The sequence below is a fragment of the Rhodococcus sp. IEGM 1307 genome (assembly GCF_030056915.1).
GTDB lineage: Bacteria > Actinomycetota > Actinomycetes > Mycobacteriales > Mycobacteriaceae > Rhodococcus_F > Rhodococcus_F opacus_D.
On the sequence record NZ_JASHKW010000011.1, the window covers coordinates 57,672 to 114,692 of the forward strand.

General features: G+C 67.4%; 54 protein-coding genes and 4 tRNA genes (2 of these 58 running past the window's edge). 35 read left to right on the forward strand and 23 right to left on the reverse strand.

All coding sequences use genetic code 11. From position 1 onward, the window contains the following. Nucleotides 1–321, forward strand: the end of a protein-coding gene (locus QM841_RS21830) for a L,D-transpeptidase (protein ID WP_283333553.1). It extends 918 nt beyond the left edge of the window; the window shows 321 of its 1,239 coding nt (coding positions 919–1,239); the start codon falls outside the window, past its left edge; the stop codon is at nt 319–321. Between the two features lie 62 nt (nt 322–383). On the opposite strand, the gene QM841_RS21835 is transcribed toward QM841_RS21830, so the two are convergent. Both QM841_RS21835 and orn read right to left on the reverse strand, forming a co-directional pair. Then, nucleotides 384–459: transfer RNA gene (locus tag QM841_RS21835), tRNA-His, on the reverse strand. 85 nt (nt 460–544) lie between these two features. Continuing rightward, the gene (gene orn / locus QM841_RS21840; protein ID WP_005570251.1) at nt 545–1,144 is read right to left on the reverse strand and encodes an oligoribonuclease; all 600 of its coding nucleotides are present in this window, start codon (nt 1,142–1,144) and stop codon (nt 545–547) included. 85 nt (nt 1,145–1,229) lie between these two features. Between orn and QM841_RS21845 the strand changes: the two genes are divergently transcribed. Continuing rightward, the gene (locus QM841_RS21845; protein ID WP_283333554.1) at nt 1,230–2,966 is read left to right on the forward strand and encodes a helicase HerA-like domain-containing protein; all 1,737 of its coding nucleotides are present in this window, start codon (nt 1,230–1,232) and stop codon (nt 2,964–2,966) included. 63 nt (nt 2,967–3,029) lie between these two features. Here QM841_RS21845 and cmrA read toward each other — a convergent pair whose 3' ends face one another. The 3 genes from cmrA to QM841_RS21860 are packed head-to-tail and all read right to left on the reverse strand — an operon-like array spanning nt 3,030 to nt 6,423. Next, nucleotides 3,030–3,833 carry a mycolate reductase gene (gene cmrA / locus QM841_RS21850; protein ID WP_283333555.1) on the reverse strand — a complete coding sequence of 268 codons (804 nt, stop codon included), beginning with the start codon at nt 3,831–3,833 and terminating at the stop codon, nt 3,030–3,032. A gap of 18 nt (nt 3,834–3,851) precedes the next feature. Further along, a complete protein-coding gene (locus QM841_RS21855; protein ID WP_283333556.1) occupies nt 3,852–5,876 on the reverse strand; it encodes an NADPH-dependent 2,4-dienoyl-CoA reductase in 2,025 nt (674 codons plus the stop codon). A gap of 13 nt (nt 5,877–5,889) precedes the next feature. Next, nucleotides 5,890–6,423 carry a PadR family transcriptional regulator gene (locus tag QM841_RS21860; RefSeq protein ID WP_280784716.1) on the reverse strand — a complete coding sequence of 178 codons (534 nt, stop codon included), beginning with the start codon at nt 6,421–6,423 and terminating at the stop codon, nt 5,890–5,892. A 125-nt stretch (nt 6,424–6,548) separates the two neighbouring features. On the opposite strand from QM841_RS21860, the gene QM841_RS21865 reads away from it, so the two are divergent. Continuing rightward, complete coding sequence (locus QM841_RS21865) at nt 6,549–7,874, forward strand: MFS transporter (RefSeq protein WP_283333557.1); 1,326 nt, start codon at nt 6,549–6,551, stop codon at nt 7,872–7,874. Here QM841_RS21865 and QM841_RS21870 read toward each other — a convergent pair. The 3 genes from QM841_RS21870 to QM841_RS21880 form a co-directional block, all read right to left on the reverse strand. After that, nucleotides 7,871–8,449 carry a DUF4203 domain-containing protein gene (locus tag QM841_RS21870; protein ID WP_283333558.1) on the reverse strand — a complete coding sequence of 193 codons (579 nt, stop codon included), beginning with the start codon at nt 8,447–8,449 and terminating at the stop codon, nt 7,871–7,873. The genes QM841_RS21865 and QM841_RS21870 overlap by 4 nt on opposite strands. An 82-nt stretch (nt 8,450–8,531) precedes the next feature. Further along, complete coding sequence (locus QM841_RS21875; protein ID WP_280782321.1) at nt 8,532–9,383, reverse strand: alpha/beta fold hydrolase; 852 nt, start codon at nt 9,381–9,383, stop codon at nt 8,532–8,534. Nucleotides 9,384–9,409: 26 nt separating this feature from the next. Then, a complete protein-coding gene (locus QM841_RS21880) occupies nt 9,410–10,117 on the reverse strand; it encodes a TetR family transcriptional regulator (protein ID WP_283333559.1) in 708 nt (235 codons plus the stop codon). A gap of 118 nt (nt 10,118–10,235) precedes the next feature. Between QM841_RS21880 and QM841_RS21885 the strand changes: the two genes are divergently transcribed. The 4 genes from QM841_RS21885 to QM841_RS21900 all read left to right on the forward strand — a co-directional run bounded on the left by QM841_RS21885 (nt 10,236) and on the right by QM841_RS21900 (nt 13,117). Beyond that, entirely contained in the window at nt 10,236–11,345 is a 1,110-nt protein-coding gene (locus QM841_RS21885) for a ferredoxin reductase (RefSeq protein ID WP_283333560.1), read from the forward strand. 33 nt (nt 11,346–11,378) lie between these two features. Beyond that, nucleotides 11,379–12,551, forward strand: a complete 1,173-nt coding sequence (locus QM841_RS21890; RefSeq protein WP_009474107.1) for a fatty acid desaturase family protein — start codon at nt 11,379–11,381, stop codon at nt 12,549–12,551. A 12-nt stretch (nt 12,552–12,563) separates the two neighbouring features. Continuing rightward, a complete protein-coding gene (locus tag QM841_RS21895) occupies nt 12,564–12,773 on the forward strand; it encodes a hypothetical protein (protein WP_009474106.1) in 210 nt (69 codons plus the stop codon). A 137-nt stretch (nt 12,774–12,910) separates the two neighbouring features. Then, a complete protein-coding gene (locus QM841_RS21900; RefSeq protein ID WP_283333561.1) occupies nt 12,911–13,117 on the forward strand; it encodes a hypothetical protein in 207 nt (68 codons plus the stop codon). 62 nt (nt 13,118–13,179) lie between these two features. Here the strand turns inward: QM841_RS21900 and gdhA are convergent, their stop codons facing one another. Next, complete coding sequence (gene gdhA, locus QM841_RS21905; protein WP_283333562.1) at nt 13,180–14,523, reverse strand: NADP-specific glutamate dehydrogenase; 1,344 nt, start codon at nt 14,521–14,523, stop codon at nt 13,180–13,182. 100 nt (nt 14,524–14,623) lie between these two features. Further along, entirely contained in the window at nt 14,624–15,127 is a 504-nt protein-coding gene (locus QM841_RS21910; protein WP_283333563.1) for a winged helix-turn-helix transcriptional regulator, read from the reverse strand. A gap of 87 nt (nt 15,128–15,214) precedes the next feature. Between QM841_RS21910 and QM841_RS21915 the strand changes: the two genes are divergently transcribed. From QM841_RS21915 to QM841_RS21925, 3 genes are all read left to right on the forward strand, one after another. Continuing rightward, a complete protein-coding gene (locus tag QM841_RS21915; protein WP_283333564.1) occupies nt 15,215–15,931 on the forward strand; it encodes an SDR family oxidoreductase in 717 nt (238 codons plus the stop codon). Next, the gene (locus QM841_RS21920; RefSeq protein ID WP_283333565.1) at nt 15,931–16,491 is read left to right on the forward strand and encodes a PaaI family thioesterase; all 561 of its coding nucleotides are present in this window, start codon (nt 15,931–15,933) and stop codon (nt 16,489–16,491) included. Before QM841_RS21915 ends, QM841_RS21920 begins: the two co-directional genes overlap by 1 nt. 296 nt (nt 16,492–16,787) lie before the next feature. Then, entirely contained in the window at nt 16,788–17,612 is an 825-nt protein-coding gene (locus QM841_RS21925) for an alpha/beta fold hydrolase (protein ID WP_283333566.1), read from the forward strand. A gap of 70 nt (nt 17,613–17,682) precedes the next feature. On the opposite strand, the gene QM841_RS21930 is transcribed toward QM841_RS21925, so the two are convergent. Next, nucleotides 17,683–17,755 (reverse strand) — tRNA-Arg (locus tag QM841_RS21930). Between the two features lie 57 nt (nt 17,756–17,812). Beyond that, complete coding sequence (locus tag QM841_RS21935) at nt 17,813–18,190, reverse strand: DUF4345 family protein (RefSeq protein ID WP_283333567.1); 378 nt, start codon at nt 18,188–18,190, stop codon at nt 17,813–17,815. Nucleotides 18,191–18,296: 106 nt separating this feature from the next. Between QM841_RS21935 and QM841_RS21940 the strand changes: the two genes are divergently transcribed. The 7 genes from QM841_RS21940 to QM841_RS21970 all read left to right on the forward strand — a co-directional run bounded on the left by QM841_RS21940 (nt 18,297) and on the right by QM841_RS21970 (nt 29,278). Further along, a complete protein-coding gene (locus QM841_RS21940) occupies nt 18,297–20,327 on the forward strand; it encodes a bifunctional copper resistance protein CopD/cytochrome c oxidase assembly protein (protein ID WP_283333568.1) in 2,031 nt (676 codons plus the stop codon). 169 nt (nt 20,328–20,496) lie between these two features. Beyond that, nucleotides 20,497–20,925: a single-stranded DNA-binding protein gene (locus QM841_RS21945; RefSeq protein ID WP_280782331.1), complete on the forward strand. Its 429-nt coding sequence runs from the start codon at nt 20,497–20,499 to the stop codon at nt 20,923–20,925. A gap of 133 nt (nt 20,926–21,058) precedes the next feature. Then, nucleotides 21,059–22,738 (forward strand): energy-dependent translational throttle protein EttA, encoded by a 1,680-nt coding sequence (gene ettA, locus QM841_RS21950; protein ID WP_005248242.1) that lies wholly within the window; start codon nt 21,059–21,061, stop codon nt 22,736–22,738. A gap of 3 nt (nt 22,739–22,741) precedes the next feature. Further along, nucleotides 22,742–23,167, forward strand: coding sequence for an acyl-CoA thioesterase (locus tag QM841_RS21955; protein WP_280782332.1), 426 nt, complete (start codon nt 22,742–22,744; stop codon nt 23,165–23,167). A 108-nt stretch (nt 23,168–23,275) separates the two neighbouring features. After that, the gene (locus tag QM841_RS21960) at nt 23,276–28,177 is read left to right on the forward strand and encodes an NAD-glutamate dehydrogenase (protein ID WP_283333569.1); all 4,902 of its coding nucleotides are present in this window, start codon (nt 23,276–23,278) and stop codon (nt 28,175–28,177) included. Continuing rightward, a complete protein-coding gene (locus QM841_RS21965) occupies nt 28,174–28,599 on the forward strand; it encodes an acyl-CoA thioesterase (protein ID WP_283333570.1) in 426 nt (141 codons plus the stop codon). The genes QM841_RS21960 and QM841_RS21965 overlap by 4 nt, the downstream gene beginning before the upstream one ends. Further along, a complete protein-coding gene (locus tag QM841_RS21970) occupies nt 28,592–29,278 on the forward strand; it encodes a DUF8010 domain-containing protein (RefSeq protein ID WP_283333571.1) in 687 nt (228 codons plus the stop codon). Before QM841_RS21965 ends, QM841_RS21970 begins: the two co-directional genes overlap by 8 nt. Before the next feature lie 7 nt (nt 29,279–29,285). Here the strand turns inward: QM841_RS21970 and QM841_RS21975 are convergent, their stop codons facing one another. From QM841_RS21975 to QM841_RS21985, 3 genes are all read right to left on the reverse strand, one after another. Next, entirely contained in the window at nt 29,286–30,197 is a 912-nt protein-coding gene (locus tag QM841_RS21975; RefSeq protein ID WP_283333572.1) for a DMT family transporter, read from the reverse strand. After that, the gene (locus tag QM841_RS21980; RefSeq protein ID WP_283333573.1) at nt 30,185–31,780 is read right to left on the reverse strand and encodes a glycoside hydrolase family 13 protein; all 1,596 of its coding nucleotides are present in this window, start codon (nt 31,778–31,780) and stop codon (nt 30,185–30,187) included. The genes QM841_RS21975 and QM841_RS21980 overlap by 13 nt, the downstream gene beginning before the upstream one ends. Nucleotides 31,781–31,847: 67 nt before the next feature. Then, entirely contained in the window at nt 31,848–32,243 is a 396-nt protein-coding gene (locus QM841_RS21985) for a globin (protein WP_029537133.1), read from the reverse strand. A 140-nt stretch (nt 32,244–32,383) separates the two neighbouring features. Between QM841_RS21985 and QM841_RS21990 the strand changes: the two genes are divergently transcribed. From QM841_RS21990 to QM841_RS22000, 3 genes are all read left to right on the forward strand, one after another. Beyond that, nucleotides 32,384–33,055 carry an HNH endonuclease gene (locus QM841_RS21990; protein WP_198602110.1) on the forward strand — a complete coding sequence of 224 codons (672 nt, stop codon included), beginning with the start codon at nt 32,384–32,386 and terminating at the stop codon, nt 33,053–33,055. 75 nt (nt 33,056–33,130) lie between these two features. After that, complete coding sequence (gene ctaJ / locus QM841_RS21995; protein ID WP_005248217.1) at nt 33,131–33,391, forward strand: aa3-type cytochrome oxidase subunit CtaJ; 261 nt, start codon at nt 33,131–33,133, stop codon at nt 33,389–33,391. Beyond that, entirely contained in the window at nt 33,378–33,857 is a 480-nt protein-coding gene (locus QM841_RS22000) for a DUF5130 family protein (protein WP_005264322.1), read from the forward strand. The genes ctaJ and QM841_RS22000 overlap by 14 nt, the downstream gene beginning before the upstream one ends. 72 nt (nt 33,858–33,929) lie before the next feature. Here QM841_RS22000 and QM841_RS22005 read toward each other — a convergent pair whose 3' ends face one another. Further along, the gene (locus QM841_RS22005) at nt 33,930–34,235 is read right to left on the reverse strand and encodes an SRPBCC family protein (protein WP_283333674.1); all 306 of its coding nucleotides are present in this window, start codon (nt 34,233–34,235) and stop codon (nt 33,930–33,932) included. On the opposite strand from QM841_RS22005, the gene dinB reads away from it, so the two are divergent. Beyond that, nucleotides 34,204–35,430, forward strand: a complete 1,227-nt coding sequence (dinB, locus tag QM841_RS22010; RefSeq protein ID WP_283333574.1) for a DNA polymerase IV — start codon at nt 34,204–34,206, stop codon at nt 35,428–35,430. The genes QM841_RS22005 and dinB overlap by 32 nt on opposite strands. Nucleotides 35,431–35,451: 21 nt before the next feature. Here dinB and pepN read toward each other — a convergent pair whose 3' ends face one another. Next, nucleotides 35,452–38,055 carry an aminopeptidase N gene (pepN, locus tag QM841_RS22015; RefSeq protein ID WP_283333575.1) on the reverse strand — a complete coding sequence of 868 codons (2,604 nt, stop codon included), beginning with the start codon at nt 38,053–38,055 and terminating at the stop codon, nt 35,452–35,454. A 72-nt stretch (nt 38,056–38,127) separates the two neighbouring features. Next, nucleotides 38,128–39,363: an NAD(P)/FAD-dependent oxidoreductase gene (locus tag QM841_RS22020; RefSeq protein ID WP_283333576.1), complete on the reverse strand. Its 1,236-nt coding sequence runs from the start codon at nt 39,361–39,363 to the stop codon at nt 38,128–38,130. A gap of 127 nt (nt 39,364–39,490) precedes the next feature. Here QM841_RS22020 and QM841_RS22025 point away from each other — a divergent pair, with 127 nt between their 5' ends. Further along, nucleotides 39,491–40,120: a DsbA family protein gene (locus tag QM841_RS22025; protein ID WP_283333577.1), complete on the forward strand. Its 630-nt coding sequence runs from the start codon at nt 39,491–39,493 to the stop codon at nt 40,118–40,120. Between the two features lie 24 nt (nt 40,121–40,144). Here the strand turns inward: QM841_RS22025 and QM841_RS22030 are convergent, their stop codons facing one another. Beyond that, nucleotides 40,145–41,119: a M48 family metallopeptidase gene (locus QM841_RS22030; protein WP_105417194.1), complete on the reverse strand. Its 975-nt coding sequence runs from the start codon at nt 41,117–41,119 to the stop codon at nt 40,145–40,147. 67 nt (nt 41,120–41,186) lie between these two features. On the opposite strand from QM841_RS22030, the gene QM841_RS22035 reads away from it, so the two are divergent. Both QM841_RS22035 and QM841_RS22040 read left to right on the forward strand, forming a co-directional pair. Then, the gene (locus QM841_RS22035) at nt 41,187–41,660 is read left to right on the forward strand and encodes a ribose-5-phosphate isomerase (RefSeq protein ID WP_283333578.1); all 474 of its coding nucleotides are present in this window, start codon (nt 41,187–41,189) and stop codon (nt 41,658–41,660) included. Between the two features lie 6 nt (nt 41,661–41,666). Then, complete coding sequence (locus tag QM841_RS22040; protein ID WP_283333579.1) at nt 41,667–42,464, forward strand: Fpg/Nei family DNA glycosylase; 798 nt, start codon at nt 41,667–41,669, stop codon at nt 42,462–42,464. A 7-nt stretch (nt 42,465–42,471) separates the two neighbouring features. Here the strand turns inward: QM841_RS22040 and QM841_RS22045 are convergent, their stop codons facing one another. Beyond that, the gene (locus tag QM841_RS22045) at nt 42,472–43,290 is read right to left on the reverse strand and encodes a hypothetical protein (protein ID WP_009474078.1); all 819 of its coding nucleotides are present in this window, start codon (nt 43,288–43,290) and stop codon (nt 42,472–42,474) included. Nucleotides 43,291–43,543: 253 nt separating this feature from the next. Continuing rightward, a tRNA-Gly gene (locus QM841_RS22050) sits at nt 43,544–43,617 on the reverse strand. 139 nt (nt 43,618–43,756) lie between these two features. Here QM841_RS22050 and QM841_RS22055 point away from each other — a divergent pair. From QM841_RS22055 to QM841_RS22090, 8 genes are all read left to right on the forward strand, one after another. Continuing rightward, a tRNA-Pro gene (locus QM841_RS22055) sits at nt 43,757–43,833 on the forward strand. A 60-nt stretch (nt 43,834–43,893) separates the two neighbouring features. Continuing rightward, nucleotides 43,894–45,288: a trigger factor gene (gene tig / locus QM841_RS22060; protein WP_283333580.1), complete on the forward strand. Its 1,395-nt coding sequence runs from the start codon at nt 43,894–43,896 to the stop codon at nt 45,286–45,288. A gap of 184 nt (nt 45,289–45,472) precedes the next feature. Then, complete coding sequence (locus QM841_RS22065) at nt 45,473–46,060, forward strand: ATP-dependent Clp protease proteolytic subunit (protein WP_105417063.1); 588 nt, start codon at nt 45,473–45,475, stop codon at nt 46,058–46,060. A gap of 48 nt (nt 46,061–46,108) precedes the next feature. Continuing rightward, nucleotides 46,109–46,771, forward strand: coding sequence for an ATP-dependent Clp protease proteolytic subunit (locus QM841_RS22070; protein WP_037236299.1), 663 nt, complete (start codon nt 46,109–46,111; stop codon nt 46,769–46,771). 240 nt (nt 46,772–47,011) lie between these two features. Continuing rightward, entirely contained in the window at nt 47,012–48,292 is a 1,281-nt protein-coding gene (clpX, locus tag QM841_RS22075) for an ATP-dependent Clp protease ATP-binding subunit ClpX (protein ID WP_005248181.1), read from the forward strand. A gap of 68 nt (nt 48,293–48,360) precedes the next feature. Then, nucleotides 48,361–48,801 (forward strand): type II 3-dehydroquinate dehydratase, encoded by a 441-nt coding sequence (aroQ, locus tag QM841_RS22080; protein WP_005248177.1) that lies wholly within the window; start codon nt 48,361–48,363, stop codon nt 48,799–48,801. Nucleotides 48,802–48,807: 6 nt separating this feature from the next. Beyond that, a complete protein-coding gene (locus QM841_RS22085; RefSeq protein WP_280782349.1) occupies nt 48,808–50,742 on the forward strand; it encodes a bifunctional sugar phosphate isomerase/epimerase/4-hydroxyphenylpyruvate dioxygenase family protein in 1,935 nt (644 codons plus the stop codon). Nucleotides 50,743–50,998: 256 nt separating this feature from the next. Continuing rightward, on the forward strand, nt 50,999–51,772 hold the full coding sequence (locus QM841_RS22090; protein ID WP_105417192.1) for a M23 family metallopeptidase: 774 nt from the start codon (nt 50,999–51,001) through the stop codon (nt 51,770–51,772). A 16-nt stretch (nt 51,773–51,788) separates the two neighbouring features. On the opposite strand, the gene QM841_RS22095 is transcribed toward QM841_RS22090, so the two are convergent. Continuing rightward, a complete protein-coding gene (locus QM841_RS22095; protein WP_283333581.1) occupies nt 51,789–52,802 on the reverse strand; it encodes a LacI family DNA-binding transcriptional regulator in 1,014 nt (337 codons plus the stop codon). Nucleotides 52,803–52,874: 72 nt separating this feature from the next. Between QM841_RS22095 and QM841_RS22100 the strand changes: the two genes are divergently transcribed. Both QM841_RS22100 and QM841_RS22105 read left to right on the forward strand, forming a co-directional pair. Further along, the gene (locus QM841_RS22100; RefSeq protein WP_283333582.1) at nt 52,875–54,062 is read left to right on the forward strand and encodes a phytanoyl-CoA dioxygenase family protein; all 1,188 of its coding nucleotides are present in this window, start codon (nt 52,875–52,877) and stop codon (nt 54,060–54,062) included. Between the two features lie 70 nt (nt 54,063–54,132). Beyond that, on the forward strand, nt 54,133–54,999 hold the full coding sequence (locus QM841_RS22105; RefSeq protein ID WP_283333583.1) for a sugar phosphate isomerase/epimerase family protein: 867 nt from the start codon (nt 54,133–54,135) through the stop codon (nt 54,997–54,999). Between the two features lie 40 nt (nt 55,000–55,039). Here the strand turns inward: QM841_RS22105 and QM841_RS22110 are convergent, their stop codons facing one another. Then, nucleotides 55,040–56,092 carry a LacI family DNA-binding transcriptional regulator gene (locus tag QM841_RS22110; RefSeq protein ID WP_283333584.1) on the reverse strand — a complete coding sequence of 351 codons (1,053 nt, stop codon included), beginning with the start codon at nt 56,090–56,092 and terminating at the stop codon, nt 55,040–55,042. 239 nt (nt 56,093–56,331) lie between these two features. Here QM841_RS22110 and QM841_RS22115 point away from each other — a divergent pair, with 239 nt between their 5' ends. Further along, a protein-coding gene (locus QM841_RS22115; RefSeq protein ID WP_283333585.1) for a sugar porter family MFS transporter crosses the window boundary here: on the forward strand, nt 56,332–57,021 show its start. 780 nt of this gene lie beyond the right edge of the window; only the first 690 of its 1,470 coding nucleotides appear in the window; it begins with the start codon at nt 56,332–56,334; its stop codon lies off the right edge, out of view.

A 57,021-nucleotide genomic window follows, 5' to 3' on the forward strand; every position in this document is an offset into this window, starting at 1 on the left:
ATGGACTCGTCCACCTACGGTGTGCCGGTCAACTCCCCGCAGGGATACAAGACGCCCGTCGATTGGGCGACGCGAATGTCCTACAGCGGCATCTTCTTCCACTCGGCGCCGTGGTCGGTGGGGCAGCAGGGGTACTCGAACGCGAGCCACGGCTGCCTGAACCTGAGCCCGTCCAACGCGAAGTGGGTGTACGACAACACGAAGCGCGGCGACATCGTGATCGTCAAGAACACGCTGGGCGGCACGCTGTCGGGCACGGACGGCCTCGGCGACTGGAACATCCCGTGGGATGTCTGGAAGGCGGGCAACGCCAACGCCTGACGGCGGGCGTCAGACCAATCGCAAAGAGGAAAGCCCCCGGCCGAGGCCGGGGGCTTTCCGTGTGGGGTGAGTGACGGGACTCGAACCCGCGACAGCCAGGATCACAACCTGGTGCTCTACCAACTGAACTACACTCACCATGTGCTTCAGGCACCGCCCGGGGGCAGTAACTTCGGCGAGGAAGATACTAGCGCGTCCGGTGCCCGAGAAGCCAATCGGTATCTCAGGCGGGCCCGAGTTCCTCGACAACTGCGGCGATGTCGCTGGTAGACGGTCCGGGCTCGGGCACGAACGCCGTCTTCCGGTAGTACTTCAGTTCCCGGATCGACTCCTTGATGTCGGCCAGGGCGCGGTGGGCGAGACCCTTTTCGGGCTGACCGAAGTAGATCCGCGGGTACCAGCGCCGGGACAGTTCCTTGATGGAGCTGACGTCGATCATCCGGTAGTGCAGGTAGGTGTCGAGGTCCGGCATGTCGCGGGCGATGAATCCGCGGTCGGTCGCGATCGAGTTGCCTGCGAGCGGCGCCGTCCCGGCGACCGGCACGTGCTCGCGGATGTAGGCGAGCACCTGCTGCTCGGCCTCGGCGAGCGTGACCGTGGACTTCCGGACCTCGTCGGTCAGCCCCGAGTTCTCGTGCATCTTGGTCACCACGTCGGGCATGGCCGCGAGCGCGTCGTCGTCGGCGTGGATGACGATGTCGACACCCTCACCGAGCACGTTCAGCTCGCTGTCCGTGACCAGAGCTGCGATCTCGATCAGCTTGTCGGTGCCGAGCCGGAGCCCGGTCATTTCACAGTCGATCCACACAAGTTTGTCCTGCACCAGGAACACAGTAGTCACGTGAGTGACGGGATAAGGTCTGCGGTGGACACTTTCTCCCGACGTGCGTGATTCGAGGAGGGCTTGGATGACCCAGCAATCGCAGGACGGCGACGCGACCTCGACCCCGGCGGAAAGGGCGGCGGCGGCGAGGGCGGCGGCCGCCGAAGCGGCCAGGATCGCGGCGGAGGCTGCGGCAGCGGCAGAGGCGGCGGAGCAGGAAGCCCGGGACGCGGAGGCCGCGGAGAACCGTGCTCCCGCAGACGTCGCCGCCTCCTCCGGTGCCGCCGCGGACATCGCGGCCGGATACTCCTCGGAGGGTGCGGCTCTGGAGCTGGGAACGGTGGTGCTCGACGGAGCCGTGGATCCGGCGGCCCGGGTGCGTATCCCGCTCGCGACGGTCAACCGGCACGGACTCGTCGCCGGCGCCACCGGGACGGGAAAGACGAAGACGCTGCAGGGTATTGCCGAGCAGTTGTCGGCTGCAGGGGTTCCCGTGGTGATGGCCGACGTGAAGGGCGACCTGTCGGGCCTGTCGCAGCCGGGTGAGGCGGGCGACAAGATCACCGCCCGAGCGTCCGAGACGGGTGACGACGAGTGGCGGCCGGCGGGATCCCCGGTCGAATTCCTCTCGCTGGGAACGGAAGGCTTGGGGATTCCCGTCCGCGCGACCATCACGGCGTTCGGGCCGATCCTGCTCGCCAAGGTTCTCGGGCTCAACGAGACTCAGGAGTCCACGCTGGGGCTGATCTTCCATTGGGCCGACGTTCAGGGGCTTGCGCTGCTCGACCTGTTGGATCTGCGATCGGTCATCGCGCATCTCACCAGCGACGAGGGCAGGGCCGATCTGAAGGGGATCGGCGGCGTGTCCCCGGCCACGGCGGGTGTGATCCTCAGGGCCCTCGTCAATCTCGAAGCCGACGGCGGCGACACGTTCTTCGGGGAGCCCGAGCTCGAGACCGAGGACCTGCTCCGGGTGATCGACGGCAGGGGCGTGATCACGTTGTTCGAGTTGGGCGCCCAGGCCGCGCGCCCGGCATTGTTCTCCACCTTCCTGATGTGGGTGCTGGCCGATCTGTTCCAGACGTTGCCCGAGGAAGGCGATCTCGACAAACCCAAACTCGTCTTCATCTTCGACGAGGCGCACCTGCTCTTCGCGGACGCGTCGAAGGCGTTCCTGCAGCAGGTGGAACAGACCGTGAAGCTCATCCGCTCGAAGGGTGTGGGGGTCTTCTTCTGCACCCAGTTGCCGACGGACGTCCCGAATGCGGTGTTGTCACAGCTCGGCGCGCGGATCCAGCACGCGCTGCGCGCTTTCACTCCCGACGATCAGAAGGCGCTCACGAAAACGGTACGGACGTACCCGACCACCGAGAACTACGACCTCGAGAAGGCTCTCACCTCACTGGGCATCGGTGAGGCGATCGTCACGGTCCTGTCGGAACGGGGTGCACCGACGCCGGTGGCGTGGACGAGGATTCGGCCTCCCCGCTCGCTGATGGACACCATCGGCAACGACGCGATCACCGCCGCGGCGTCGTCGAGTCCGCTGTCGGCGAAGTACCGGCAGACCGTCGACCGCGAATCGGCGTACGAGAAGCTGACGGCCAAGGTCGCCGGGGCACCGGCCACGGAACCGGGCCTCGACCTGCCCCCGCTTCCCGACCTGCCGCCCCCGCCGCCCGCACAGCGGGAGGGTCCGAACATGGCCGAACAGATTCTCGGGAACTCCGCGGTGAAGAGCTTCCTCCGCTCGGCCGCGTCGGCCGCCGGCCGCGAGATCTCCCGCAGCATCTTCGGGACGGGCAAACGTCGCAGGCGCTAGAAACGCTGGGCGAATGTACCTTTCAGCGCCTCGGCAGGGGTGACCGGTACATTCACCCGGGGGTCATCCGCCCAGCTTCTTGTAGAACGTTCCGACGATCGGGGCGACCACCGCGCGCGGGCTGTACTGCCCGGCAACGGACATCGCCTTGCTGATGATGCCGGGCACGACGCGCATCTTGTTGTCGGCCAGACCGTCGAGCGACACCTTGGCGGTGTATTCGCTGGAGATCCACAAAAAGTCGGGCACCAGCCTGTCCACGATCGACGCGTCCGCCGGATCGGGCTCCTCGGTGCGGACCGGGCCGGGTGCGAGCAGCGTGACGTTCACTCCCGTTCCCTTGAGTTCGCCGCGCAGCGACTCCGAGAAGGTGTTGACGAACGCCTTGCTGGCCGCGTAGGTGGCGTTGTGGGGGATGGGCATGTTGCCTGCCGCGGAGCCGACCATGAGGATGGCGCCGGACTTGCGTTCGAGCATCCCGGGCAACACCGCGAGGGTGAGGTCGTGCACCGCAACGGCGTTGAGTTCCACCTGGGCCCGCTCGTACGCGGGATCGAGTCCGGCGACCGGCCCGAACGTGGCGATGCCCGCGTTGTTGCACAGGACGCTGATCTCACGTCCGGACAGTTCGGTGACGAGGGTGGCCCGCGCGTCGCGATCCGACAGATCGCACGCGCGCACGTCGACCTCGACGCCGTGCTTGTCACGCAGGGCCGCGGCGAGTGACTCCATCACCTCGCCGCGGCGCGCGACGAGGATCAGGGAGTGGCCCCGGGAGGCCAGGTCGGTGGCCAGCGCCTCGCCGATTCCGGACGAGGCGCCGGTCACGACGGCGCGGGCACTGGGGGTGGGGTTCGGCAAGCTCACGGTCAGCAGCGTAGTGCGTCAGATGCGCGCGGCGAGCCGGGTGCCCTGCTCGATCGCGCGTTTGGCGTCGAGTTCGGCTGCGACGTCGGCGCCGCCGATGACGTGGGTGGTGACGCCGGCGACGGTCAGTTCGTCGACGAGGTCACGCACCGATTCCTGACCTGCGCAGATCACGACGTTGTCGACGGCGAGGGTGCGGGGCCTCTCGCGTTTGGTGCCGAACGTGATGTGCAGGCCGTCGTCGTCGATGCGCTCGTAGTTGACCCCGGACAGTTCCTGCACGCCCTTGTTCTTCAGCGCTGCCCGGTGAACCCAGCCCGTGGTCTTCGCGAGTCCGGCGCCGATCCGGCCGCTCTTGCGCTGCAGCAGGTACACCTCACGCGGCGACGGTTCGGGAATGGGTGTGGTGAGGGCGCCCGCCGCCGCTTCGGGTTCGGTGACACCCCACTCCTGCTTCCACTCCTTCAGGTCGAGCGTCGGGGAGTGCTCGTGGGTGAGGAATTCGCTGACGTCGACGCCGATCCCGCCGGCCCCGATCACCGCGACCGACTGCCCGACGGGCTTGCCGCCCCGCACGACCTCCGGATACGTGAGCACCTTCGGGTGGTCGATACCCGGAATGGACGGAACCCGCGGCGTCACCCCGGTCGCGACGATCACCTCGTCGTACTCGCCGACCAGCTCGGTCGCGGTGACACGGCTGTCGAGCCGGACGTCGACACCGGCGAGCGGAAGCTGGCGGTTGTAGTACCGGATCGTCTCCGCGAACTCCTCCTTGCCGGGGATCTTGCGGGCGATGCCGAACTGTCCGCCGATCTCCGAATCCGCCTCGAACAGGGTCACCGAGTGGCCGCGCTGTGCCAGGCCCAGTGCTGCCGACAGGCCCGCGGGTCCGGCGCCGACGACGGCGACACGCTTCGCGGCCCGGGTGGGGGAAAGTGTCAGTTCCGTTTCCCGGCCTGCACGGGGATTCAGCAGGCACGACACGTGCTTGCGGACGAAGGCGTGGTCGAGGCAGGCCTGGTTGCACGCGATGCACGTGTTGATCTCGTCGGGGGTGCCCGCTTCGGCTTTGCGCACCCAGTCGGGATCGGCGAGCATCGGGCGCGCCATCGAGATGAGCTGCGCGTCACCGCGGGTCAGGATTTCCTCGGCGACCTCCGGCATGTTGATCCGGTTCGACGCGGCCACGGGGATGCTCACGTGCTTCTCGAGCTTGCCGGTGATGTCGGCGAATGCGGCCCGCGGCACCGACGTCACGATCGTCGGAACACGGGATTCGTGCCAGCCGATGTCGGTGTTGATGATGGTCGCGCCCGCGGCCTCCACTTCCTGTGCCAGCGCGACGATCTCGTCCCACGTCTGACCGCCCTCGACGAGGTCGGCCATCGACAGGCGGAAGATGATGATGAAGTTGGGGCCCACCGCCTTGCGAGTGCGGCGGACGATCTCGACGGCCATCCTCCTGCGGTTCTCGGGAGTGCCGCCCCACTCGTCGGTGCGCTTGTTGGTGCGCTCGCACAGGAACTGGTTGATGAAGTAGCCCTCGCCGCCCATGATCTCGACGCCGTCGTAGTTCGCCTGCTGCGCGAGCCGGGCGCAGCGGACGAAGTTGCGGATCTGCCAGCGCACGCCCCGGCCCGTGAGTTTGCGGGGCCGGAACGGGTTGATCGGGGCCTTGATCGACGAGGCGGAGACGCTGAAGGGCTGGTAGCTGTACCGGCCGGCGTGCAGGATCTGCAGGGCGATCTTGCCGCCCTCGTCGTGCACCGCCTTCGTGATCGCGCGGTGCCTGCGGGCCTCGACTCGGTTGGTGAGCTTGGCGCCGAACGGCAGCAGCCAGCCCGTCCGGTTGGGCGCGTAGCCGCCGGTGACGATCAGCGCGACACCTCCGCGGGCGCGCTCGGCGAAGTACTCGGCCAGACGGGGAACGTCCTTGGCGCGATCTTCGAGCCCGGTGTGGATGGAACCCATGATCACCCGGTTCTTCAGCGTCGTGAAACCGAGGTCGAGGGGAGCGAGGAGCTGCGGGAACTGGGTCATTGGCGGCGTGTCCTTACTGTGCGAGCGCGTCGAGTACTTCTTGGCACCAGTCGGCGAATCCCTCTTCGACGCGGATTCCGCCGCGCAGGACGAGGTACTGGTGCAGGGCTGCCCCGGAGAGCTGGTCCGGTGCGGGAAAGTCACGTTTTTCGATCATGCGGTAGACCTCGAGCCGGGCGGCGTGGCCGTCGCGGTGGCGAGCGACCTCGGCCGTGAGTGCGGCGATGTCACCGTGCTGAGCGGCGCGGATCTTCACTGCCAGCTCGTTGCGCAGGTGGTTGGGCTCGGTCGGTTCGGCGATCCAGCGCTCGAGTTCCGCGCGCCCGGCCGCGCTGACCCGGTACACCTTCTTGTCGGGTCTGCTGTCCTGCGCCACGACCTCGGCGTCGACCCATCCGGACTCGTCCATGCGTTTGAGGACGCGGTAGATCTGCTGGTGGGTGGCGCTCTGGAAGAAGCCGATGGATTTGTCGAACCGGCGCGCCAATTCGTAGCCCGAGCCGGAGTGCTCGGTGAGGGAGACGAGGAGCGCATGTTCGAGTGCCACGAACCGAAGTATGTATGCAACGAGGTGCGTATGCAACTGAGTGCACACTCAGTGGTCCGTCCGAACGGGACACTCGTCGCGTCGGACCATACGAACTCCCCGTTCGCTCGCATAGGCTCGCGGACATGAGCACCGACGTTCGTCCGCCGGCCGGGATCGGCGAGGCCGCGACGCGCAGACAGGTTGTCGCGTGGGGGTTGTGGGACTGGGGATCGGCCGCCTTCAACGCCGTGATCCTCACGTTCGTCTTCTCCGTGTACCTGACGGACGCCGTGGGGGAGGACCTGCCGGGGTCGATTTCCGCGAGCACGTGGCTGGGATGGTCGCTCGGCATCGCCGGTTTCCTCATCGCCGTGCTCGCCCCCGTCACCGGTCAGCGATTCGACGCCGCCGGACGACGTAAGTGGGCGCTCGGTGTCCTCACGTTCGCGACGGTCGGGTGCATGGCGGCGATGTTCTTCGTCCGCGACTCGTATCAGTACCTGTGGCTCGGGCTGGTGCTGCTGGCCGCGGGTTCGGTGATCTTCGAACTGGCCGGCGTCCCGTACAACGCGATGCTCAGGCAGGTGTCGACGCCGGCGAACATCGGCCGGGTGTCCGGGTTCGGCTGGGCGATGGGCTATTTCGGCGGGATCGTGCTGCTGCTGCTGTGCTACTTCGGATTCATCTCCGGTGACGGCGACAACCGGGGATTCCTCGGGCTCACCACCGACGGCGGACTGAACATCCGGATGGTGGCGCTGCTCGCCGCCGTCTGGTTCGCGATCTTCGCGATCCCCGTCCTGCTGAAGGTCCCCGAGCTACCCCGCCCCCACGCGGATCCGGGTGCCGACAAGGCCGGTTTCGTCGAGTCGTACCGGGTGCTGTGGCGCGATCTGCGCGACCTCTGGGTCGCCGACCGGCGCACCGTGTACTTCCTGGTGGCGAGTGCGCTGTTCCGCGACGGACTGGCCGGTGTCTTCACATTCGGCGCCGTCCTCGCCGTCAACGTCTACGGCATCGGCGCGGGTGACGTGCTGCTGTTCGGCGTCGCGGCCAACGTCGTCTCCGCGCTCGGCGCGCTCACCGCCGGCCGGTTCGACGATCGGATCGGACCGAAGACCGTCATCATGACATCCCTGATCGCGATGATCGTCGTCGGCGTCGTACTGACGGCCGTCTCCGGACCGGCCATGTTCTGGATCTTCGGACTGCTGCTGTGCCTGTTCGTCGGTCCCGCGCAGTCATCCGCGCGGACGTTCCTGGCCCGGATCACACCGCCCGGCCGGGAGGGGCAGATGTTCGGTCTGTACGCGACAACCGGTCGCGCGGTGTCGTTCCTCTCGCCCACCCTCTTCGGGCTGTTCGCCTGGTGGTTCGCGGCGGATCGGGCCGGGATCATCGGACTGGTGATCGTGCTCGCGATCGGGCTCGCCGCGCTGACGGTGGTGAAGGCGCCCGATCGCGACTAGCGCCGCGCGCGATTGTCATCGATCCGGAGCTTCTCCGGGAACAGCCGCCGCTGTGTTAGCCAGCCCGCCGCCGCCACGCCGATCCAGATCAGCGTGGCGAAGAACTGCTGGCTGCCCTCGTTCGGATCCTCCAAGAAACGCAGCGGGGGGATGGCCAAGCCGAGCCCGGTCAGCACCATGCTGGCGCCGCCGAGCGCAGTGAGCCACAACAACGCCCGTGCCCGGTACCGGTCGGCGAGGAAGCCACACGCGACGGCGAGTGCGACGATGACGACTCCACTGAGGAGCCAGCCGGCGTCGTCGGGTTGCAGGACACGACTGAGCTTCGCTCCGATCACCGCGCCCGCGACGATCCCGATGAAGAATGCGGCGAACTTGAAGATCAGGGTCGTGGCCACCCACACCACGACCGCACCGATCGCCGCGACCAGAAACGTCGTCTCGAGCGACAGCGACAGCAGATCGGCCAGGAGCCAGCCGAGGCCGAAACCCGAGGCGAGAACGGCGACGTGGAGTGAACCGACACCGGCGAAGCACAGAACGGCGCCGACCAGAAGGATTGCGATGCCACTCATGGTGCCCTCCCACGGTGCACGAGACGAGTAGTGCCATCAAACCAGAACGCACGCCCCGTCGAGGGGAAGAGCGGATTTCGGTTCAGTTCGGTGCGGTTCCGGTACGCGTGAGGATCGCGTCCGCGAGGGCGTCGGGCCGCTGCTCCGGGATCCAGTGCGTGGCACCGTCCAGGACGACGAACTCGTAGGGCGCATCGACGAACTCGCCGCACCTTTCCGCTCCCGCACGCCCCAGCGCCTGGTCACCGGTGCTCCAGACGTAGGTCGTGGGAACGGTGACGGCAGGCGTCTGCTCGAAGTCGCTCGTCATCGCGCGGTACCAGTTCAGCGCGCCGGTGAGCGCTCCCGGTTCGCCGAGCAGCGCGACGTGCCGGTCGACGAGCGCCGGCGCGACGACGTCACCGAACATCGCGCGCAGCGCCCGCGCGTTCTCCTCGAGGAGGACCCGCTCGGCCTTGCCTTCCGTCCTGAGGAGACGAATGTAGGAGGAGCGTTCCTTCTGATCGGCGTCCTCGCGCAAGGCCCAGCCGAACGCGCCCGGATGTGGCACCGACACGGTGGTGAGCGAGGTGATCCGGTCGGGGTGCCGCGCCGCGACGACCCACGCCACGGCGGCTCCCCAGTCGTGCCCGACGAGATGTGCCGAGTCGAGACCGAGTGCGTCGAGCAATCCGATTACGTCCGCGACGAGGTGGTCGATCCGGTAGGAGTCGACTCCGTCGGGTCGCGCACCGGGCGAGTATCCGCGCTGGTTCGGGGCGAACGTCCGCAGACCGGACTCGTTCAGCAGGGCGCTGACCGGTTCCCAGGACGCGGCGCTCTCCGGAAACCCGTGCAGGAGAACGACGGGGACGCCGTCGGCCGGACCGCTGGTGGTGACGTCGAACGTCAGGTCGCCGAGGGTGATGTGCGCGTGTTCCGAGGTTGACAACATGCCCCCACCGTACGGCGAGAGCGCCACTACTTCGCGGGATTCCACCCGCTCATGCCGAGCATGATCAGGCGCAGTTGCCGTTCGGCACGCGCGACCACTTCGGCCTCACTTCGGCTTCCGGGACGATCGGCCTCGAGCAGATCGACGACGACGGCGAACATGGTGGACACGATCAGGTCGGCCGCCATCTCCAGGTCGTCGTGGTCCCAGGACTGCAGACCGTCGATGCGGGACAGGTCAACCGTGAGTTCGCTGACGAACAGCTTCATCTCGGTCGCGATCGCCCGGCGAATTTCCGGGACGCCGCCGTAGCGTTCGCGGCTGAGGAACCGGAACTGCGCCTCGTGGGTGCGGACCTGCCGCACGAGGATGTCGAGGGATGCGCCTGCGCTCTTGGTGCTCGGGGTGCGGCGGGCGTCGCGGAGCATCTGCCGCAGAATTCGCATGCCCTCCTCGACGAGCACCACGCCGAGCTCCTCGATGGACGCGAAGTGGCGGTAGAACGCGGTGGGCACGATTCCCGCGGTGCGGGCGATCTCGCGCAGGCTCACGCCGGCGAAACTACGGTCCGCCATGAGTTCGAGTGTGCCGTCGAGAAGGGCCTTCCTCGTGCGCTCCTTGCGGGCTGCCCTGCTCTCCGGTTCGGCGCCGGTCGACTGACTCACGGCAGTGAGTGTATTCGCGGCCGCGCCGACACCCGTCATCTCCGGGTGCTCGTACTCGTCATCCGGCATGCGTATCCGATCGCTGTCTGGGGTGTGCGTGCGGTCACATTTCGATTGACAAGTTCCTGTCTCTCTCTGTCACACTATTGTCAGTGTACAACCGTGCACTCAAATGGAGGAGGCTGACGTGTCAGTTGCCCACACCAGTCGTCCGGCGGAGGGACGCAGGTTCTCGCTGCTGTCGTTGTTCGAGGCGATGGCCACTCCGCACCAGCTCGACCGCTACCTCGAACTTGTCACTCCCATGGTCACCGTGCGCGACCTGCGAGCCGAAGTGGTCGAGGTCCGGCGGTCCACCGCCGACACCGTCACCCTCACGCTGCGTCCCACCCGTCAGTGGCGGGGATTCCGTGCGGGGCAGTTCGTGCAGGTGGGCGTCGTGATCGACGGGGTTCGGCACACCCGGTGCTACTCACCGGCCAATGCACAGGCGTCCACCGACGGGCTCGTCGAGCTGACGATCAAGGCGCACCCCGAGGGTCTGGTCTCGCAGTACCTGCACGCGCACGCGCACCCCGGTCTGGTGCTCGACCTGTCTCAGGCGGCGGGCGAATTCACCCTCCCGTCTCCGCGCCCTCGCCGGCTCCTGCTGGTGAGCGGAGGCAGCGGAATCACCCCGGTTCTGTCGATGCTGCGCACCCTCGTCGACGAGCAGCACTTCGGAAGCATCACTTTTCTGCACTACGCGTACACCGAAAACGACGTCGCGTACCTCGACGAGTTGCGCGCACTCGCGGACGCGAACGCCAACGTCTCCCTCGTGTTGGCGTACACCGATCAGGAGACCGGCGGCCATCTCCACGGGTTCTTCGGTCAGGAGCACCTCGACGCGGTGGCGCCCTGGTACGCGGACGCCGAAACCTTCCTGTGCGGCCCGCCCGGACTGATGCGTGGCGTTCGGGAGGTGTATCGCGAACTCGGCATCGAGGACCGTCTGCACACCGAGGAATTCGCTCCCGCCGCAGCCCCGGCGGAGGGTGAGGCCGGTGGCGAGGTGTCCTTCACCGCCAGCGGTGTCACCGCGGACAATTCCGGCGCCACGCTGCTCGAACAGGCGGAGGCCGCCGGGCTCCATCCCGAGTACGGGTGCCGGATGGGCATCTGCTTCTCCTGCACGACGGTGAAGAAGTCGGGGTGCACCAAGAATGTCCGCACCGGCGACACCGACACCGACCCGGACAAGGCGATCCAGCTGTGCGTCTCGGTTCCGGTGGGCGACGTCGCCCTCGACATCTGACTTTCACAAGACATTCAACGCTTGGAGACCGACATGTTTGGACTCTCACTCTCGTTCCTCCCGTTCGTCGACGGCTCCGACGGTTCCCGCAACGACGCCCCGGTGGTGCTCAGTCACGACCAGGTCGAAGAGATCGGCCGGGAACTGGACGCCCTCCGCGACCGGACAGTTGCGGACCTCGGCGCCGAGGACCGCGAATACATCTACAAGATCATCAAGGCGCAGAGGGGATTCGAGGTCGCCGGTCGCGGGCTGATGTATCTCGGTTTCTTCCCGCCGGCCTGGATTGCCGGGGTCGGTGCTCTCGGTGTGTCGAAGATCCTCGACAACATGGAGATCGGCCACAACGTCATGCACGGCCAGTACGACTGGATGCGTGAACCGGGCCTGAACTCCCGCGTGTTCGAGTGGGACACCGTCTGCCCGGCCGATCAGTGGAAACATTCCCACAACTACATGCACCACACGTACACCAACATCCTCGGCCGGGACCGGGACATCGGCTACGGCATCCTCCGGATCGACGAGGCGCAGAAGTGGAACCCCTACTATCTGGGGAACCCGGTCTACGCCTTCTTCCTGATGATGCTGTTCGAGTGGGGCGTCATGATGCACGACCTGGAAGCGGAGAACGTGATCCAGGGCAAGCGGAAGTGGCACGACGTCAAGCCGCTGCTGAAGGGCTGGTGGCGCAAGGCCGGTCGGCAGGTACTCAAGGACTACGTGATCTTCCCGGCGCTCACCGGGCCACTGTTCGTCCCCACACTGCTCGGCAACGTGACCGCCAACCTGATCCGCAACGTGTGGGCGTACTCCATCATCTTCTGCGGCCATTTCCCCACCGGCGTGCAGAGTTTCACCGAGGACGAGACCGCGGAGGAAACTCGCGGCGAGTGGTACGTCCGGCAGATGCTCGGAAGCGCGAACATCGAGGGGAGCCCGCTGTTCCACATCATGTCGGGCAACCTGTCGCACCAGATCGAGCACCACCTGTTCCCGGACCTGCCCGCCCACCGGTACCCGGAGATGGCACCCGTCGTGAAGGCGCTGTGCGAGAAGCACGGGCTGCCCTACAACACCGGTGGCTTCTTCAAGCAGATCGGCTCCGTGTGGGGGAAGATCTTCAAGTTCGCGCTGCCGCCCGGTCTCGTCTCGTCCGACACCCCTCCCGGTGTTATCGTCGAGCGGCAGAAGACTGCAGCCTGAGAGGCGAAAACAATGGTGGGGAAGTTCGAGCGGCGCAAGGACACCGTGCAGGAACTGACGGAGTCCGCGGCAACGCACGTGGGCCAGATCGCGACGATCATCGCGGGCGCCGTCCGGGACGTCACCCGGGAGATCGGTGACTGGGTGTCCGACGGCATCGAGATGCGCGAGGCCGCGAAGAAGGCCCGTGACGACGAGGGCGAGGCCGAACCGGTCGACTGAGTAAGCCGACCGGGCGTTTCGCCCAGGTAGAGATCCGGCCGCCGAGGGTGTGTTCATTGCACCCTCGGCGGCCTTTCTGCGGACAGGGCTCCGGTCAATGCTGGCTGCAGCACGAAACCGCCCGCCGAAAGGAACCCATGTCCCCCATCACCATCTCCACCACAGCGCGTATCGCGCTCGCCGGCTTTGCAGCCCTTGCCATTTCGCTGACCGGTGCCGCCGGCATGGCGTCGGCCAAGCCGATCTGCGAGACCGGCTGTTCGCAGCCGCTGCCCACCAAGAACCCCCGGCCCGACGTCAAGCAGATGTGCTGGGTCGAATGGGGGCAGCACAGTGTCAGGTGAGCTGACACGTTCGCGCCTCGAACGGGGCGCGGCCGGCGACGGCCGCGCCACTGTTCGTTCTGCTAGATGACGCCGAGCGAGATCATGGCGTCGGCCACCTTCACGAAACCGGCGATGTTCGCGCCGTGCACGTAGTCGCCCGGCATGCCGTACTCGGCGGCCGTGGCCACGGTGCGTTCGTGGATACCGCGCATGATTCCGGCCAACCGCTCGTCCGTGTATTCGAAGCCCCACGAGTCGCGGGACGCGTTCTGCTGCATCTCGAGTGCCGACGTGGCGACGCCGCCCGCGTTGGCCGCCTTGCCCGGGGCGAACGCCACCGCGGCATCGCGGAACACCTGGACGCCCTGCGGGGTCGTGGGCATGTTCGCGCCCTCGGCCACCGCCTGCACGCCGTTCGCCACCAGCGTCTTGGCGGCCGCTTCGTCGAGTTCGTTCTGGGTGGCGCAGGGGAGCGCGACGTCGCACGGCACGTCCCAGATGGATCCGTTCGGCACGAACCGGGCATGCGGCACCGTGTCCGCGTACTCACCGATCCGTCCGCGCCGCACCTCCTTGATCTCCTTCAGGAGCTCGAGGTCGATGCCCTTCTCGTCGACGACGTATCCGGAAGAATCGGAGCTCGCAATCGCGATTCCGCCGAGTTGGTGCACCTTCTCGATCGCATAGATCGCGACGTTTCCGGAACCGGAGACGACGACGGTCTTGCCGCCCAGTGAGCTGTTCGCGGCTTTCAGCATCTCGGCGACGAAGTAGGCGACGCCGTACCCGGTCGCCTCGCGACGCACCTGCGAGCCGCCCCAGGTGAGGCCCTTACCGGTGAGGACCCCCGACTCGTAGGAGTTGGTGAGGCGCTTGTACTGGCCGAACAGGTAGCCGATCTCGCGGCCGCCGACGCCGATGTCACCTGCCGGGACGTCGGTGTACTCGCCGATGTGGCGATGCAGTTCGGTCATGAACGACTGGCAGAACCGCATGATCTCGGCCTCCGAGCGACCCTTGGGGTCGAAGTCGGAACCACCCTTGCCGCCGCCGATCGGAAGTCCGGTGAGGGCGTTCTTGAAGATCTGCTCGAAGCCGAGGAATTTCACGATACCCAGGTTCACGCTGGGGTGAAACCGCAGGCCACCTTTGTAGGGGCCGAGCACACTGTTGTACTGCACGCGGAAACCGCGGTTGACGTGCACGTTGCCGGAGTCGTCGACCCACGGCACCCGGAAGATGATCTGCCGCTCGGGCTCGCACAGCCGCTCGATCAATCCGGAGTCCGCGTAGTGGGGGTGGTGGTCGAGCACGACCTGCAGCGACTCGAAGACCTCGGCGGCTGCCTGGTGGAACTCGGGTTCGCCGGCGTTCCGCAGGCGGACCTGCTCGTAGATCTCTGCTACCTGGTCGCGCGTTGACACAGACCCACCTGCCTGACGTGTGAGGAATTCGTTACCTGACGTTTACTTTGGAAACTATAGACCTGATGTCGGGTGTCCTGTATTGGGCCGGGCGGAAAGGTTAGGGCTTCCGCAGTGGTGTGCGGGAATGCATTGCGACAGAGGTGTTCTCGACTGCCTCGCCGCAGTGCGCGCAGCGGTGTTCCAGCTCCAGTGAGTGCCCGCATTCGTGCACGAGCACCGACGGGGCCTCGTCGACGGCCCACTTGCTGCCCCATTGGAACAACGAGAGCAGCAGCGGTCGCAGGTCCTCGCCCGCCGCGGTGAGGTGGTACTCGAAGCGGGGAGGGTGCTCGGAGTACTGCCTGCGTTCGATGACGCCGACCTCCTCGAGCTTGCGCAGTCGCGCGGTGAGGATGTCGCGCGAGACGCCGATGTACCCGGCAATCCGGTCGAAGCGGTGCACCCCGTAGCTCAGTTCGCGGATCACCAGCATGGACCAGCGGTCGCCGATCAGTTCCATGGTGGCGGCGATCGCGCAGGGTCTCGGCGCCAGTGGCATGCGGTCCATGACGATCTCGGGTGTCGCTCGCTCGGTGTCGCCGTTGGTCATGCCCTCCATCATAGAGGGTTGTGTTTTCCAACTAATAGGGATTACTGTCGTGACCGTAGTTAGTTGGAAAAGCAGACTTACTCATTCGAAGGGGTCGTCATGACCACGATTCAAGATCGAACGGTGCTGGTCACCGGAGCCGGCCGCGGACTCGGGCGTGCCTTCGTCGCCGAGGCGCTCGCGCGAGGAGCGCGCACGGTCTATGCGTCGGCGCGTGACACGTCGACGATCGAGGAGCATCCGCGGGTCGTGCCCGTCGAGCTGGACGTCACGAACCCCGAATCGGTCTACGCCGCCGCGGAGCACGTGGGGGACCTCGGCGTCCTGATCAACAACGCCGGCATCCTCATCGGCGAGTCGCCGCTCACGGGTGATCTCGACGGAATGCGCCGCGAACTCGAAACCAACCTCTACGGGCCGCTCAACGTCACTCGCGTGCTCGCACCGATCATCGCCGCCAATGGGGGCGGCGCGATCCTCAACGTGCACTCCGTCCTGTCATGGCTGGCCGTCGGCGGCTCGTACAGCGTCTCGAAAGCCGCCCTGTGGAGTGCCACCAACGCGATGCGTGCCGAACTCGCGGCGCAGAACATCCAGGTGGTCGGGCTGCACCTCGGGTACATGGACACCGATATGACGAGCGGACTGGACGTGCCGAAGATCTCCGCGGCCGAGGTCGCGCGACTGGCCTTCGACGGCATCGAGTCCGGCGCCAACGAAGTCCTCGCGGACGACACCTCCCGCACCGTCAAGGCGGCACTGTCGGGCGACCTCGACGTCCTCTATCCGCAGCCGGCGCAGCAGGGGGCGGCATAGTGAGCGAGTCCGGAAACGGCGCGGTGTCGACCGTCGAGGGCGTGGCGGACGCGGAGTGGGGAGAGGTGCGATCGAGGACCGTCGAATGGCGCGACCCGGCGGGTCCGGCGCGGAAAGCGCGAGAACTCGACGGCCTCGGCTACCTGCGGGCGATCCTCGGCGGCGACATTCCCGCGCCCCCGATCGCGAGCCTGATGAACCTGCGGTTCCTCGAGGCAGAACCCGGAAGGGTCGTCTTCGCGCTGGACCCCGACGAGTCGCAGTACAACCCGATCGGCGCCATCCACGGTGGCGCCGTGTGCACCCTGCTCGATTCGGTTGCAGGCTGCGCCGTGCACACCACGTTGCCCGCGGGGTGGGGCTACACGTCGGTCGAGATCAAGGTCAACTACATCCGCGGGGCGACCCGGGACTCGGGGGCCCTCACGGCCACCGGCGTCGTGAAGAAGTCGGGTCGCCGCATCGCGTTCGCGGAAGGGGAGGTCACCGACTCGCAGGGCCGCCTCGTCGCCACCGCCACCAGCACCCTGCTGGTGTTCGAGGTTCCACCGGAGAGCTGACACCGGATGCGCGAGTAACGGCAGCTGAACGCGGGAAACCCGCCACTCGCGGAGGATGGTGGCGGGTCCCGGTGCACCCTTGCCCCGTCGGGTTGGGGCGATGCGCGAACAAGACTAATTGGTCGGTTTGTTACGCGCGAGTACGGAACTCCGGGTACGGACGACGGGCGCAATACCTATCGGACGGTCGTACAGGATGCTGCGGTCGAAGCCGCCCTGCGACGTACCGAAGTTTGATGTACTGAAATTGCGTCCACATCGGCGTCATCCCCAGAGCGGTCAAGGAAGGCAACCACATGGGCACGATCACTACCCAGGATGGCACGGAGATCTTCTACAAGGACTGGGGAACCGGTCAACCCATCGTGTTCAGCCACGGCTGGCCGCTGTCGGCCGACGACTGGGACACACAGATGCTGTTCTTCCTCCAGCACGGCTATCGCGTCATCGCCCACGATCGGCGCGGTCACGGACGCTCGACACAGACCGGCGACGGCCACGACATGGACCACTACGCCGACGACCTCGCGGAGCTGACCGCGCATCTCGACCTGCAGGACGCCATCCACGTCGGCCATTCGACGGGCGGCGGCGAGGTGGTGCACTATCTCGCGCGGCACGGCGAGAGCCGGGTGTCGAAGGCCGCACTGATCAGCGCGGTACCGCCGCTGATGGTGAAGACGGAGGCGAACCCGGGCGGCCTTCCCAAGGATGTGTTCGACGACCTGCAGGCACAGCTCGCCGCCAATCGTTCGAAGTTCTATCGCGACCTGCCGTCGGGCCCGTTCTACGGATTCAACCGACCGGGCGTGGAATCCTCGGAGGCGACCATCGAGAACTGGTGGCGCCAGGGGATGATGGGCGGGGCCAAAGCTCACTACGACGGGATCGTCGCCTTCTCGCAGACCGATTTCACCGAGGACCTGAAGAAGATCACGGTGCCGGTGCTGGTGATGCACAGCGAAGACGACCAGATCGTCCCCTACGCGGACGCGGGACCACTGTCCGCGAAGCTTCTCGCGAACGGCACGCTGAAGACGTACAAGGACTTCCCGCACGGCATGCCCACCACGCAGGCGGAGACGATCAACGCCGACCTGCTGGCGTTCCTGAAGGACTGACACGAAACCCCCGATCCCTGTTCCTCCAGGTGGTCGGGGGTTTTCGCGTGTCGGTGCTCCGTCGGATGAGTGCCCCCGGCAGGATTCGAACCTGCGACCAAGAGATTAGAAGGCTCTTGCTCTATCCCCTGAGCTACGGAGGCGCGCAGCAAATATTACCTGCCGTCCCGAGCGCTCCGACCGGGGCTGGGGTGTCCGAGTCACGAGCCCACGGCGGCCGCGGAGAGCAGAAGTCCCGACAGAACGAGCTCGACCACGAAGTAGAACCACACGGGGTAGAAGCGGGTCGGCCGGTCGGCGACGGCCGACACTATCCGGCCGAAGGCCATCCCCAGCAGGGCGACGGCCACGGTCACCGAGGCGACGGATCGGATGCCGTACGCGTCGAAAGCCGCGAAGAACAGCAGGGCCGCCACCGCGACACCGAAGCCGCCGTAGACCGCGCGCACCTCGGCGCGGGACGTCGCCGAATCCGCGGACAGGGCGAACGGGGCGACCAGCCGGGCAGGCGCGGCGAGCCCGTACACACCCATGCCCGCGAAGAACAGCGCCACCGCGATGATCAGAAACTCAGCCATCTCTCAGCCTCTCGCTCCCTCGGGACACGTCCCTGTCGACGGTAACCGGAGCGGCGACGGAACCCTCGCGTCTCCGACGGCCTGTCGTAGGTCCTACCCTTGATGTATGGCTACACCCCAGCTCGCGGCGTCCGACCCGGCATCGAAACCCCCGAATCGCGCCGATTCGACCGCCCTGTTCGTCGTCGGCGGACTCATCGCCGGTCTGGTAGCGGCAATCGTCGTCGGACTTTCCGCTGCTCAGGCGCTCGTGCTGCTGGGAATTCCGGATCCCGGCCCGATCACCACCTACGGACTGCCCGCGATGCGGGCTGTGTCGGAGATCGCTGCCGTCATCGCCATCGGATCGCTGCTGCTCGCGGCGTTCTTCGTGCCGCCGCAGAAATCCGGTGTCCTGGACGTGGACGGCTACCGTGCGGTCCGGACGGCGTCGTACGCCGCGATCGTGTGGGCCGGGACCGCCCTCGTCCTGGTCCCGCTGACGTTGTCGGACACCTCCGGGCAACCCTTCGCCGAGGCGGTCGAACCGGCCAACATCTTCAATTCGATCGATCAGGTCGAACTCGCCGGCGCCTGGCGCTGGACCGCGATCATCGCGATCGTCCTCGCGATCGCATCCCGGCTCGTGCTGCGCTGGTGGTGGACGCCGATCCTTCTGGTCGTCGGCATCCTCGGGCTGATGCCGCTCGCGTTGACGGGGCACTCGTCGTCGGGCGGTTCGCACGACATGGCGACGAACAGTCTGATCCTGCACCTCGTCGCGGCCTCGCTGTGGGCGGGTGGCCTGTTCGCTCTCCTCGCCCATGCCCGCAGGCGCGGCGCCTACACCGACGTGGCGGCGCGCCGGTTCTCCGCGGTCGCGACGGTCTGCTTCGTCGTCATGGCGGTCAGTGGTGTGGTGAACGCGCTCGTACGCGTCCAGATCGGTGACCTCGTCGACACGACATACGGACGCCTGGTGGTCGCGAAGATCGTGGCGCTCGTCATCCTGGGGGTCTTCGGCTGGGCGCAGCGTCGACGGGCCCTGCCCGCGTTGCAGAAGGATCCGGCCAGCCGCGGCAATCTGATCCGGTTCGCCGGCGCGGAGGTCATGGTGTTCGCCGCCACGATCGGCCTCGCCGTCGGGCTCGGCCGCACGCCCCCGCCCCCTCCGACCGCGGCGCCCACCCTCACGGAGGTGGAACTCGGTTACAACCTGGCGGGGCCGCCGACGTTCGCCAGGCTGATGCTGGACTGGCGATTCGACCTCCTCTACGGCACCGCCGCGATCGTGCTGGCCGTCGTCTACGCGCTCGGATTGCGCAAACTCCGGCGTCGCGGCGACAGCTGGCCCGTCGGCCGGACCGTCGCGTGGATGTGCGGATGCGTGGTGCTCCTCGTGGCGACGTCGTCGGGTGTCGGACGTTATTCACCGGCCGTGTTCAGCGTGCACATGGGCGCGCACATGGCGTTGTCGATGCTGACCCCGGTCCTGCTGGTGCTGGGTGCGCCGATCACCCTCGCCCTGCGTGCCCTCGATCCGGCGGGCAAGAACGGTGTGCCGGGTCTGCGCGAGTGGATCCTGACGGCGCTGCACAGCCCGTTCTCCCGGTTCATCACCCATCCCGTCGTCGCGGCGGTGCTGTTCGTGGGCGGGTTCTACGCCCTGTACCTCGGCGGGATCTTCGAGGCCGCCGTCGACTCGCACTCCGCGCACGTCCTGATGAACCTGCACTTCCTGCTGAGCGGCTACCTCTTCTACTGGGTCGCCATCGGCGTCGACCCGTCGCCGCGCAAACTGCAGCCGGTGACGAAGCTCGCGATGGTGTTCGGCTCGCTGCCGTTCCACGCGTTCTTCGGTGTGGCGCTGATGAGCATGGGTGCGGTGATGGGCGAGTGGTACTACCGGTCGCTCGGACTGGGCTGGAACGCCGACCTGGTGGGTGACCAGCAACTGGGTGGCAGCATCGCGTGGGCGACCGGCGAGATCCCGCTGGTGCTGGTGATGATGGCGCTGCTCATCCAGTGGTCCCGCAGCGACGGCCGCACCGCACGGCGGGTCGACCGGGCTGCCGACCGCGACGACGACGCCGACCTGGCAGCGCACAATGCGATGTTCGCGGAACTGGCGCGACGGGACCGAGAAGCCGGGCACTGACCGCTAGCACGGGGTGCCGACACCTTCGGAGGCTCGGCGGCCGTGCCGGCCGTTCTCTCCACAAGCGCTCTATTTCTCCACAGATTTCGGATGCCGTCCGGCAATCTCCCATCCGGACGGCACGCTGTGAGTGACGGCACCTTGCCGCACTCACAGGGGGTAGAGCGAAATGTACGAAACACACGGCACCGTGGTCGGAACGGTCATCACCAGCCCGGTCACCCGGTCGAACGCGGCCGGTGACGAGTTCCTCAATTTCCGGATGGCGAGCACGGTCCGGCGCCGCGATCACACGACGGGCGAGTGGCGCGACGGGAGCACGCTCTACCTCACGGTGACCTGCAGGCGGCGACTGATGGCCGGCGTCGTCCAATCGATCGCGAAGGGGGATCCGGTCATCGTGACCGGCGAGTTGCGCACCACGGAGTACACGACGCGGGACGGCATCGCCCGCTCCGACCTGGAGCTGAGCGCGACCGCGATCGGACCGGATCTCGCCCGCTGCACGGTCGTCCTCGAGCGCGCGCCCAGAACCGCGGACGGGGGTGCGGCGACCCCGGCGACGGAACAGGTCGCCACTCGGTCCCTCGTCGCGTAGCGCACCAGCGGGTATCGGCGCCGACCCCGTGCCCGCGGCGCCGGTGCCCGCGGCTTCTTCCTGCGAAGCCCCCGATCACGTCCCCGACCCTCCGCGATGTGGGTTCATCGCACTTCACCATTAGGCTGGCCCCATGGCTGAGTTCATTTACACGATGAAGAAGGTGCGCAAGGCGCACGGTGACAAGGTCATCCTCGATGACGTCACGATGAGCTTCTACCCCGGCGCCAAGATCGGTGTGGTCGGCCCGAACGGCGCGGGTAAGTCCAGCATCCTCAAGATCATGGCGGGGCTGGATCAGCCGGGCAACGGTGAAGCGTTCATCGCTCCGGGTGCCACCGTCGGGATCCTCATGCAGGAACCGCACTTGGACGAGACCAAGACCGTTCGCGAGAACGTCGAAGAGGGCCTCGGTGAAACCATGGTCCAGCTCAAGCGGTACAACGAGATCGCCGAGCTGATGGCCACCGACTACTCCGACGAGCTGATGGAGGAGATGGGCGAGCTCCAGGAGAAGCTCGACCATGCCGACGCGTGGGAGATCGATTCCCAGCTCGAGCAGGCGATGGACGCTCTGCGCTGTCCGCCGCCGGAGGAGATGGTCACTCACCTCTCCGGTGGTGAGAAGCGCCGCGTCGCCCTCTGCAAGCTCCTGCTCAGCAAGCCCGATCTGCTGCTGCTCGACGAGCCGACCAACCACCTCGACGCGGAGAGCGTCCTGTGGCTGGAGCAGCACCTGGCCGCCTACCCGGGCGCGATCCTGGCCGTCACCCACGACCGGTACTTCCTCGACCACGTCGCCCAGTGGATCTGTGAGGTCGACCGCGGCCGCCTGTACCCCTACGAGGGCAACTACTCCACCTACCTGGAGCAGAAGGCCGCCAGGCTCGAGGTCGCGGGCAAGAAGGACCAGAAGCTGCAGAAGCGCCTCAAGGAGGAGCTGGCCTGGGTCCGCTCGGGAGCGAAGGCCCGTCAGGCCAAGAACAAGGCCCGCCTCGACCGCTACGAGGAGATGGCCAACGAAGCCGAGAAGACCCGCAAGCTGGACTTCGACGAGATCCAGATCCCGGCGCCGCCGCGTCTCGGCGACGTCGTGGTCGAGGTTTCGAGCCTCGACAAGGGCTTCGACGGCCGGGTTCTGATCAAGGACCTGTCGTTCACCCTGCCGCGTAACGGCATCGTCGGCGTGATCGGCCCCAACGGTGTCGGTAAGACGACGCTGTTCAAGACCATCGTCGGGCTCGAGGAGCCGGACGCCGGTGAGGTGAAGATCGGTCAGACCGTCAAGCTCAGCTACGTCGACCAGAACCGTACGGGCATCAACCCCGACAAGACGGTGTGGGAGGTCGTGTCCGACGGTCTCGATCACATCGTGGTCGGCCAGACGGAGATGCCGTCGCGCGCGTACATCAGCTCGTTCGGGTTCAAGGGCCACGATCAGCAGAAGCCGGCGGGCGTTCTCTCCGGTGGTGAGCGCAACCGCCTGAACCTCGCGATGACTCTAAAGCAGGGCGGAAACCTGATCCTGCTCGACGAACCGACCAACGACCTCGACGTCGAGACCCTCGGTTCGCTGGAGAACGCCCTCGAGCAGTTCCCCGGCTGCGCCGTCGTGATCTCCCACGACCGCTGGTTCCTCGACCGCACCTGCACGCACATCCTCGCGTGGGAGGGCGGCTTCGGCGACAACGAAGCCGCCTGGTACTGGTACGAGGGCAACTTCGAGGGTTACGAGGCCAACAAGGTCGAGCGGCTCGGACCGGACGCGGCGCGTCCGCACCGGGTGACGCACCGCAAGCTCACGAGGGACTGACCCTTGGTGGAGTCGAAGGTCTTCACGTACGAGATCCAGGTCCGGTGGGGTGACTCCGACCGGCTGGGTCACGTCAACAACACCCGCTTCGTCGAGTACATGCAGGAAGCACGTGTGCATTTCCTGTCGTCGGAGCTGGAGTCGGTGGGTGCCCGGGCGGGCGCCACGGTGGTGCGCAAGATGGACGTGGAATTCCTGCGTCCCGTCACCGATGCCTCCGGTCCGCTGACGATCGACGTGTCGGTGCTCCATGTCGGCACTTCGTCGTACACGATCCGGCACGTCGTCACGAACCGCGACGGGGTTCGCTGCGCGACGGGCGACGCCCTGATGGTGGCGTTCGACGCGAAGGCCGAACGTTCGCGTCCGCTCTCCGAGGCGGAACGGGACGCGCTCGAGCGGTACCTCGCGCCGGTGACCACCGGCTGACGGATCCGGCGCGCGCGGTGCCCGAAGTTCACCCTCTGTTCCCATCGCCGCGGGCTAGTCTCGAGAGAGTTGCCCGCGGCGATCGGAACGAAGAGGAAGTGAGCCCCGATGACGGAATCGGCAGCACTGAAAGATGCGGAGTGGGCGCGGAATCTGCCCGAAGGTCTCCGGTCTCAGGTGCCGACTCTCGCAGCCGTGTATTTCCGTCACGTCGATCGCGGTGACAGCGAGAGCGCCGTCAACGGCGCCTCCGGGGCCGTGCTCGGCGCACATCTGACACTTGCCCTGCATCGTCCGCCGGAGCGCGCGGTCACCCGGGTCTACCGCCCGGGTGACGGGCGCGAACTCGGTGCGTCCCTGCAGATCGTGACGGACGACATGCCGCTGCTCGTCGAATCGATCACCGCGCTGCTGAACCGCCTGGGCATCGGGATCAGCGAATTCGTGCATCCCATCGTCTCGGTCCGGCGCGATCCGATCGGTGCGCTGCGCGGAATCCTCATGGGAGACAAGGCCAAGGATGCCGACGAGGGCAGCCTCGCCGAGTCGTGGATTCACGTCCAACTCGATCCACGTGCCGACTCCGCGGTTCTCGACACACTCGAGAAGGAAGTGGGCACCGTCCTCGCCGACGTGCGCCAGGTGGTCCGGGACACCGACATCATGCGCAAGCTCGAGCGGACACTCGCCGACGAACTCGAGACGTCCACACCGTGTCCCGGCGTGTCGAAGGACGACCTGGAGGACTGTGCCGATCTGCTGCGGTGGATGTCGCAGGGCAACTATGCGGCCCTCGGCTACCGCCGCTTCGAACTGGGGGAGCCGGACAGTTCCGGCGCCCGCAGCCTGCAGGTGGTGCCGGGCAGCGGTCTCGGACTGCTGCGCTCCGACACGGTCACCGAAGGCCCGCTGAGTCTGCCGCCGGCCGCCGAGATCCCCGACCGTCCCCTGCTCGTGCTCACGCAGGGCTCGTTCCCCGCGACCGTGCACCGCTCGGTCTACCCGTTCTTCGTCGGCGTGAGCATTCTCGACGAGAACGGCAACATCACCGGTGAGCACCGGTTCCTCGGGGTCTTCACGGTCACGGCGCTGCACGAGAACGTCCTCGACATTCCCGTGATCGCTCGCCGGGTGCGCAAGGTGATCGACCGTGCGGGGTTCCAGTTGAACTCGTATTCGGGGCAGGCGATGCTGGAGGTCATCCAGTCGTTCCCGCGTACCGAGCTGTTCTCGAGCGACGCCGACACACTGTTCGACACGGTGACCGCCGTGCACAGCATCGGGCTCCGGCGTCAGGTGCGTCTGTTCGTGCGCGAGGATTTCCTCGGGCGATTCGTCTCCTGCCTGATCTATCTGCCCCGCGACCGGTACACCACCCGGGTCCGGCTCGCGATGCAGGACATCCTGCTGCGGGAATTCGGCGGCGGCACTTTGGAATACACCGCGCGCGTCACCGAGTCCGACCTGGCGTTGCTGCACGTGACGATCCGCAAGAGCGCCGAACAGATGGGGTCGCGGCTCGACCTCTCGGACGCCGACCGCGAACGGGTCCAGGCCATGCTGGCCGAGGCGAGCCGCAGCTGGGACGACCATCTCGGCGACCTCCTCCCGGTGACCACAGGTGTGGATCCCGTTCTGGCGCAGCGTTATGCCGCCGTCCTGCCCGAGGGGTACAAGGAGGATTTCGACGCCACACGCGCGTTGTCGGATCTCGCGAGGCTGGAGGCGCTCGAAGACGGTTCCATCGATCTGCTGCTCTACCGCGATCCCGGGGCGGAGGTCGGGCACTGGCGATTCACCCTGTACGTGGGCGGGGACGGTATTTCGCTGAGCCAGGTGCTTCCGGTGCTACAGAGCCTGGGTGTGGAGGTGCTCGACGAACGGCCCTATCTGATTCCGCGGCCGGACGGGTTGACGTGCTGGATCTACGATTTCGGGTTGTCGGTGCCCGCGGAGTTGCTCCGCTCCTCGGTGGAGGACGACCTGGATGCCGAACTCGCGGCCGAGGAGGCGTCCGCTGCCGCACCGAAGCTTCAGGAACGGTTCACGGATGCCTTCACCGCGGTCTGGTTCGGGCGGGCGGAGGCCGACCGGTTCAACGAGCTGATCCTGCGGGCGGGAGTGTCGTGGCGGCAGGCCGTGATCCTGCGGACGTATGCAAAGTACCTGCGTCAGGCGGGTTTTCCGTACAGTCAGTTCCACATCGAGGGGGTTGCGCTGGCGAATCCCCGTTCGGCGTACACACTCGTCGAGTTGTTCGAGGCGATGTTCGATCCGGAGACGCCCTCACCCGATCTGGTGTCCGAACTCGACACCCGTCTGCGGGAGTACATCGACGCCGTGGTCAGCCTCGACGCGGACCGCATCCTGCGCGGTTTGTTCGGGCTGATCAAGTCGACGCTGCGCACCAACTATTTCGTCGTCGGCGAGACCGGGGAGCCGCCCACGTACCTGTCGATCAAGCTCGATCCGACGTCGATCCAGGAACTGCCGAAGCCCCGCCCGAAGTACGAGATCTTCGTGTACTCACCCGACGTCGAGGGTGTGCACCTGCGGTTCGGGTCCGTCGCCCGCGGCGGGCTGCGCTGGTCGGACCGGCGTGAGGATTTCCGCACCGAGATCCTGGGGTTGGCGAAGGCCCAAGCCGTGAAGAACGCGGTGATCGTCCCGGTCGGTGCAAAGGGCGGCTTCGTCGTCAAGAATCCGCCGACACCCTCGGGGGACGCGGCGACCGACCGCGCCGCCGCTCTCGAGGCGGGCCAGGACTGCTACCGCACCTTCATCTGCGGGCTCCTGGACCTCACCGACAACGTCGATCAGGTGTCGGGGGAGATCGTGCCCCCGGCCCGGGTGGTGCGGCGCGACGGCGACGACCGGTATCTCGTCGTGGCCGCGGACAAGGGCACCGCGAAATTCTCCGACCTCGCCAATTCTGTTGCGGAGCAGTACAAATTCTGGCTCGGCGACGCGTTCGCGTCGGGCGGGTCGGCCGGGTACGACCACAAGGGGATGGGCATCACCGCGCGCGGTGCCTGGGAGAGCGTGAAACGGCACTTCCGGGAAATGGGGGTCGACACCCAGACCCAGGACTTCGCCGCGGTCGGTGTCGGCGACATGAGCGGCGACGTGTTCGGAAACGGCATGCTCCTGAGCCGGCACATCCGGCTGGTGGCGGCGTTCGACCACCGGCACATCTTCCTCGACCCCGATCCGGACCCCGCCAGGTCCTTCGCGGAGCGGTCCCGGATGTTCGCGCTGCCCCGGTCGTCGTGGGCCGACTACGACACCAGCATCATCAGCGGGGGCGGGGGAGTGTGGGACCGGACCCGCAAATCGGTCCCGATCAGTGCCGCCGCGCGTGCCGCGCTCGGACTCGACGACGCCGTTACTGAACTCTCCCCGCCGGAACTGGTCCGGGCGATCCTGCGTGCCCCGGTGGATCTGCTGTGGAACGGCGGCATCGGCACGTACGTCAAGGCGTCCACCGAGACCAACGCGATGGTGGGCGACAAGAGCAACGACTCCGTGCGCGTCGACGGCAACGAGGTGCGGGCGAAGGTGGTCGGCGAGGGCGGCAACCTCGGGGTGACGGCGCTCGGCCGGATCGAGTACAGCCAGAACGGCGGCCGGATCAACACCGACGCCATCGACAACTCCGCGGGCGTCGACTGCTCCGATCACGAGGTGAACATCAAGATCCTGCTGGACTCGCTGGTGAGCAGCGGCGGACTGCCGCGGGAGGAACGCAATCCGCTGCTGGCGTCGATGACCGACGAGGTCGCCCAACTCGTGCTCGCGAACAACATCGCGCAGAACAATCTCCTCGGTGTCTCCCGGACCAGCGCGGCACCGATGCTGAGCGTGCATCGCCGGCAGATCGAGCACCTGGCGTCGCGTCGCGGACTCGACCGGAAGCTCGAGGCCCTGCCCACCGACGAGGAGATCGCCCGACGCAGGCAGGCCGGACAGGGACTGACGTCTCCGGAACTCGCGACCCTCACCGCGCACGTGAAGCTCACGCTCAAGGACGACCTCCTCGCGACGGACCTGCCCGACAGCGAGACGTTCGCGCCGCGGCTGCCGCGGTACTTCCCGACGGTGTTGCGCAAGCGGTTCCGCACGGCGATCAAGGCGCATCCTCTGCGCAGGCAGATCGTGGCGACGATGCTCGCGAACGAGACCATCGACAACGGCGGCATCACGTTCGCGTACCGGTTGGCGGACGAGGCGGGTGCGAGCAGCACCGACGCCATCCGCGCCTACGCGGCGGTCACCGAGATCTTTGCCCTGCCCGAGCTGTGGTCGAGGATCCGGTCGGCGGACATCGCGGCGGACATCGAGGACGACCTGATTCTCGAGTCCGGCCGGGTTCTCGACCGCGCGTCCCGCTGGTTCCTGACCAATCGGCCTCAGCCCCTCGCCGTGGGCGCCGAGATCGCCCGGTACTCGGCCGACTTCCGTGCACTCTCGCCGAGGGTGCCGCAGCTCGTGCGGGGGCATCAGCTCGCCGACGTGGAGGCGCGGGCGCGGCCGCTCGTCGTCCGCGGCGCGCCCGAGGACCTCGCGTTCGAGGTGTTCCGGCTTCTGGACAAGTTCTGTCTGCTCGACATCAGCGACATCGCCGACATCGCCGAACGCGACATCGACGAGGTCGCCGAGCTGTACTACGAGCTTGACGCGCACCTCGGCATCGACTGGCTGCTGAGCGCCGTGTCCACTCTCGCGCGGGGTGACCGCTGGCATTCGCTGGCCCGCCTCGCGTTGCGCGACGACCTCTACAGTTCGCTGCGTCAGCTCACGATGGAGGTGCTCCTGGGTGGTGAACCTCACGAGACGCCGCAGGAGAAGATCGACGACTGGGAGTCGACGAACGCGTCCCGGCTGGCCAGGGCGAGGTCCGCTCTCACCGAAATATTCGAGTCTGGGACCCTTGATCTCGCGACGCTCTCGGTGGCGGCGCGTCAGGTACGCAGCATGGTGCGAGGTATGGGCACCCGATCGGAGGTATGACGTTGAGAGAGGGTTTTCACGCGGAGGTCGAAGTTCGATGGTCGGACATGGACGTCTTCCAGCACATCAACCACGCACGGATGGTGACGTTGCTGGAGGAGGCGCGGATTCCCTGGCTGTTCGAGGACGACCGTCCGACCGTCACGTTGCGTGACGGCGCGGTCATCGCGGACCTCCATGTGCGCTACCGCGGGCAACTCCGGCACAGCGATTCACCGCTCGACGTCCTGATGTGGGTGGAAAAGGTGCGCGCCGTCGATTTCACGATCAACTACGAGGTACGCCCGAAGGGCGTCGACGTTTCGGTCGCGCCGTCCATCATCGCGTCGACGCAGATCGCGGCGTTCGACATCGACACCCAGCGCCTGCGCAGAATCACCGACGTCGAGCGGGCGTACCTGGAGAGCTGGCAGCGTGTATGAGCGCGTCCTGTCGATCCCGGACGCCACGGAGCGCGGTGATCTCGCCACGTTCCTCACCCGGGTGGTCCGGTTGGACGAGTCGACGGTGGTGCGTCTGCGTCAACGCGGACCCGGCCGGCTGACGATCTGGGCGGCGACCGGTTTCGACGCGCTGGCGGTGCGCACGGTCGCGGGGACCATCACCCCCGACGACACGTCGGCTGCCGGCGACCAACTGCTCGCCGCTCTCGAAGCCGCGACCGCAGCCGACATCGATCCGGGGTTCTCGATGGATTCGGCGTGGCGGGGCGCGCTGCCTCCGACGGAGGGCTTCGTTCACGTCGACGACGTCCCGGCGCGTGTCCTCGTCGACCTCGCGCAGCGCGGTGCGGCCCTGGCGCAGGAGCACGGCAGCGGCCACGGCCCGCCCGCATCGCTCCTCGACCAGGAAGTCCTGCAGGTGGCGGGCTCGGAGCACACGGTCGGCATCCCGATGCGGGTGGTGTTTGCTCTCACCGCGATGGGGTTCGTTCCGCACGCGGGCTCGGATCGGCTGACCGCCGACATCGACCTCGAGCGCATCGACGCCTCCGAACTGGTCCGGGTGCGTGCCACCGCGTCGTGGCTGCGGGTGGACGCCCGGTTCGGGTCGATCTACCGGCACCGCGGTGGGGGGATTGCGTTGTCGGTCGCGCGGTAGCGCGCCGTCAGCCGGACCGCAGCGTGCTGGTGGCCAGCACGGCGAGCGACGCGACGACGGCCGCCATGCCCAGCCCCGCGACCAGGGTCAGCTGCTCGCCGAGCACCGCGGTCCCGAGCAGTGCCGCGACCACCGGTTCGGTGAGGGTCAGCGTCGCGACCGTCGCGGGTGGCAGCCGCCGCAGACCGGCGGCGAACAGGAGATACGCCAGCACGGTCGGGACGATCGCCAGATACACGGCGGCCGCAGCGCCCGCTCCGGTGTCGAGGCCGCCGGGCCAGGTCGCGACGAGCACGGGGATCAGGAACAGTCCACCGAGACCGAACATCTGCCCCATCGCCGCCTCGGGGCTCGCACCCGCTGCGAGCAGAGACGACCCGGCAACCGTGTAGGCGGCGTATCCGAGACCGGCGATCAGCGCAGGCAGTGCACCCGCGAGGATCCCGGACGAGTCGGAGCCGCCGGTCGTGCCCGCCACGATCAACGCCATGCCGGCGACGGCGATGACGGTGGACACGGCCCACACCGGGCCGGGGCGGTGCCGGTGCACCGCCCATTGCAGCGCGCCGGTGAACGCGGGTCCCGATCCCAGCGCGATCATGGTTCCTGCGGCCACCCCGGCGCTCTGCACGCCAGTGAAGAATCCGAGTTGGTACGCCGCGACCCCGATCCCGCCCCACACGGCGGACGCATAGCGGCGAATCCCGGAGCCGTCACCGAACCCGAGTCCGCCGCGCAGCGCCGCGAACGCCGCGAGGAGCGCGCCCGCGGCCACGACCCGGGCCGAGCCGACGGCCAGCGGGTCGAGGTCGTATCCGAGGGAGCGGGATGCGAGGGCCTGCGCGGTTCCCGTGGTGGCGAACAGGATCGATGCGGCGACGACCGCCGCAACTGCGGGAGTGCGGGTCAGATGAGCCACGCAGCCGCGTTCGGTGGGAGCTGCCCCTCGACGAGCGGCGCGCTGCTGAGCAGCACCTCACCGGGTGGCAGCGAGATCGGCGCGTCGGTGGCGTTGAGGGCGCAGATCAGCCCGCCGCGCCTGCGGAAGGCGAAGCAGCCCGCGGGGCTCCCGTACCAGTCGACCCCGGGACCGGAGAACTCCGGACGCAGCGAGCGCAGTTCGAGTGCGGCCCGGTACAGCGACAGCGTCGACGTGACGTCCTCGAGTTGCGCCTCGACGGTGAGGTCCGCCCACTCGGGGGGCATCGGCAGCCAGGGCTCGCCGGTGCTGAACCCGAACGGTGGTTCGGTGCCCTCCCACGGCACGGGCACCCGGCAGCCGTCGCGGCCGCGTTCGGTGTGACCGGACCGTTCCCACACCGGATCCTGCAACGCCGAATCGGGGAGGTCGACGTTGGGCAGGCCGAGTTCGGCACCGTTGTACAGGAACGCCGCACCCGGCAACGCCAGTTCGACGAGGATCATGGCCCGGGCGCGTGCCGTGCCGATCTCGCCGCCGCCGTACCGGGTGACTTCCCGTTCGACGTCGTGGTTCGACAGGGTCCAGGTGGGTGTCCCGCCCACCTGGTCGACGGCGGTCAGGGAGTTCTCGATCGCCTCCCGCACCGTCTCCGCCGAGAACTCGGCCTCGGCCAGCCGGAAGTTGAACCCGAGGTGCAGTTCGTCGGGCCGGATGTACTCGCCGAAGCGTTCGTTGTCGCGAACCCAGATCTCCCCGACGGCCATCGTGCCCGGGTACTCGTCGAGCACCTTGCGGATGCCGCGGTGGATGTCGTGGACCGCGGGGTTGTCGAACCGCGGATCGTCATCCGAGTTCTGCAGCAGTTCGTTGGCGGACCAGTCGTGGTCCGGCAGACCTTCCGGCTTGGCCATGCCGTGCGCGACGTCGATGCGGAATCCGTCGACGCCCCGGTCCAGCCAGAACCGGAGCGTCTTCGTGAGATCGTCGACGACCTCCGGGTTGTCCCAGTTCAGGTCGGGCTGCTCCGCCGCGAAGATGTGCAGATACCACTGGCCGGGCTTGCCGTCGGCCTCGGTGATCCGCGTCCACGCCGGCCCGCCGAAGATGCTCGGCCAGTTGTTGGGCGGCTCCGCGCCGTCCTCACCGCGACCGTCGCGGAAGATGTACCGGTCCCGTTCGGGACTGCCGGGCGGCGACGCCAGGGCGGCGCGGAACCATTCGTGCTCGACGCTGGTGTGATTGGGCACCAGATCCATCGTCACCTTGATCTGCCGCGCGTGCGCGGCCTCGATCAACTCGTCCATGGTCGCGAGGTCACCGAACAGCGGGTCGATGTCACGGGGATCGGACACGTCGTAACCGTGATCGGCCATGGGGGAGCGCATGACCGGGCTCAGCCAGAGGGCGTCGACACCGAGCAGTTCGAGGTATCCCAGCTTGTCCCGCACTCCGTGGAGGTCGCCGACACCGTCACCGTTCGCGTCGGCGAACGAGCGGGGATAGATCTGGTAGAAGACGGCGTCGGACCACCAGGGTGCCGGCTGCGTGTCGTCGGCGGACGTTTCGGCGGGAGTGCTCACAAACGCCCATCGTGCCAAACGATCGCCCGCACCACGACTCGACCGGCGTAATCGGCGCGGGGCGGTTTCAGAAGGCGGAGTTCACCATCGACGCGGCGGCCATGTCCATGTACTCGGTGAGAGCCTTGCGGTGGGCGTCGTCGAGGGTGCCGGAGTCGATCGACGCGATGGCCGTGTGCATGCACCGCAGCCAGGCGTCCCGCTCGATCGGGCCGATCTTGAACGGCTGGTGACGCAGCCGCAGTCGTGGGTGGCCGCGCTCGTCCGAATAGGTGTGCGGTCCGCCCCAGTACTGCTCGAGGAACATCCGCATCCGGCGCTCGGCCGGACCCAGATCTTCCTCGGGGTAGAGGGGTCGCACGATGTCGTCCTTGGCGACTTCCTCGTAGAAGCGCGCGGTGAGTTTGCGGAACGTCTCCGCTCCGCCCACCGCCTCGTAGAAGGTCTGCTGCACGTCAGTCATGGCGCCTTCCATTGTGCACGTGCGGGCGCGAACGGTCTTCGTCACCGTCTGTTCACCGAATGTCCTGCATTTTTGTCGGAAATGGACGTGCACGAGCTGGCAATTCATGGTGCACTTGGTGGCAATCTCCCGGAGGTCGCATGAAGAATCGACACAGCGCCCGCGCGCACCGACAACTCGTGCCCACTGATGCCCGGAGTGCCGGGGTTTCAGGGGCGTTTGCTTTACAAGTGATCACCGAAGGCTCCGCGCACAGCGCAGAGCCTTCTTTCCCGGGCGAGAATGCGGTTCCGCTCTGGATCAAGCGCCGGGTGCTTCTTCTGAATGTCACCTACGAGCCGCTCACCGCCCTTCCTGCCCGCCGCGCCGTGGTGTTGATGACCTGCGGTAAGGCCGATACCGTCCACGAGGATCCCCAGGCCCCGGTCGTCCACTCCGAGCAGTGGGCCGTGCAGGTGCCGTCCGTGATCCGCCTCCGGAACTATGTGCGCGTGCCGTATCGCGCCCGCGTTCCGATGACCCGCGCAGCCCTCATGCACCGGGACCGGTTCCGATGCGCCTATTGCGGCGCCAAGGCCGAGACCGTCGATCACGTGGTTCCCCGCAGTCGCGGCGGCGAGCATTCGTGGGAGAACTGCGTGGCCTGCTGCGCACCCTGCAACCACCGCAAAGCGGACAAGTTGCTGAGCGAACTCGGCTGGACGCTCCGGGCGTCTCTGGTGCCTCCGTCGGGGCCGCACTGGCGACTCCTGGCGTCCACCAAGGACCTGCACCCGTCGTGGATGCCCTACCTCGGTGAAGGTGCCGCCTGAGCGTTCCGCGCGTCCCCTTCGCGAAGTTCGGCCCTGACGCTTCCCCTCGCACGGTTCTGGGCTACCGTTTGCGTTGTGAGCATTCTCGAGACAGTGCTGATATTCGTAGGAATTCCGGCGTTGATCACCGCCTTCTTCGCGGGGATGTCGTTCGTCGGCAAGAAGACGCCGGGCCCCGTGCCGCCCGCGTTCCACCTCGGTGAGGAATGGACGCACGCGCCGGTGCTGTGGAGCGCCGTCGACGAGGTGACCACGCACGGTCATCACGGCGGACACCACGGCGCGCACGCCGGTTCGGCAGACCTGATTGGAGGCTCGGCAAGTGGCAAGTGGTGACCTGATTCCCGCGTCCGCGGTATCCGCGGACAATCTGCCTGTCGGCAGCGTCGTGACCTCCAGTGGTCGCATCTCGGGCGTGCACCGTGTCGGTGAGCCGTTCACCGACGACCTGCCGTTCACGACGGACGAACTCGTCCGCCTCGACGATGCCCTCACCGAAGGCACCCGCAAGACGAAGGTGCGCTTCAACGCGTACATCGGTGACCTCGGCGCCGACACCGCAGCCGGCGCCGACGCGCTGTTCCCGACGACGCCCGAGGCGGAACGGTCCGTGCTCATCGCGGTCTCGCCCAACCAGCGGACGGTCGAGATCCGCAGCGGCCGGGCCGTGGCCAACCGGGTCACCGACCGGGTCGCCCAGCTCGGTGCCACCGCCGCCGTGTCCTCGTTCGGCGACGGCGACCTCATCGACGGTCTCGTGAGTGCCATCCGCGTGATGAGCGCGGCAATCGCCTCGCCGTAAACCTGCACAGATCAGCGTCCGCGCGGCCCGATCCGGCTCAGTCCTCCTGAACCGGATCGGGCCGTCGGTGTCTCACCGGGTGCCGACGACGCGGTCGCCGCTCTCGAGCGTCCGCCGGACGGCGTCGATGCCGAGTTCCATCATCCGCGCGGTCCAGTCCGCGAGACTCGCGGGCAGGATGTCCGCGATCCAGACGAACACGGTCGCGCCGTTGCCGTCGTCGCTGACCTGGGCGGACGCATGGTGATGCCGGTAGGGGCCGTCGACGATCGACCAGGCCGGTCGGCGCGCGTCTTCGTCGCACGAGACGAGACGCTCCCGGACTGTCGGTGGTCGATGCGAACATATGTTCGTGTCCGATTCGCCGCGCCCGCGCATCTCGAGTGGCGCCGAGGCGACCATCCTGCACGCCGACCTCGATGCGTTCTACGCCTCGGTGGAGCAGCGGGACGACCCCGGTCTGCGGGGTCGTCCGGTGATCGTCGGCGGCGGCGTCGTGCTGGCAGCGAGCTACGAGGCGAAGGCGTACGGGGTGCGCACGGCCAGCAGCGGTGCGCAGGCGCTGCGCCTGTGCCCGCACGCCGTCGTGGTGCGGCCACGGATGTCGGCGTACGCGGCCGCGAGCAAGGCGGTATTCGAGGTCTTCGGCCGGACGACGCCCCTGGTCGAGGGACTGTCGATCGACGAGGCCTTCCTCGACGTCGCCGGTCTCCGCAAGATCGCGGGCGCACCGGTCGACATCGCGGCACGCCTGCGCCGCGACGTGCGGGAGCAGGTGGGGCTGCCGATCACGGTCGGGGTCGCGCGAACGAAGTTCCTCGCCAAGGTCGCCAGCGCAGTGGGCAAACCCGACGGCCTGTTGCACGTGCCGCCGGACCGCGAGATCGAGTTCCTCCATCCGCTGCCGGTCGAACGGCTGTGGGGTGTCGGGGCGGTGACGTCGGTCAAGCTCCGCGACGCCGGGATCGGCACCGTCGGCCAGCTCGCCCACTATCCCGAAGAGCTGCTCGTGTCCATCGTCGGACCCGCGGCGGGCCACCACCTCCACGCGCTCGCCTGGGCACGCGACCCGCGGCCCGTGCAGGTGGGGCGCAGGCGGAGATCCGTCGGCGCGCAGCACGCCCTGGGGCGCAGACCGAAGTCGAGGGAGGACGTGGACGCCGCTCTGGTGACGTTGGTCGACCGGGTGGCGGGCAGGCTGCGCCGCGGCAAGCGGGTGGGGCGCACGGTGGTGCTCCGGCTGCGGTTCGACGACTTCACCCGGGTCACGCGTTCGCACACTCTCGCGCAGCCGTCGGCTCAGACGCAGACGATCCTCACTACGGCCCGGGGCCTGCTGAGCACCGCGTGGCCGATGATCGAATCCAAGGGCATCACCCTGGTGGGGATCGCGGTCGCCAACCTCGAGGACGACTGCCCGCAACAGCTCGCCCTGCCCTTCGACCCGTACACGAGCAGTTCCCTCGACAGCACACTCGACAGCCTCCGCGACCGCTTCGGCTCCTCGGCGGTCACCCGCGCGGTGCTGCTGGGCCGGGATCAGGGTGTGAGTGTGCCGATCCTGCCGGACTAGGCCGGCAGGATCGGCCACCGATCAGCTCGCGTCGAACTTCCGGGCCGCGAGCGACCGGACGATGCCGGCCCGGCCCTCGACCACCAGGCGGCGCAGTGCCGGGGGATGGTCGCCGGCCAGGAACTCGTCGGCTGCCGCCACGGACTCCTCGCTGATCGACCACGACGGGTACAGGCCCACGACGACGGTCTGCGCGACCTCGCTCGAACGCCGCTCCCACACCGCGGGGATGTCCGCGAAGTAGCGGGTCACGTACGGTGCGAGGATCTCGGACTGCCCGTGACCGGCGAAAGCGCCGATGATCGAGCGGGCGGTGATGTTCGGCACGGAATCGTCGCCGACCACCCGGTTCCAGGCCTGTTCCTTCACCGCGGCCTGCGGGCGGACGGTGGCCGCCGCGGCGGCGTTGCGAGCGCCAGCCGCGGTGGGATCGCGTTCGGCTTCGGCGTCGATGAACGGCGTCTCGATGCCCTCGGCGTCGATCTCACCGGCCCCGGCGAGCGCGGTGACGAGACGCCAGCGCAGGTCCGTGTCGACGACGAGGCCCGGCAGCCCGACCGTTTCGGGTGCGGCGTCGAGCAGTTCCTGCAGGACCTCGGTGTGCCATGCCGACAGCTGCGCGCCCGCCAGCGCGTTGACGAACGCCAGCTGGTGATCCGAACTCGACTCGGCTTCCCGTGCCAGTTCGAGGAGCCGGTTCGCGAAGTCCGGCCAGCCGTGTTCCTTGGCCCACTCGGGTTCGGCGTAGCTGTGCAGCGCGGTCTGGGCCTGCATCAGCAGTCGCTGGACGACGCCGACCTCGGTTTCGGCACCGATGCCGCGCTGCACGAGGGCGACGAAGTCTCGCGCCTTGAGTTCGGCCTGACGCGTCATCTCCCAGGCCGCCGACCACACCAGGGTGCGGGGGAGCGGCTCGTCGATGTCGCCGATCCGGTCGATGGCGGTGGCAAGCGAGTCGGGATCGAGCCGCAGCGAGCAGTACGTGAGGTCGTCGTCGTTGACGAGGATCAGCTGCCCGCGTTCGACACCGACGAGGTCGGTGACGTCGGTGCGTTCGGTGGCGTCGAGGTCGAGTTCCACCCGCTTCGTGCGCACGAGCTTGCCGCCCCGGTCGTCGTACACGCCGACGGCGATGCGGTGCACCCGTCGCTCACCGGCACCGGGTGCGGCGCCGGACTGCAGAACGGCGAACCGGGTGAACTTGCCGTCCGCGTCGACGTCGAATTCGGGACGCAGGATGTTGAGCCCGGTGGTCTTGAGCCACTGGGCTCCCCAGTCGGACAGGTCGCGGCCCGAAGACTTCTCGAGTGCACCGAGGAGGTCGTCGAACGTGGCGTTGTCGAAGGCGTGGTCGCGGAAGTAGTCCCGCAGGCCGGACAGGAAGGGGTCGAGCCCGACGTACGCGACGAGCTGCTTGAGGACGGAGGCGCCCTTCGCGTACGTGATGCCGTCGAAGTTCACCTCGACCGCGGCGAGGTCCGGGATGTCGGCGGCGATGGGGTGGGTGGACGGCAGCTGATCCTGCCGGTACGCCCAGGACTTCTCGACGTTGGCGAACGTGGTCCAGGCGTTGGTGTATTCGGTGGCCTCGCTCTGGCAGAGCACGGAGGCGAACGTCGCGAAGGACTCGTTGAGCCACAGGTCGTCCCACCAGCGCATGGTGACGAGGTCGCCGAACCACATGTGCGCCATCTCGTGCAGCACGGTCTCGGCGCGCCGCTCGTACGACGCCCGGGTCACCTTGGACCGGAAGACGTAGTCCTCGAGGAACGTCACGGCGCCGGCGTTCTCCATTGCGCCCGCATTGAATTCGGGAACGAACAGCTGGTCGTACTTCCCGAACGCGTAGGGGGTGCCGAAATTGCGGTGGTAGAACGCGAAGCCCTGCTTGGTTTCCGTGAACAGGCGCTCGGAATCCATGTGTTTCCCGAGCGAGGCGCGGCAGTAGATCGCGAGGGGAATGTCGCCGTGCTCGTCGGAGTAGTTGTCGGTCCACTCCGCGTACGGGCCGGCGATGAGCGCGACGAGGTAGGTGCTCATCTTCGGTGTGGTGCGGAAGATGTGACGGCCGGGTTCCGGCGCCACCGTCTCGACGGTCGCGGAGTTGGAGATCACCTTCCAGTCGGCGGGGGACGTGACGTGCACGTCGAACGTCGCCTTCAGGTCGGGCTGGTCGAAGCAGGCGAACATGCGCTTGGCGTCGGCGGTCTCGAACTGCGAGTACAGGTACACCGCGTCGTCGGTCGGGTCCACGAAGCGGTGTAGCCCTTCACCGGTGTGCGAGTACGCGCAGTCGGCCTCGACCACCAGTTCGTTGCGTTCCGCGAGATCGGTGAGTGTGATGCCGGTGGACTCGTCGTAGTTCGACACGTCGACGGGGGAGCCGTTCAGCGTGGCCGAATGCACACGGGCCGCGACGATGTCGACGAACGTGGACGCGCCGGGGGTGGCCCCGAACGTGACGGTGGTGCGAGAGGAGAACGTCTCGACTCCGGGCTGGATTGTCGTCTCGACTCCGGGCTGACCTGTCCCGTCGGTGAGGTCGAGTTCGATCAGGTAGTTGTCGACGGTCAGCAGTCCGGCTCGTTCGGCTGCCTGTTCGCGGGTCAGGTTCGGTGGGGCCACAGAGGTCTCCTCGTGATCGGCGGCGGTGCTCGTACTCGATGCTGCCATCCCATCACGAGTGGGAGCGGGGTGTTAACCGGACAGGTCGGTCAACGGCACCCCGGGGTCGGCCAAGCGGTCGGGATCGACCGGGGCGGACGAGGACACCAGTTGCTTGATCTGATCGGTGACATCCCAGATGTTGACGTTCATGCCGGCGAGGACGTGGTTGTCCGCGTCGAGCCAGAAGGCCAGGAACTCGCGTGCGGCGAAATCGCCACGCACGACCACCCGGTCGTACGAATCGTGCGGGGCGTACCCCACGTACTCCATGCCCAGATCGAACTGGTCGGTGAAGAAGTAGGGCAGGTTCCCGTATTCGGCCGCGTGCCCGAGCATGGTGGCGGCGGCCACGGACGGCTGGTTGAGCGCATTAGCCCAGTGCTCGACCCGGATTCGGGTGCCGAGCTGCGGATGCCACTGCGCGGCGATATCGCCCACCGCGACGACGTCGGGGTCGCTGGTCTGCAACCCGGCGTCGACGAGAACGCCGCCGTCGACGTCGAGTCCGGCCCGCTCCGCGATCTCGATATTGGGTGCCGCGCCGACGGCGACGAGGACGGCGTCGGCGGGAAGGACGGTGCTGTCGCCCAGCCGAACCCCGGTGGCCTTGCCGTCGTCGACGACGATTTCCTCGACCGTGGCGCCGAGGTGCAGTTGAACGCCGTGCTCGCGGTGGAGTTCGGCGAAGACCGAGCCGATCTCGGGGCCGAGGGAGCCGAGCAGCGGAACTTCGGCGGCTTCCACCACCGTCACGTCGGCGCCCTTCTCCCGTGCGGAGGCCCCCACCTCGAGGCCGATCCAGCCGGCGCCGATCACCACGAGTCGTCGGCCACCGGCGACCGCCTCGATGAGCTTGTCCGATTCGTCGATGGTGCGGAGGTAGTGGACGCCCTCGGCGTCGGACCCGGAGATCGGTGGGCGGCGCGAGCGCGAACCGGTCGCGAGGGCGAGCTTGTCGTAGCCCAGGGTGGAACCGTCCGGCAGCGTCACGGTGTGGGCGGTGAGGTCGAGGGCGGTGGCGGTGGTGCCGAGCCGCAGATCCACGTGATGGTCGCGGTACCAGTCGCCGTGATGGACGGTGAAGTCGCCGAGAGCCTTCTTGCCTGCGAAGTGTTCCTTCGACAGCGGAGGTCGCTCGTAGGGAAGATGTTCCTCCTCCGACAGGAGGATGATCGAACCGTCGAAATCCTTGTCACGCAATGCTTCTGCCGTTTTTGCTCCGGCGAGGCCGCCGCCGACGACGACGAACGTGCGAGTGGAGGACATGTGAGGATGCTCCCTTCCGGTCGACCACTCTCGACCCTACTGCCGCGAGCCGGGTCTCCGGGAAGGATTCCCGGCAGGGAGGTGTTGACTGGACGGGAATGTGTACATCACCGAGAAGGAGCATCACGTGAGTGCTGGGACGAACGCCGGGACCGCCAAGGACGTCGCTGATTTCTGGTTCGACCCACTGTGCCCGTGGTGCTGGATCACGTCGCGATGGATCCTCGAGGCCACGCAGGTGCGCGACCTGCAGGCGAACTTCCATGTGATGAGCCTGGCCGTTCTCAACGAGGGTCGGGATCTGCCGGAGGAATACCGCGAGCTCATGACCAAGGCGTGGGGGCCGGTGCGGGTGCTGATCGCGGCCGCGCAGAAGCACGGTGACGAGATCCTGCTGCCGCTGTACACGGCGATGGGCACGCTCATCCACAACGAGGGCAACAAGGACTTCGGCGACGTGATCGTCAAGTCGCTCGCCGAGGTCGGGCTGCCGGCCGAACTGGCCGAGGCCGCCGAATCGGAGGAGTACGACGCCGCACTGCGCGAGAGTCACGCCGCAGGCATGGATGCCGTCGGACCGGACGTCGGAACCCCGACGATCCACGTCAACGGTGTCGCGTTCTTCGGCCCGGTCCTGTCGCGCATTCCCCGCGGCGAGGACGCGGGGAAGGTGTGGGACGGTGCGGTCGCACTGGCCGGCTACCCGCACTTCTTCGAGCTCAAGCGCACCCGGACCGAGGACCCCCAGTTCGACTGAGCCCCGCCCCGATCCTGGGCACGGTCACCGAGTGACGGGCCCGGCCGGGTCGGCCGCGTACTGCAGTTGCTGCGGATCGCGGTAGATCTGGCCGGGTTTCACGAACAGGTGACCGTGCCGGGTCCTGTTCCGCAGGGCGGCGGCACGCCAGGTGAGCACCGGATGTCCCGACAGCAGATTCACGAACCACGGGAAGAACCCGCGTTCGGTGGTGGCCCGGTCGGCGAGTTCGTCGAATCCGACGATGCTCACGAGATATTTGCCGGCGCCGAGAACGCCCATCGCGCCGCGGGCGCCCTGGGGCCGGACGCAGTAGCCGTGGTTGTCCGCGGTGTATTCCATCGAACGGAACAGCGCCGACCCGACGACGGGAATGTAGTTGGCGGCGAACTGTCCCAGTTGCCGCCAGTAGGAGGCGTGGCCGGCCGCGATGTGACCGACCTCGTGGCCGATGATGAAGGCGAGGGCATCGGGCTCGCGGGCCTCGCCGCCGATCTCGAACAGATCGCTGTACACCACGACGAACCGGCGGAAGCCGTGTCCGGACGCGAACGCGTTGATCCGGCCGTTCCCGAGCACGACGTACGCGTCGGGTGGTTCGGTCATCCCGAACCGTGCGGCCGCCTCGGCCACCATCCGGTACCCGTCGGGGAACTGGGTGGGTGTCATCTTGATCCCGTTCACCTGCTGCGAGCCGTAGAGCTGGCCGCGGCCGACGGCGATGAGGATCGGCGCGACCAGCACGATGAGCACCCACGTGGACACCACGCCGAGGAAGAGCGCCGCGATCGCCGCCACGTAGGCGACGACGGTGAGAACGATGGCCACCACGAGCAGCGGGATCTCCCACGAGTGCCGGGCGGGCCGGTCGTTCGGCATGAGGCCCGGCAACGGGACCGGAGGATTCCATCCCGTCCCGACGCCCCACTGGTGCTGCGCGGAGACCGGCCGATGTCCCGGATACGACTGTCCCCAGTTCTGTCCGTTGTCGGGATACATGCTGATCACGATAAGCGTCCCGGGCCCCTGACACGATTCGCGACGACGCCTGACAGAATCACCAGTCATGCGCGTATACCTGGGTGCCGACCATGCCGGATTCGAACGTAAGAACGAGATCATCGAACACCTGAAGGCCGCGGGCCACGAGACCGTCGACTGCGGCGCTCACGTCTACGACGCCCTCGACGACTACCCCGCCTTCTGCATCGAGACGGCCCGTCGTGTCGTCGCCGACGAGGGCAGCCTCGGCATCGTGCTGGGCGGCAGCGGCAACGGTGAGCAGATCGCCGCGAACAAGGTGAAGGGTGCGCGGTGTGCCCTGGCGTGGAGCGTCGAGACCGCGCAGCTGGCCCGCCAGCACAACAAGGCTCAGCTGATCGGCCTCGGCGGGCGCATGCACTCCCTCGAGGAGTCCCTCGCGATCGTGGACGCGTTCCTCGCCGCCGAGTGGTCGAACGAGGAGCGCCACCAGCGCCGCATCGACATCCTGTCCGAGTTCGAGAAGACCGGCGTCGCCCCCGCCCTGCCCGAGGCCTGATCGCCCTTGCCCGAAGGTCACACCCTGCACCGGCTGGCCCGGCTACACCAACGCCGGTTCGCCGGTGCGCCGGTGCGGGTGCTGAGCCCGCAGGGCAGATTTTCCGAGGACGCGGCGCTCGTCGACGGCCGCGTTCTCGTCAGGTCCGAGGCCTGGGGTAAACACCTGTGGCATCACTACGAGTCGGGACTGGTCGTGCACGTCCACCTGGGACTGTACGGAGCGTTCACGGAATCGGCCGTACCGATGGAACCGCCGGTCGGGCAGGTCAGGATGCGGATGGTCGGCGCCGAATTCGGCACCGACCTCCGCGGTCCGACGGCCTGCGAGGTTCTCCATCCGCCGCAGGTCGCCGCCATCGAGGCGCGGCTGGGGCCGGACCCGCTCCGCACGGACGCCGACCCCGACAAGGCGTGGAAGCGCATCTCGGCGTCGAAGACCCCGATCGGGGCACTGCTGATGGATCAGGCCGTGATCGCCGGCATCGGCAACGTGTACCGGGCGGAGGTCCTGTTCCGGCACGGCATCAACCCCGACAGGCCCGGCCGTGCGCTGTCCCGTGCCGAGTGGGACGCGCTGTGGGCCGACCTCGTCGCCCTGATGAAGGTCGGGGTCCGCCGCGGCAAGATGCACGTCGTCCGTCCCGAGGACGATCACGGCGATCCGGCGTATGCCAAGGACCGTCCCCGGACGTACGTCTACCGGCGGGCGGGATCACCGTGCCGGATCTGCGGCACCCCGGTCACCCACTCGGTCATGAAGGGCCGCAACCTCTTCTGGTGCCCGAGCTGCCAGCCCTCCTGACGGCCGGCTAGAAGTCGAACCCGCCGCCGAAGTCGAACCCGCCGCCGTCTCCGCCGCCGCCGAAGTCGAATCCGCCGCCGTCGCCACCGGCGTCCCCGCCCATGTCGCCGCCGCCGTCTGCGCCTGCGTCACCGCCGTCGCCACCGCCGTCCGCACCCGCGTCACCGGTGTCCTGGGACGCGTCGCCCGCTCCGCTCTCGAAGCCCTGCGCGTCGTACCCCACTCCGGCCATCCCCGAGAACATCGCCGAGAACAGGAACATCGAGCCCAGGCCCCACGCGCCTGCGACGAGAGCGGGCTTCCACCACGGCTCCGAGTACCAGCCGGCGGGAACCGGGCGTCCCGCGACACGGCCACCGGGGTAGTAGTTCGGGGTCTTCGACGACGGGTTCGGCGACGCCGCGACCTGCCGCCCCTCGAACTCGACCTCACGGTCCTCGGTGACCGCTCCCGCGGACTTCTGGCCGTCGATCGACGGAATCTCCGGGCCGGGGTCCATGCCCATGGCCGTCCGGGCGGCGCGGATGTAGTAGAGACCCTCGAGCGCCGTCTGCTTGGCGAGACGCGCCTGGACGGGCGTCGTGGCCTGATCGATCTGGGAGCCCGCCGCGGTGTACCGCTCGGACGCGTCGGCGAGTGCCTGCTGCGAGGCGGTGTCGGACCCGGTGAGGCTGTACACCTGTCCGCCGAGCCGTTCGATGGCCTGGCGAGCGTCCGCCTTGGCGTCCTCGAGCTGGTTCGCGGTCTGCCCGGCGCGGTTGTTGCGGCTCCTCACCACCAGGAAGGCGACCGCCGCCACGATCACGAGAATGAGTAGCAGTTCCACGGTGGGCCTCCGGAGTTCTCGCGGACCGCCGGCTGCGGGGCTGCAACATCCACGAGTAGGGGACAAATCAGACATCTCCCAGAGTACTGACCGAAATCGTGCTTACGCGCTCGGCGAACGGGGGAGCGGTCCGCAGAAGAGAGGCGCGGGCGCGTCTCGTGCGCCTGTGACGCATGTCATAGCAGCCGAGGCGTCCGCGACCGCCCGTGCGCGACAAAAAAGGAGCGTTCCCTGGGGTGGGAACGCTCCTGTGTGGAGGGGATGACGGGAATCGAACCCGCGTAATCAGTTTGGAAGACTGAGGCTCTACCATTGAGCTACATCCCCGTGCATACGACAACCTGGGATCGCCATGCATGTCGTCTGCGATGAGTGACTGTACCCAACCTCGCTTTGGATTTCATAATCGGGGGGCCGTAGGATTCTTCCTCGGGTCCTCGCGAGGTTGGCGAGAGCCGGCTTCGACCGGGGTGTAGCGCAGCTTGGTAGCGCATCCGCTTTGGGAGCGGAGGGTCGCAGGTTCAAATCCTGTCACCCCGACCAGAACCACAGGGCAGGCAACTGCCGCACCGAAAAAGCACGACCACACGAAGGAGCCAGTCCGTGAAGAGCACCGTCGAGCAGCTCAGCCCGACGCGAGTCCGTATCAACGTTGAGGTGCCCTTCGAGGAGCTCAAGCCTGATTTCGACAAGGCCTACAAGGCCCTCGCGCAACAGATCCGTCTCCCCGGCTTCCGTCCGGGCAAGGCACCGGCCAAGTTGCTCGAAGCCCGTGTCGGTCGTGGCGCAGTCCTGGAGCAGGTCGTCAACGACGCACTCCCGTCCCGCTACTCCGAGGCCGTCACCAGCGCCTCGGTGAAGGCGATCGGTCAGCCCGAGATCGAGATCACGAAGATCGAGGACGGCGAGCTCCTCGAGTTCACCGCCGAGGTCGACGTCCGTCCCGAGATCACGCTGCCCGACTACAGCGAGCTGAGCGTCACCGTCGATCCGATCGAGATCACCGACGAGGCCGTCGAGGAGCAGCTGCTGTCGCTGCGTCAGCGCTTCGGCACCCTCACCGGAGTCGAGCGTGCGGTCGAGGACGGAGACTTCATCTCCATCGACCTGTCGGCCACCGTCGACGGTGAGGCCGTTCCCGAGGCCACCGCGAGCGGTCTGTCGCACGAGGTCGGTTCGGGTCAGCTCATCGAGGGCCTCGACGAGGCCGTCGTCGGCGTCAAGGCCGGCGAGTCCAAGGAGTTCACCTCGACGCTCGTCGCCGGTGACCACGCGGGCAAGGAAGCTGTCGTCACCGTCACCGTCGGCACCGTCAAGGAGCGCGAGCTGCCCGCCGAGGACGACGAGTTCGCTCAGCTGGCAAGCGAGTTCGACACCCTCGACGAGCTGAAGGCCGACCTGCGTGAGCGCGTCGGACGCGTTCGCAAGGTCGAGCAGGCCGGTCAGATCCGCGACAAGGTCCTCGAGACCCTCCTGGAGACCGTCGAGGTCCCGCTGCCCGAGGCTGTCGTCAAGGCCGAGGTCGACGCTGCACTCCACGACGCCGTGCACGGTCTCGATCACGACGAGGAAGCGCTGAACAAGCTCCTCGAGGAGCAGGGCACGAGCCGCGAAGAGTTCGACAAGGACGCCAAGGAGAGCGCCGAGCGCTCGGTGAAGACCCAGCTGCTGCTGGACGCCATCGCCGACGCCTCCGACGTCACCGTCGGCCAGGACGAGCTCACCGAGCGCATCCTGTTCCAGGCGCAGCGCTACGGCATGGCGCCCGAGCAGTTCATCCAGCAGATTCAGCAGGCCGGTCAGCTCGGCGCCGTCTTCGCGGACGTGCGTCGCGGCAAGGCTCTCGCCGGTGTCGTCGAGCAGGCCACCGTCACCGACACCTCGGGTGCCGCTGTCGACACCGCCGAACTGTTCGGCAACGGTGAGGCCGAGGCCGAGGAGGCTGCGTCCACGGACGAGGCTGCGTCGGATTCCACCGAGAGCGAAGACCAGAAGTAATGCTGGTCGCGGGATGTTTTTCTCGCGTTCGGCTGTGAGTTGTTTTCCGCTTTGAGCGAAGTAGGGCGGCACCGGGACTCCGGTGCCGCCCTCCTTCGTTAGTGTCTGTGTCAGCAATCAACGATTTACGGAGAAGGCAGGTACCGTGACTTCCAATCACCTGGAGACTTTGCAGAGTCCCGCCATGACTTCAGCCACCGCTGGGTTGAACCTCAGCGACTCGGTGTACGAACGCCTGCTGCGCGAGCGCATCATCTTCCTCGGTACCCAGGTCGACGACGACATCGCGAACAAGCTGTGCGCTCAGATCCTGCTGTTGTCGGCAGAGGATCCCAGCCGGGACATCTCCCTCTACATCAACTCGCCCGGCGGGTCGGTCAGCGCCGGTATGGCGATCTTCGACACGATGCAGTTCGCCGAGTGCGACGTCGCGACGTTCGGAATGGGTCTGGCCGCGTCGATGGGCCAGTTCCTGCTCTCCGCCGGGGCCAAGGGCAAGCGCTACGCCCTCCCGCACGCGCGGATCATGATGCACCAGCCGTCCGCCGGAATCGGTGGTACCGCCAGTGACATCGCGATCATGGCCGAGCAGTTCGCGCACACCAAGCGCGAAATGGCCGAGCTGATCGCCGAGCACACCGGTCAGACGGTCGAGCAGATCACCGCCGATTCGGATCGTGACCGCTGGTTCACCGCGAAGCAGGCACTCGAATACGGTTTCGTCGACCACGTCGTCTCCCGCGCGGCGCAGGCGGGCGGGACCGGGCAGTAGCAGCCCGGCTTCCTCACTGACCGCTCCCACACATCCCTTGGAGAACTGATGACCAACCTGTTCGATCCCCGCAGCCTGGGAGGCCAGGCGCCCGCAGGCCCCCAGTCGCGTTACATCCTGCCGTCGTTCATCGAGCACTCGAGCTACGGCGTCAAGGAGTCCAACCCGTACAACAAGCTGTTCGAGGAGCGCATCATCTTCCTCGGCGTGCAGGTGGACGATGCGTCGGCCAACGACGTGATGGCTCAGCTTCTCGTTCTCGAGTCGCTGGACCCCGATCGCGACATCACCATGTACATCAACTCGCCGGGTGGCTCGTTCACCTCGCTGATGGCGATCTACGACACCATGCAGTACGTGCGCGCCGACATCACGACGGTGTGCCTCGGCCAGGCGGCCTCGGCTGCCGCGGTGCTGCTGGCGGCCGGTAGCCCCGGCAAGCGTCTCGCCCTGCCGAACGCTCGTGTCCTCATCCACCAGCCCGCCACCGGCGGCATCCAGGGTCAGGTCTCCGACCTCGAGATCCAGGCCGCCGAGATCGAGCGGATGCGTCGCCTGATGGAGACCACCCTCGCGAAGCACACCGGCAAGGACGCCGACGTGATCCGCAAGGACACCGACCGCGACAAGATCCTCACGGCCGCCGAGGCCAAGGAATACGGAATCATCGACGACGTGCTCGAGTACCGCAAACTCAGCGCCCAGAAGTGATTTCCTGCCGCCCCGGCTCGGGCGACACGCCGTGACGGCGCGGTTGCCGCGAGCCGGGTGCGGGATCGGCAAGGCTGGCTTTCCCGGAAGATCGGTGCGCGAATCACCGACAACCAGTCGACCTCGCTCGCGATCTGCGGGTACGGTCACATAACGGGCTTTCGTTTTCGGTCGGTGCGCGCACGGCGTGGGATCGGTTCGATGGTTGCACGTAGACGAAGGAAGTAGGGACCTGACGAGATGGCACGCATCGGTGACGGCGGGGATCTGCTCAAGTGCTCTTTCTGCGGTAAGAGCCAGAAGCAGGTCAAGAAGCTCATTGCTGGGCCTGGGGTGTACATCTGCGACGAGTGCATCGACCTGTGCAACGAGATCATCGAAGAGGAGCTGGCCGAGTCCAGCGAGGTGAAGCTCGACGAGCTGCCGAAGCCGGCCGAGATCCGCGACTTCCTCGAGAACTACGTGATCGGCCAGGATGCCGCCAAGCGGACTCTCGCCGTTGCGGTCTACAACCACTACAAGCGCATCCAGGCCGGTGACAAGGGTCGTGATGCGCGCGGCGAGACGGTCGAGCTGGCGAAGTCGAACATTCTCATGCTCGGTCCCACGGGCTGCGGCAAGACGTATCTGGCTCAGACGCTGGCGAAGATGCTCAACGTCCCGTTCGCGATCGCCGATGCGACGGCGCTCACCGAAGCCGGCTACGTCGGTGAGGACGTCGAGAACATTCTCCTCAAGCTGATCCAGGCCGCCGACTACGACGTCAAGCGCGCCGAGACCGGCATCATCTACATCGACGAGGTCGACAAGATCGCCCGCAAGAGCGAGAACCCGTCGATCACGCGGGACGTGTCCGGCGAGGGTGTGCAGCAGGCTTTGCTGAAGATTCTCGAGGGCACGCAGGCCAGCGTGCCGCCGCAGGGCGGTCGCAAGCACCCGCATCAGGAGTTCATCCAGATCGACACGACGAACGTCCTGTTCATCGTGGCGGGGGCGTTCGCCGGCCTCGAGCGGATCGTGTCCGATCGCGTGGGCAAGCGCGGCATCGGTTTCGGTGCGGAGGTGCGGTCCAAGGCGGAGATCGACACCCAGGACCACTTCGCGGAGGTCATGCCGGAAGACCTGATCAAGTTCGGGCTCATCCCGGAGTTCATCGGTCGTCTTCCCGTGGTGGCGTCGGTGACGAACCTCGACAAGGAATCGCTCGTCCAGATCCTGTCCGAGCCGAAGAACGCGCTGGTCAAGCAGTACAACCGGTTGTTCGACATGGACGGCGTGGAGTTGGAGTTCACCACGGACGCGCTCGAGGCCATCGCCGACCAGGCGATCCTCCGCGGAACCGGTGCTCGTGGACTGCGCGCGATCATGGAGGAAGTCCTGCTGCCGGTCATGTACGACATCCCGAGCCGTGACGACGTCGAGAAGGTCGTGGTCAGCGCCGAGACGGTCAACGACAACGTGCTTCCGACCATCGTTCCGCGGAAGCCGGAGCGGGGAGAACGCCGAGACAAGTCCGCCTAGGCGGGAGCGCGCTGTATCCTGGGTGCGAACTAACTCACTAGTTCGTACAAATGGAGGTAAAGCGCGCGATGACCGCTCCCGGACCGATCTTTGTTCTCAACGGCCCCAACCTGAACCTGCTGGGGCAACGGCAACCCGAGGTGTACGGGCGGGAGACGCTCGACGACGTGGTCGAGTTGTGCCGCACGGCCGCTGCGAAAGCCGGACGTGAGATCGTCGCGCGGCAGTCCAACCACGAGGGCCATCTGATCGACTGGGTGCACGAGGCCCGGACCACGGCGTCGGGCGTCGTGATCAACCCCGGCGGTTTCACGCACACGTCGGTGGCGTTGCGCGACGCCCTGGTGACGCTCGAGGTGCCGCTCGTCGAGGTGCACATCAGCAACGTGCACGCCCGCGAGGAATTCCGGCACCACTCGTACGTGTCCGGAGTCGCGACCGGTGTGATCGCCGGACTCGGCATTCTCGGCTATGCGCTGGCCGTCGACTTCATCTGCAACAAGGGCTGACGCCACATGGGACGACAGGTTCGTACGAGCGTTGCCACGGTATCCCTGAGCGGATCGCTGGAGGAGAAGGTCACCGCGATCGCGGCAGCCGGGTTCGACGGATTCGAGGTGTTCGAACCCGATTTCGTGAGCTCGCCGTGGTCGCCGCGTGAGCTGGCTTCCCGCGCAGCGGATCTCGGACTCACCCTCGATCTGTATCAGCCGTTCCGCGATCTGGACTCCGTGGACGACACGACGTTCGCTCGCAACCTGATCCGAGCCGAGCGCAAGTTCGACATCATGGAGCAGCTCGGCTGTGACACCCTACTGGTGTGCTCCTCGCCGTTGCCCGAGGCGGTGCGGGACGACGCCCGCCTGACCGAGCAACTCCATACCCTCGCCGAGCGGGCACACAGCCGGGGGCTCCGCATCGCCTACGAGGCGCTGGCCTGGGGCACGCACGTCAATACGTACCGGCACGCGTGGAAGATCGTGCAGGACGCGGATCATCCGGCCCTCGGCACCTGCCTCGACAGCTTCCACATCCTCTCCCGCGGCGACGACCCGTCCGGCATCCGTGACATCCCGGGGGAGAAGATCTTCTTCCTCCAGCTCGCCGACGCGCCCCGCATGTCGATGGACATCCTGCAGTGGAGCCGGCACCACCGGAACTTCCCGGGGCAGGGAAACTTCGATCTCGCGACGTTCGGCGCGCACGTCCAGGCCGCCGGATACACCGGACCGTGGTCGCTCGAGATCTTCAACGACACGTTCCGGCAGTCGTCCACGGGCCGCACGGCCGCCGACGCTCACCGCTCGCTGCTGTACCTCCAGGAGGAGGTCGCACGCGTGCAGGCCGAGCACGGTGAGGACACCGGTCGCGGTCTGGCCCTGTTCGAGCCGCCGCCGCGCGCACCCCTCGAAGGCATCGTGTCGCTCCGGCTCGCGGCCGGTCCCGGCAAGGATTCCGACCTTCGGCAGGCGCTGCAGCACATCGGATTCCGTCTGGTGGGCCGCCACCGCAGTCACGACCTCCAGCTGTGGCGGCACGGCCGGATGACCATCGTGGTCGACGCCACCGCGGGCACCGTGTGGACCGCTCCGGGTCTGCCGGCGCACCTGCCGGTGCTCACCCAGATCGGTATCCGGTCGAGCGATCCCGACGCGTGGGGTGAGCGCGCCGCGGCGCTCGAGGTCCCGGTGCACGAGGTCCTGTTGCCCGGTGTGGACACGGCCCCCGAATCGGATGTGGTGCGTCTGAAGATCACCGATGCGACGTCGCTGGATCTGCGCGGCCCGGGCAGTGCCGCCTCGTGGCAGTCGGCGTTCGATCTGTATCCGACGGAGTCGCGCTGGCAGGACGAGGTGCCCGTGTTCACCGGGGTCGATCACGTGGCGCTCGCCGTGCCGTCCGACAACTGGGACGGCATCATGCTGCTGCTCCGTTCGGTGTTCGCGATGGCGCCGCACGAGGGCCTCGACGTCACCGACGCGGTCGGCATGATGCGCAGTCAGGCCCTGACGATGGATCAGACGGGTGCCGACGGCATCGACCGTCCGCTGCGCATCTCCCTGAACATGGTTCCGGGTGCGGTGTCGGGCAACTCCCACATCGCCGCGGCCCGGCGCGGCGGCATCAGCCACGTCGCGTTCTCGTGCACGGACATTTTCACCGCCGCCGCGACCATGCAGTCCAACGGTTTCGAGCCCCTCGTGATCTCGCCGAACTACTACGACGATCTCGAGGCCCGCTTCGGACTCTCCCGCGAGCTCCTGGACCGGATGAGTGGGTCGGGCATCATGTACGACGCCGATGCCCATGGCGAGTTCTTCCACCTGTTCACCCAGACGGTGGGCGCCGATCTGTTCTTCGAGGTGGTGCAACGCGTCGGCGGCTACGAGGGTTACGGGGACGCGAACTCCGCGATGCGTTTGGCGGCCCAGTTGCGGGCCGCCGGCTGAGTGGTCGAAAGGTCACGGAGCCCGCGGTCACGACCGCGGGCTCCGTGACTTCTGACACTTCTCGTGCGTGACCACTGTCGTCGATGTGCGCTCACGGGGTGCATGTGACTGATGAGACCGGAAAATCCGGTTCGGGACGCGAGATCGCCGCACATTCGTCAATGCGACGCGCAGGATTTGGCCCGATCCGTACTAACCTGTGTCGAAACCGTGACCGTTTCGTTATCGATCACGAACTCGACAGAGGAATGTGGTTTTGGCTCTACACCCGAACACCGTCCCGCACGCCCGGCGCACCCGGCGCCTCCGTTCGACAACGACCTCCCGTAGACGGCTGGTCGCGACCTCGCTGGCGGCCGCTGCACTGCTCGCATCCGGGGGGATCGCCTCCGCGGCCACCGGTGAGGTAGCGCAGGCGTCGACCGAGACAGGCGTGTCTCTCTCGACACCGCCCCAGTTCCTGCAGGTCACGCGCCCAGTGCCCGTCGACTACGCCGAGCAACTCCAGCGCGCCGCCCAGCGTGAGGTCGAGCGGCTCGCGTTCGAGAAGGCCGAGGTCGAGCGGCTGGCTCGCGAGGCCGCAGAACAGGCTGCACGCGCGGCTGCGGCCGCGGAAGCGGCACGTCGACCCGCTGTGCTGGTCCCGGCCGACGGCACCTTCACCTCGGGCTTCGGTCCGCGGTGGGGCACAAACCACAACGGCATCGACATCGCCAACTCCATCGGCACCCCGATCAAGGCCGTCACCAACGGCACTGTGATCGAGACCGGTCCGGCGTCGGGATTCGGATTGTGGGTCCGCATCCAGCAGGACGACGGCACCACCGGCGTGTACGGCCACATCGACCAGTCATTGGTGTCGGTCGGGCAGCAGGTCCGGGCCGGCGACCAGATCGCCACCATGGGCAACCGGGGTCAGTCGACCGGACCGCACCTGCACTACGAGGTGTGGGCGGTCAACGGAACCAAGATGGATCCGGCGGGCTGGTTCCAGTCCCGCGGCGTGCCCGTCCCCCAGGGGCAGGGCTAGGCGCTGATCCACGCCGTCAGGGCTGGTTGTACGGGGTGACCACCCGGATGGGTGAGGCGGCGGTCGCGACACCGCCGAGCGCGCCCCGGGCCTGCAGCAACATGCGGCACGCCAGATGGGCATCGGCCCGGAGATCGTGGTGCAACACGGCGGAGAGCGTGCCGGCCCGCAACAGCCGCGTGTTGTCCTCGTCGAGGTCGTGGGCGATGAACACGCGACAGGTGCGGCCGGTGCGTTCGAATGCGCGGGCCGTGGCCACGTTGCCGCCGCCGATCGAGTAGACGGCCGCGATGTCCGGGTTCTGCTCGAGCGCCCGGAGCACCAGGCTCTCGATGGTCGCGTCGAGTCCGTCGCTCTCCGCGATGTCGATCACCGCACGGTCGATGCCGAAACTTCGCAGTGCGGCGCGGAACCCCATCTCCCGTTCCTCCTCGCCACGGAAGGCATTGCTGCTCAGCGTGATCAGGACGGCGGACGACAGGTCGCCGAGCCACTGGTCGACGAGGTACGCGGCAGTCGCCCCCGCGGCCCGGTTGTCGATCCCGACGTAGCCGGCCCGCGAGCTGCCCGGCACGTCGGTGGCATAGGTGACCACCGGTATCCCCGCCGCGGTGAGCCGGTCGATGGCCTCGACGACCTCGATGGAGTCGGGCGCCTTCACGATCACGCCCTGTGTGCCGCGGGCCCCGATCCGACCGAGGGTCTCGACCATCGCCGGTGTCGAGCCGGTTTCCCGGAAATGGAACCGCGATCGCACGACGGCGGGGGCGAGAGCGGGCAGTTCCGCTTCCACGGCCGCGCGGAACGCGGTGGTGAAGCGTTCGGGGGACTGCATGACGACGTCGACGAGGAACTTGCGTCCACTCAGCTTCAACTGGGTGCGTTGTTTGTCGAGATCGCGGATCGCTTGCTGCACTTCCGCTCTCGTCGATTCCCGTACGCCGGGGCGTTCGTGGAGCACGCGGTCGACGGTGGCCTCGCTCAACCCCGACTGCTGGGCGATCTCACGGACCTTGTAGCGGTGCTTCACGGCCGCCTCCTGAGGTGAAAATGATGGATTTCTGCTGTTGTTTGCCGATCACATCACAGCAAGACTATCTCCATGACCATCACGACTCCTCCGCCGACCGGCCGGCGTGAGTGGATCCGCGACTCCGACTGCGACCTCGACGCGTTTCGCGTCTCCGTGGATCGCTCGACGAACCTGGCCGACTACCCGTTCGCTCACTCCGTGGAGCAGAACGTCCTGCTGTACCGCAGTGACGTGCTGAAGCCCCACCTCGACGACGCGCAGTCCCGCCGCGCCGTGCAGACCGAACTCGGGCGCGCGCTCACGGACGGTCCCGGAATCGTGGTGTTCCAGAATGCCTTCAGTGATCTCGGCGTACTGGATCGCGCCACGGAACAGTTCGACCTCCTCATCGCGCAGCAACACGCGTCGGGTGGTGTGGTGGGTGACCACTTCGGCAAGGCGGGCGCCAACGACCGCATCTGGAACGCCGCGCAGAAGCTGGCTTTCGGCGCCCCCGATGTGTTCGCCGAGTACTACGCCAACGACATCCTCGCGCTGATCTGCCAGAGCTGGCTGGGCCCGCTGTATCAGGTGACGTCGCAGGTCAACGTGGTCAACCCCGGCGGCGCCGCGCAGGTGCCGCATCGCGACTACCACCTGGGCATCGTGCCCCGGCACGAACTGGCCGAGTATCCGGCGCACCTGCACCGGATGTCGGCCACGCTGACACTGCAAGGGGCGGTGGCGCACTGCGACATGCCCGTCGAGAGCGGTCCCACCCTGTACCTGCCGTACTCGCAACTGTTCGAGGCGGGCTACCTGGCGTTCTCCCGGCCGGAGTTCGTCGAGTTCTTCCGCGCCAGTCATGTTCAGCTGCCGCTGAGGAAGGGCGACGCGGTGTTCTTCAACCCGGCGCTCTACCACGGCGCAGGCCACAACCGTTCGGACGCGCTCCGGCGGATGGCCAATCTGCTGCAGGTCTCGTCGCCGTTCGGCAGGGCGATGGAGGTGCTGGACCGGGAGGCCATGGCGAACGCCGTGTACCCCGCCCTGCTGGCACTGCAGAGTGCCGGGGCGAGTGAGCGCACCCTCCGCAATGCCGTCGTCGCGACGGCCGAGTGTTACCCGTTCCCCACCAATCTCGACCACGATCAACCGGTGCACAGTCTCGCGCCGGCCACTCAGGTGGACACGGTGTGGGAAGCGTTGCGGGAGAGCGTCGATCCAGTGGTGCTCGCAGAACGTCTGTCCGCGCAGACCGCACGGCGACAGCCGTGAGCGGGATTCCCGACGCGGCCACATTGTCACTACAACAGCACCGACCGGTGCGATGGGATGAAAGAGGACGATGACGATTCGACTTGCAGGTGCGCCCATTTCGTGGGGAGTGTGTGAGGTGGAGGGCTGGGGTCACCAGCTCGGCCCCGGCCGGGTGCTCGCCGAGATGCGTGACGCCGGCCTGGCTGCCACCGAACTGGGTCCGGACGGATTCCTCCCCTCGGATCCGCGCGAGCTTACGGACACTCTCGCCCGGTACGACCTGACTGCGGTCGGGGGATTCGTTCCGGTGCTGCTCCACGATCCGGATCATGACGCGGTCGCTGCGGTCGGCGGGGCGATCGAGTCACTCGTCGCGTCGGGGTCGGAGGTGATGGTCCTGGCGGCGGTGACGGGAGCCGTCGGTTACGATTCGCGACCGGAACTCGACGACTCGGGATGGAAGACGTTGTTGCGCAACCTCGACCGCCTGTCGTCGGCCGCTGCCGACCGCGGGCTCCGGGCGGTCATTCACCCCCACGTGGGGACGATGATCGAGAACCGTGCCGAGGTGGACCGCATCCTGGACGGCTCGTCGATTCCGCTGTGCCTGGATACCGGGCACCTGCTGATCGGCGGCACCGACCCCCTCGACCTCGTCACCAGGGCCCCCGAACGAATCGCCCACGCGCACCTGAAGGATGTCGATGCGGCGCTTCTCGCGCGGGTCCGGGTGGGCGAGCTCACCTACACCGAGGCTGTCGCGCAGGGGATGTACACGCCACTGGGCACCGGGGACGTGGATATCGCCGGGGTGGTCGAGCGGCTGCAGAATCAGGGCTACGACGGCTGGTACGTCCTCGAACAGGACACCATTCTCGCGTCGGAGCCGGAGGACGAAGGTCCCGTGCGCGACGTGGTCAAGAGCGTCGAATACCTGAGGAGCATCACGCGGTGAGGCCGTCGCCTCTGCGCTGAATCGTGCCGGCGGGGCGCGGCTACGACCGGGCCGGACCGGTCGTGCCGCGCACCACCAGGTGGGGGTCGATCACGAAATCCTGCGGGTCGAGGTCGTCGTTCTCGAGCCGGCCGATGGCGAACTGCACGGCGTGCCGCGCCAAGCCCTCCGTGTCCTGCCGCACGGTGGTGAGGTCGATCCGGGACAACTGGGCAAGGTGGCTGTCGTCGTACCCGACGATCGAGATGTCTCCCGGCACGTCGACGTGAGCGCGGGTGAACACGTCCATGAGACCGATGGCGCAGCGGTCGTTGCCGGCGAGCACGGCGGTCGGCAGGCGGTCCTCGGCCAGCAGGGTGTTCGCGGCGGCGATGCCTGCGTCCTCGGTGTGCTGGCCGGGAATGACGCGAATGTGGTCGGAGAGGTCGTGCCTGCGCATCGCCGCGAGGTACGCGCGACGCCGTTCGGGTGAGCCCGGGTCCGCGCCGCCGTCGACGTGCACGATCTCGCGATGCCCGAGTTCGACCAGGTGGTCGACGGACTGCCGGATGCCCTTGGCGTCCGCTGTCCGCACGGTGTCGACGGCGGTGTGAGGGAGTGCGCGGCCGACGACGGTGACGACGGCACGGTCCGCGAGTGTGCGCAGATACGCCACCTCGGAGAGCGGGCCGAGCAGGATCAGGCCCTCGCACCGGTGGCTGAGGAGGGCTTCGATCGCCTTGTGTTCGTCTCGGGTGGGTGCGCTGGCGGAGAGCAGGACTTCGTATCCGGCGGCCTCCGCCTCCGCGTAGACGGTTCCGATCAGGTCGGCCTGGAACGTCTGGTGGACGTCGATGAGCACGCCGAGGGTGCGGCTGCGGCCGCGCGCGAGCATGCGGGCGGCCCGGTCGAGCCGATAACCGAGGTCGTCTGCAGCCTGGAGGACGCGATCCCGGGTTTCGTCGGACGCTCCGGGCTTGTTGCTGAAGATCAGTGACACCAGGGTGCGCGACACCCCGGCCCGCGTCGCGACATCGGCCATCGTGGGGCGTCGGTGCAGGGCGGCCGGTAGCCGCTCCGCACCGTCGTGCGCGGCGGCTCGATCGTCGAGCATCTCGATCTCCCTCGGTTGCGTCGTCAGGGGGCGCATTCTCACGCAGCCCGATCTTTGCCCTTGACACCCTCTGTGATTCACATCATAGTAGATAACTGAAGCGCGTTAGTGAAGCGCTTCAGTTCAGCAAACTACGCCCCTTCGGCTGCATCGAGCCGAGCGCACTCGGGCGGTATCGACACGTGAACTGATCTTCCGTGTCGCGATGCGTGAGCATTCCCCAGAAAGGCCAACACCTGATGTCGACAACCCACTCGGCTGCCAGTGCCCGCGGAAGCGGCGGCGCTGCGCGCAACGAGCGCAGTCACAAACGCTTCCTGACCAAGCTCACCGTCATCTCCACGCTCGGCGGCCTGCTGTTCGGCTACGACACCGGTGTGATCTCCGGTGCGCTGCTCTACATGAAGGACGAGCTGAACCTCAGTGCCGTCGGCGAAGCCACCGTCGTGAGCTCGCTGCTCTTCCCGGGTGCCGCCGTCGGTGCGCTGCTCGGAGGCCGGCTGTCGGACGCTCTCGGCCGCAAGCGCACGCTCCTCGTCTGTGCGGGTCTGTTTCTCGTCGGCGCCCTCGGGTGTGCGATGGCCCCCAACGTGGAGATCATGGTGCTGGCGCGGATCGTCCTCGGTCTCGGTGTGGGCGCCGCCGCCGTCACCTGCCCGCTCTACCTGGCCGAGATGGCGCCGGTCGAGCGTCGCGGGCGGATGGTGACCATCAACGAACTGATGATCGTCACCGGTCAGATGCTCGCCTTCTCGATCAACGCGCTACTCGATCACCTCATCGAGGATCCGACGGTGTGGCGGTACATGCTGGCCATCGCCTCGGTGCCCGCAGTTCTACTGATGCTCGGCATGCTCGTGCTCCCGGATTCACCGCGCTGGTACGCGTCGAAGGGCCGGCTCGCCGAGACGCGCAGCACCCTCGAGTTG

Coding starts and splice junctions, on each gene's coding strand:
- QM841_RS21880 (WP_283333559.1), bottom strand. CDS start 10,117: ATGCCGGATGACGAGTACGAGCACCCGGAGATGACGGGTGTCGGCGCG.
- QM841_RS22100 (WP_283333582.1), top strand. CDS start 52,875: ATGACCATCACGACTCCTCCGCCGACCGGCCGGCGTGAGTGGATCCGC.
- QM841_RS21900 (WP_283333561.1), top strand. CDS start 12,911: ATGTCCCCCATCACCATCTCCACCACAGCGCGTATCGCGCTCGCCGGC.
- QM841_RS21895 (WP_009474106.1), top strand. CDS start 12,564: ATGGTGGGGAAGTTCGAGCGGCGCAAGGACACCGTGCAGGAACTGACG.
- QM841_RS21935 (WP_283333567.1), bottom strand. CDS start 18,190: ATGGCTGAGTTTCTGATCATCGCGGTGGCGCTGTTCTTCGCGGGCATG.
- aroQ (WP_005248177.1), top strand. CDS start 48,361: ATGACCGCTCCCGGACCGATCTTTGTTCTCAACGGCCCCAACCTGAAC.
- QM841_RS21990 (WP_198602110.1), top strand. CDS start 32,384: ATGAAGAATCGACACAGCGCCCGCGCGCACCGACAACTCGTGCCCACT.
- QM841_RS21915 (WP_283333564.1), top strand. CDS start 15,215: ATGACCACGATTCAAGATCGAACGGTGCTGGTCACCGGAGCCGGCCGC.
- QM841_RS21845 (WP_283333554.1), top strand. CDS start 1,230: ATGACCCAGCAATCGCAGGACGGCGACGCGACCTCGACCCCGGCGGAA.
- QM841_RS21910 (WP_283333563.1), bottom strand. CDS start 15,127: ATGATGGAGGGCATGACCAACGGCGACACCGAGCGAGCGACACCCGAG.
- ettA (WP_005248242.1), top strand. CDS start 21,059: ATGGCTGAGTTCATTTACACGATGAAGAAGGTGCGCAAGGCGCACGGT.
- QM841_RS21865 (WP_283333557.1), top strand. CDS start 6,549: ATGAGCACCGACGTTCGTCCGCCGGCCGGGATCGGCGAGGCCGCGACG.
- QM841_RS21875 (WP_280782321.1), bottom strand. CDS start 9,383: ATGTTGTCAACCTCGGAACACGCGCACATCACCCTCGGCGACCTGACG.
- QM841_RS21945 (WP_280782331.1), top strand. CDS start 20,497: ATGTACGAAACACACGGCACCGTGGTCGGAACGGTCATCACCAGCCCG.
- QM841_RS21965 (WP_283333570.1), top strand. CDS start 28,174: ATGACGTTGAGAGAGGGTTTTCACGCGGAGGTCGAAGTTCGATGGTCG.
- QM841_RS21985 (WP_029537133.1), bottom strand. CDS start 32,243: ATGACTGACGTGCAGCAGACCTTCTACGAGGCGGTGGGCGGAGCGGAG.
- QM841_RS21925 (WP_283333566.1), top strand. CDS start 16,788: ATGGGCACGATCACTACCCAGGATGGCACGGAGATCTTCTACAAGGAC.
- QM841_RS22105 (WP_283333583.1), top strand. CDS start 54,133: ATGACGATTCGACTTGCAGGTGCGCCCATTTCGTGGGGAGTGTGTGAG.
- QM841_RS21960 (WP_283333569.1), top strand. CDS start 23,276: ATGACGGAATCGGCAGCACTGAAAGATGCGGAGTGGGCGCGGAATCTG.
- QM841_RS22030 (WP_105417194.1), bottom strand. CDS start 41,119: ATGTATCCCGACAACGGACAGAACTGGGGACAGTCGTATCCGGGACAT.
- QM841_RS22065 (WP_105417063.1), top strand. CDS start 45,473: ATGACTTCAGCCACCGCTGGGTTGAACCTCAGCGACTCGGTGTACGAA.
- QM841_RS22035 (WP_283333578.1), top strand. CDS start 41,187: ATGCGCGTATACCTGGGTGCCGACCATGCCGGATTCGAACGTAAGAAC.
- dinB (WP_283333574.1), top strand. CDS start 34,204: ATGTTCGTGTCCGATTCGCCGCGCCCGCGCATCTCGAGTGGCGCCGAG.
- QM841_RS21855 (WP_283333556.1), bottom strand. CDS start 5,876: ATGACCCAGTTCCCGCAGCTCCTCGCTCCCCTCGACCTCGGTTTCACG.
- QM841_RS21870 (WP_283333558.1), bottom strand. CDS start 8,449: ATGAGTGGCATCGCAATCCTTCTGGTCGGCGCCGTTCTGTGCTTCGCC.
- QM841_RS22005 (WP_283333674.1), bottom strand. CDS start 34,235: ATGCGCGGGCGCGGCGAATCGGACACGAACATATGTTCGCATCGACCA.
- QM841_RS22070 (WP_037236299.1), top strand. CDS start 46,109: ATGACCAACCTGTTCGATCCCCGCAGCCTGGGAGGCCAGGCGCCCGCA.
- QM841_RS21940 (WP_283333568.1), top strand. CDS start 18,297: ATGGCTACACCCCAGCTCGCGGCGTCCGACCCGGCATCGAAACCCCCG.
- QM841_RS21890 (WP_009474107.1), top strand. CDS start 11,379: ATGTTTGGACTCTCACTCTCGTTCCTCCCGTTCGTCGACGGCTCCGAC.
- QM841_RS22085 (WP_280782349.1), top strand. CDS start 48,808: ATGGGACGACAGGTTCGTACGAGCGTTGCCACGGTATCCCTGAGCGGA.
- QM841_RS22020 (WP_283333576.1), bottom strand. CDS start 39,363: ATGTCCTCCACTCGCACGTTCGTCGTCGTCGGCGGCGGCCTCGCCGGA.
- clpX (WP_005248181.1), top strand. CDS start 47,012: ATGGCACGCATCGGTGACGGCGGGGATCTGCTCAAGTGCTCTTTCTGC.
- QM841_RS22110 (WP_283333584.1), bottom strand. CDS start 56,092: ATGCTCGACGATCGAGCCGCCGCGCACGACGGTGCGGAGCGGCTACCG.